This window comes from Streptomyces sp. NPDC042638, assembly GCF_040647235.1.
In the GTDB taxonomy this organism is placed as follows: domain Bacteria; phylum Actinomycetota; class Actinomycetes; order Streptomycetales; family Streptomycetaceae; genus Streptomyces; species Streptomyces rameus.
In genome coordinates this window covers 107,630-165,014 of sequence record NZ_JBEZBT010000004.1, presented here as the reverse complement: position 1 = coordinate 165,014, position 57,385 = coordinate 107,630, and the positions used below count along the sequence as shown (strand labels likewise).

Sequence of the window (57,385 nt, the reverse complement as noted above, 5' to 3'; positions counted from 1 at the left end):
GCTCCCGCCCCTTCGACCTCGTCTCCTCGCCGTCGGTCTGCGAGCACTGCTCCGGTGGCTGCGCCACCCGCACCGACCACCGGCGCGGCAAGGTCATGCGGCGGCTCGCCGCGAACGATCCCGAGGTCAACGAGGAGTGGCTCTGCGACAAGGGGCGCTTCGCGTTCCGCTACGCGCAGCAGAGGGACCGCCTCGAGACCCCGCTCGTCCGCAACGCCGACGGCGTCCTCGAACCCGCCTCCTGGCCCGAGGCGCTCCAGGCGGCCGCCGAGGGCCTGACCGCCGCCCGCTCCAGGGCCGGTGTCCTCACCGGCGGCCGGCTGACCGTCGAGGACGCCTACGCGTACAGCAAGTTCGCGCGCGTGGCGCTCGACACCAACGACATCGACTTCCGCGCGCGCGTGCACAGCGGCGAGGAGGCCGACTTCCTGGCGGCCCGGGTGGCGGGCCGCGGCCGTGACCTCGACGGTACGGGCGTCACGTACACCTCCCTGGAGGCGGCGCCCGCCGTGCTGCTGGCCGGCTTCGAGTCGGAGGAGGAGGCACCCGGTGTCTTCCTGCGGCTGCGCAAGGCCTGGCGCAAGCACAAGCAGCAGGTGTTCACGCTGGCCACGCACGCCACCCGCGGCCTGGAGAAGACCGGCGGCACACTGCTGCCGGCCGCTCCGGGTACCGAGACGGAGTGGCTGGACGCCCTCGCCAGCGGTGTCGGCCTGGAGGAGCCCGGCACACGCGCCGCCGAGGCCCTGCGCGCCGAAGGCGCGGTCATCGTCGTCGGCGAGCGGCTCGCCTCGGTCGCCGGCGGACTCACGGCCGCCGTACGCGCCGCCGCCGCCACCGGCGCCCAGCTGGTGTGGATCCCCCGCCGGGCCGGGGAGCGCGGCGCCGTCGAGGCGGGCGCGCTGCCCGCACTGCTGCCGGGAGGCCGCCCGGCCACCGACCCCCGCGCGCGGGAGGAGGTCGCCGCCGCCTGGGGGCTCGCGGAACTGCCCCTGCGCTATGGCCGCGACACCCACCAGATCGTCGAGGCCGCCGCCAGCGGCGAAATCTCCGCGCTCGTGGTCGCCGGTGTGGAGGTCGCCGACCTGCCCGATCCGGCACGCGCGCGTGAGGCGCTGGACAACGTCGGCTTCCTGGTGTCGCTGGAGCTGCGGCCCAGCGAGGTCACCGAACGCGCGGACGTCGTCCTGCCGGTCGCCGCGGTCGCCGAGAAGGCGGGCACCTTCCTCAACTGGGAAGGGCGGGTGCGCTTCTTCGAGGCCGCGCTCAAGCCCGACCACATGACCCGCCGGCTCGCGCCGACCGACGCGCGCGTGCTGCAGATGCTCGCCGACGCCATGGACGTCCACCTGGGCCTGCCGGATCTGCGCACCACGCGCGCGGAGATCGACCGGCTCGGCCCCTGGGACGGCCCCCGCGCCGGCGACCCCACGGAGCCCGCGGGCGTGCTGCCCCGTCCGGCCGTGGGAGAGGCCGTACTCGCCGGGCACCGGCTCCTGCTCGACCTGGGCGTCCTCCAGGAGGGCGACGAGGCGCTCGCCGGAACCCGGCACGCCGCCCGCGCGCGCGTGTCCGCCGCGACGGCCGCCGAGGCGGGCGTCGCGGACGGCGACATCCTGACCGTCACCGGCACCGCCGGCACGGTCGCCCTGCCGGTCCGGATCACCGAGATGCCCGACCGGGTGGTCTGGCTCCCGCTGAACTCCGCGGGCGCCGGCGTCGCCTCCGACGCCGGGGCACGGCCCGGCTCCCTCGTCCGTATCGGCCCGGCGGCAGTCGCCGCAGGAGCCCCCAAGGAGGTGGAGGCATGAACACGTATCTCGCCGCTGAAGACCTCTCGATGTTCGGCCGCGACCCCTGGTGGCTGGTCGTCGTCAAGGCGGTGTTCTGCTTCGCCTTCCTGATGGTGACGGTGCTGTTCTCCATCGTCTGGGAACGCAAGGTCGTCGCCTGGATGCAGCTGCGCATCGGCCCGAACCGCCACGGCCCCTGGGGCATGCTCCAGTCGCTCGCCGACGGCGTGAAACTGATGCTCAAGGAAGACCTCATCGTCAAACGCGCGGACAAGGTGGTCTACGTCCTCGCGCCGATCGTCGCGGCCATCCCGGCCTTCATGGCGATCGCGGTGATCCCGTTCGGGCCGGCCGGCAACGAGATCTCGATCTTCGGCCACCGCACCACGATGCAGCTCACCGACCTGCCGATCGCGATGCTCTACATCCTCGCGGTCGCCTCGGTCGGCATCTACGGCATCGTGCTGGCGGGTTGGAGTTCCGGATCCACCTACCCGCTCCTCGGCGGCCTGCGCTCCTGCGCGCAGATGATCTCCTACGAGATCGCCATGGGCGCCGCGTTCGCCTCCGTGTTCCTCTACTCGGGGTCGATGTCGACGTCCACGATCGTCGAGCAGCAGCACGACCGCTGGTACATCCTGCTGCTGCCGGTCTCCTTCATCCTCTACATCGTCACGATGGTCGGCGAGACCAACCGCGCCCCCTTCGACATGCCGGAGTCCGAGGGCGATCTGGTCGGCGGCTTCAACACCGAGTACTCCTCGATCAAGTTCGCGATGTTCATGCTCGCCGAGTACGTCAACATGGTGACGGTCTCGGCCGTCTCGGCCACCCTGTTCCTCGGCGGCTGGCGCGCCCCCTGGCCGGTCAGCAGCTTCTGGGAGGGCGCGAACCACGGCTGGTGGCCTCTGCTCTGGTTCGTCGTCAAGGTCCAGCTGCTGCTGTTCTTCTTCATCTGGCTGCGCGGCACGCTCCCGCGCGTCCGCTACGACCAGCTCATGAAGCTCGGCTGGAAGGTCCTCATCCCGGTCTCCGTGACCTGGCTGATGCTGGTCGCGACCGTCCGCGCCCTGCGCAACGAGAACTACGACTTCGCCGACATCGCCCTCTACGTCGGCGGCGGTGTCCTCGCCCTGCTGCTGATCTCCTTCGTCGCCGACATGTTCCGCGAGAAGGCGAAGACGGCCGAGCAGGCCCCCGAACAGCAGGCCTTCGACCCGATGGCGGGCGGTTTCCCCGTCCCGCCGCTGCCCGGACAGGAGCTGCCGCCCGTGCCCAGGCGCCGCCCGCGCGGCGAGCGAGAGCTGATTGTCAGTGGCGGACCGGACACTGTCAGTGACGGAACTTCGGATGGAAAGGAGGCGTCCGATGGCTGAGGAGCCTCAGGAGTCCGGGCAGACCAAGCCCGGCTTCCAGAACCCCGTGGCCGGCTTCGGCGTGACCTTCAAGGCCATGTTCAAGAAGCGGCTGACCGAGCAGTACCCGGAGCAGAAGAAGACCACGGCTCCACGGTTCCACGGACGGCACCAGCTCAACCGCCATCCGGACGGCCTGGAGAAGTGCGTCGGCTGCGAGCTGTGCGCCTGGGCCTGCCCCGCCGACGCCATCTACGTGGAGGGCGCCGACAACACCGACGAGGAACGCTACTCGCCGGGCGAGCGGTACGGCCGCGTCTACCAGATCAACTACGCCCGCTGCATCCTGTGCGGACTGTGCATCGAAGCGTGCCCCACGCGCGCGTTGACGATGACGAACGAGTTCGAGCTGGCCGACTCCAGCCGCGCCAACCTCATCTACACCAAGGAGCAACTGCTCGCCGGCCTCGAAGAGGGCATGGTCGACTCCCCGCACTCGATCTTCCCGGGGACGGACGAGCAGGACTACTACCGCGGCCTGGTGACACACGCCGCGCCCGGCACCGTCCGGCAGGTCGCCGTCTCCAAGGGCGAGGTCCCCCAGGAGGCCACCTCCACCTTCGGCGAGGACGAGCCGGCCTCGGAGAAGGTGATCGGCCGATGATGACGCATCACCTCGCCGCCTACACCACCTCCACCGGTGAGGCCTTCCAGTTCTGGGTCCTCGGCACGATCGCGGTGATCGGCGCCCTGTGCACCGTCTTCATGAAGAAGGCCGTGCACAGCGCGCTCTGCCTCGCCGGGACCATGATCGTCCTGGCGGTGTTCTACCTCGCCAACGGCGCCTACTTCCTCGGGATCGTGCAGATCGTCGTCTACACCGGCGCGATCATGATGCTGTTCCTGTTCGTGGTGATGCTCGTCGGCGTCACGGCGGCGGACTCCCTGAAGGAGACCATCAGGGGTCAGCGCTGGCTGGCCCTTCTGTGCGGCGTCGGGTTCGGTGTCCTGCTGTTCACCGGCATCGGCAACGCCTCCCTGAAGGAGTTCAACGGCACCGGCAAGGCGAACGCGAACGGCAATGTCGAGGGCCTCGCGACCCTCATCTTCACCAAGTACGTCTTCGCCTTCGAAATCACCGGCGCGCTGCTCATCACGGCCGCCGTCGGCGCCATGGTGCTCACCCACCGCGAGCGCACGGAGCGCGCCAAGACCCAGCGTGAACTGTCCGAACAGCGCATCCGCGAGGGCGTCCACATCCCGCCGCTGCCCGCCCCCGGCGTCTACGCCCGGCACAACGCCGTGGACATCGCGGGCCTGCTGCCCGACGGCAGCCCCTCGGACCTGACCGTCAGCAAGACGCTGCGCGAACGCGGCCAGATCCGCGACGTGTCCACCGAGGCGCTCAACGACCTGCGGGCGCTGGAGCAGCGCGCGGAGGAGCGCCTGGAGCGCAGGGCGATCCAGCCGGAGACGTTCAAGCGGCCCGAGGAGGCGTCGAAGTGAACCCGGTCAACTACCTCTACCTCGCCGCCCTGCTGTTCACGATCGGCGCGACCGGCGTCCTCATCCGGCGCAACGCCATCGTGGTCTTCATGTGCGTCGAGCTGATGCTGAACGCCTGCAACCTCGCGTTCGTCACCTTCTCCCGGATGCACGGCAACCTCGACGGACAGATCATCGCCTTCTTCACGATGGTCGTCGCCGCCGCGGAGGTCGTGGTGGGCCTCGCGATCATCGTGTCGCTGTTCCGCACCCGCCACTCGGCCTCGGTCGACGATGCCAGCCTGATGAAGCTGTAAGGGGTCGGAAGAATCGTGGAGAACCTGATCGCGCTGCTCATCGCGGCGCCCCTGCTCGGAGCGGCCGTTCTGTTGACCGGCGGCCGGCGTCTGGACCGCGTCGGCCACTGGATCGGCACGCTCCTGTCGACCGCCTCCTTCGTGTTCGGCCTGATCCTCTTCGCCGATCTGCTCGGCAAGGGAGCCGAACACCGCACGCTCGTCAAGCACCTGTTCAGCTGGGTCCCGGTGGCCGGCTTCCAGGCGGACGTCACCTTCCGCCTGGACCAGCTGTCGATGACGTTCGTCCTGCTCATCACCGGTGTCGGCTCACTGATCCACCTGTACTCGGTCGGGTACATGGAGCACGACGAGCGGCGCCGCCGCTTCTTCGGCTACCTGAACCTGTTCCTTGCGGCGATGCTGCTGCTCGTCCTCGCCGACAACTACCTGCTGCTGTACGTCGGCTGGGAGGGCGTCGGTCTCGCGTCGTACCTGCTGATCGGCTTCTGGCAGCACAAGCCCAGCGCCGCCACCGCCGCGAAGAAGGCCTTCCTGGTCAACCGCGTCGGCGACATGGGCCTGTCGATCGCGATCATGCTGATGTTCACCACCTTCGGCAGCTTCGCCTTCGGCCCGGTCCTCACCCACACCGGCGACGCCTCCGAGGGCAAGCTCACCGCGATCGGCCTGATGCTGCTGCTCGCCGCCTGCGGCAAGTCCGCCCAGGTGCCGCTGCAGTCCTGGCTCGGGGACGCCATGGAGGGCCCGACCCCGGTCTCGGCCCTGATCCACGCCGCGACGATGGTGACCGCGGGTGTCTACCTGATCGTCCGCTCCGGCGCTGTCTTCAACGCCGCTCCCGACGCCCAACTGGCCGTCACCGTCGTCGGGGCGGTCACGCTCCTGTTCGGTGCGATCGTCGGTTGCGCCAAGGACGACATCAAGAAGGCGCTGGCCGGCTCGACCATGTCGCAGATCGGCTACATGGTCCTCGCGGCCGGCCTCGGCCCCATCGGCTACGTCTTCGCGATCATGCACCTGGTGACGCACGGCTTCTTCAAGGCCGGGCTGTTCCTCGGTGCCGGCTCCGTGATGCACGGCATGAACGACGAGGTCGACATGCGCCGCTACGGCGGCCTGCGCAAGTACATGCCGGTCACGTTCATCACGTTCGGCCTGGGCTACCTCGCGATCATCGGCTTCCCGGGCCTGTCCGGCTTCTTCTCCAAGGACAAGATCATCGAGGCGGCGTTCGCCAAGGGCGGCACCGAGGGCTGGATCCTCGGCGGCGCGGCCCTGCTGGGCGCGGCCATCACCGCTTTCTACATGACGCGCGTGATGCTGATGACGTTCTTCGGAGAGGAGCGTTGGAGGAACCAACCCACTCGCTCCCCGGAGGCGCCGAGCGCCGAGCCCGCCGCCGAGGGCCGCGGCGAGCACAGCGAGCCGCACCCGCACGAGTCCCCGTCGGTCATGACGATCCCCATGATCGTGCTGGCCGTCGGATCGGTCTTCGGCGGCGCCTTCTTCAGCATCGGTGACCGCTTCCTGCACTGGCTGGAGCCGGTCACCGGCCACAGCGAGGGCGACTCCCCGCTGAGCGCCGCCGTGGTCACCGGCGCGACCATGGTCTGCCTGGTCATCGGCGTGGCCATCGCCTGGGCGCAGTATGGCCGCAAGCCCGTCCCGGCCGTCGCCCCGCGCGGCTCGCTGCTCACCCGCGCGGCCCGTCGCGACCTGCTCCAGGACGACTTCAACCACGTCGTCCTGGTGCGCGGCGGTGAACACCTGACGCGGTCCCTGGTGTACGTCGACCACACCCTGGTGGACGGCGTCGTCAACGGCACGGCGGCCGGCTTCGGCGGTCTCTCCGGACGGCTGCGCCGGCTCCAGAACGGCTTCGCCCGCTCCTACGCGGTCTCGATGTTCGGCGGTGCGGCACTCCTCGTCGCCGCGACCCTGCTGATGAGGGCGGTCTGATACCGATGTCCTTTCCTCTGCTGACAGCGACGGCGGTGCTCCCGGCCCTGGGGGCGGTCGCCACGGCCGCCGTACCGGCCCGGCAGCGCACCGCCGCCAAATGGCTGGCCCTGCTGGTCTCGCTCGCCACGCTCGCCCTGGCGATCGTCGTCCTGGTTCGCTTCGACCCGGACGGCGCCCGCTACCAGCTCACCGAATCCCACGCCTGGATCAAGGACTTCGGGGTCAGGTACGAGCTGGGCGTCGACGGCATCGCGGTGGCGCTGATCGCGCTGACCACCGTACTGATGCCGTTCATCATCCTCGCGGGCTGGCACGACGCCGACCCGCTGGAGACCGGCAGCCGCCGCTGGCGGCCCACCCAGGGCTTCTTCGCGCTGATCCTGGCGGTCGAGGCGATGGTGGTCATCTCCTTCGAGGCCACCGACGTCTTCCTCTTCTACATCTTCTTCGAAGCCATGCTCATCCCGATGTACTTCCTCATCGGCGGCTTCGGGGACCGTGCCCACGAGCACGGCGAGGAGACGGCCGCCACGCAGCGGTCGTACGCCGCGGTGAAGTTCCTCCTCTACAACCTCGTCGGCGGCCTGCTCATGCTGGCCGCGGTGATCGGCCTCTACGTGGTCGCCGGAAACTTCAGCCTCCAGCAGATCGCCGAGGCCCGTGCGAACGGCTCGCTGCACATGGCGACCAGCACCGAACGCTGGCTGTTCCTCGGCTTCTTCTTCGCCTTCGCGGTGAAGGCGCCACTGTGGCCGCTGCACACCTGGCTGCCCAACGCCATGCAGGAGTCCACCGCACCGGTCGCCGTCCTCATCACCGCGGTCGTCGACAAGGTGGGCACGTTCGCGATGCTCCGCTTCTGCCTCCAGCTGTTCCCGGAGGCCAGCAAGTGGGCGACGCCCGTCATCCTCGTCCTGGCCCTCATCAGCATCGTCTACGGCGCGCTGCTCGCCGTCGGCCAGCGGGACATCAAACGCCTGGTGGCCTACGCGTCGATCTCGCACTTCGGCTTCATCGTCATGGGCATCTTCGCGATGACCAGCCAGGGCCAGTCCGGTGCCACCCTCTACATGGTCAACCACGGCATCTCCACGGCCGCGCTGATGCTGGTCGCCGGCTTCCTGATCTCCCGGCGCGGCTCGCGGCTCATCGCCGACTACGGAGGCGTGCAGAAAGTCGCCCCGGTGCTCGCCGGCACCTTCCTGATCGGCGGCCTCGCCACCCTCTCGCTGCCCGGACTCGCACCGTTCGTGAGCGAGTTCCTGGTTCTGGTCGGCACGTTCACGCGCTATCCGGTGATCGGCATCATCGCCACCTTCGGCATCGTCCTCGCCGCGCTGTACGTCCTCGTGCTGTACCAGCGGACGATGACGGGACCGGTGAAGCCGGAGGTCTCCGCGATGCCCGACCTCCGCGCGCGCGAGCTGGTCGTCGTTGCGCCGCTGATCGTCCTGCTGATCTTCCTGGGCGTCTACCCGAAGCCCGTCACGGACATCGTCAACCCGGCGGTCAAGCAGACCATGTCCGACGTACACAAGAAGGACCCCAAGCCCGAGGTGGAGGCCGCCAAGTGAGCGCATCAGCCGTCCACAGCCTGTGGACAACCGCGGCCGAACCGATCTCGAAGATCGACGCGCCGAAGATCGAATACGGACAATTGTCGCCGACGCTGATCGTCGTCGGTGCGGCGCTGGTCGGGGTGCTCATCGAGGCATTCGTGCCGCGCAGGTCCCGCTACTACGCGCAGGTGTTCGTGTCCGTCGTAGCCCTGTGCGCCGCGTTCGCCGCGGTCGTCGCGCTCGCGGCCGACGGATTCGGTACCACCAAGGCGCACATCGCGGCCATGGGCGCGATCGCGGTCGACGGCCCGGCCCTCTTCCTGCAGGGCACGATCCTGCTGGCCGGCCTGGTCAGCCTGTTCACCTTCGCCGAGCGGCGCCTCGACCCGGCGGCACACGGCAACCGCGTCGACTCCTTCGCCGCACAGGCCGCCTCCGTACCCGGCAGCGACAGCGAGAAGGCGGCGGTGAAGGCCGGCTTCACCACCACCGAGGTCTTCCCGCTCCTGCTCTTCGCGATCGGCGGCATGCTGGTCTTCCCCGCCGCCAACGACCTGCTGACCCTGTTCGTGGCCCTGGAGGTGCTCTCCCTCCCGCTGTACCTGCTGTGCGCGCTGGCCCGCCGCAAGCGGCTCATGTCGCAGGAGGCCGCGGTCAAGTACTTCCTGCTGGGCGCGTTCGCCTCGGCGTTCACGCTGTTCGGCATCGCGCTGCTGTACGGCTACGCGGGCTCGGTGTCGTACGCGCGCATCGCCCAGGTCGTCGACGGCACGGCCACGAACATCGACCCCGCGCTCGCCGGCACCATGGGCAACGACGCGCTGCTCCTGATCGGCGGCGCCATGCTCGTGATGGGCCTGCTGTTCAAGGTGGGCGCGGTGCCGTTCCACATGTGGACGCCCGACGTCTACCAGGGCGCGCCCACCCCGGTCACCGGCTTCATGGCCGCGGCGACGAAGGTGGCCGCCTTCGGCGCGCTGCTGCGCCTGCTCTACGTCGTCCTGCCCGGGCTGCGCTGGGACTGGCGGCCGGTCATGTGGGCCGTGGCGATCGTCACCATGCTGGGCGGCGCGATCGTCGCCATCACCCAGACCGACATCAAGCGGCTGCTGGCGTACTCGTCCATCGCGCACGCCGGATTCATCCTCGCGGGTGTCATCGCCACGTCGAAGGACGGCGTCTCGTCCGTCCTCTTCTACCTGGCGGGTTACTCCTTCGTGACGATCGGCGCCTTCGCGGTGGTCACGCTGGTGCGGGACGCGGGCGGCGAGGCCACCCACCTGTCCAAGTGGGCCGGCCTCGGCCGCCGCTCGCCGCTGGTGGCGGCCGTGTTCGCGGTGTTCCTGCTGGCCTTCGCCGGCATCCCGCTGACCTCCGGGTTCGCCGGGAAGTTCGCCGTGTTCAAGGCGGCGGCGGACGGCGGCGCGGTCCCGCTGGTCGTGATCGGTGTGATCTCCTCGGCCATCGCCGCGTTCTTCTACATCCGCGTGATCGTGCTCATGTTCTTCAGCGAGCCCAAGCCGGAAGGCCCCACCGTCGCCGTGCCGTCCCCGCTGACCATGACGACGATCGGCGTGGGCGTGGCGGCGACGCTGGTCCTCGGCGTGGCGCCCCAGTACTTCCTGGACCTGGCGAGCCAGGCGGGAGTGTTCGTGCGCTGAACCGCACCGCTGACACACCGCTGCCCGGCACCCCCGCTCGCGGGGGTGCCGGGCAGCGGTGTGTCCTGGGCCTCACTGACTCCCGTCGCGGCGGACCTTGATCTGGGTGACGTCGAGGTCCACCGGGAACGGCACCTCCAGCCTCATGCGCTCGCGGAAGATGCCGGTGCCGGTGTACGCGCCGGTGGCCGGCTCCAGCTCGAAGGCGTGGACCGGTATCGACGGGAAACAGGCAGGCCCTTCCTCGAACACGTGGACGACGATCGTGCGCTTGACGTGAGTGATCCCCCGAACCTGTGGATAACTCCGAGGCTGTCGGTCCGGACCCCTATGGTGGAGGCAGCGGTCGAGAGACGACACACGGGGGACCGACGGGGGACAGGACGATGGGCGTGACGGGCGGGATCAGCGAAATGCCACAGGTGACCGAAGGGCCGGACGCGGCCGACAGCGAGGCCCGGGCCACCCTGCACCGGATCTTCGGATACGAGGCCTTCCGGGGCGAGCAGCAGGCGATCATCGAGCACGTAGTGGCGGGCGGTGACGCCCTCGTCCTCATGCCGACCGGCGGCGGCAAGTCGCTGTGCTACCAGATCCCGGCCCTCGTCCGGCCCGGCACCGGCGTGGTCATCTCGCCGCTGATCGCCCTCATGCAGGACCAGGTGGACGCCCTGCGCGCCCTCGGCGTGCGCGCCGGCTTCATCAACTCCACCCTGGACTTCGACGAGCGTCGCATGGTCGAGGCCGAGTTCCTGGCCGGCGAGCTGGACCTGCTCTACCTGGCCCCGGAGCGCCTGCGCCTGGACGCCACCCGGGACCTGCTCTCGCGCGGCAAGATCTCCGTCTTCGCGATCGACGAGGCGCACTGTGTCTCCCAGTGGGGCCACGACTTCCGCCCCGACTATCTCACCCTGTCCCTGCTCGGCGAGCGCTGGCCGGACGTCCCGCGGATCGCCCTCACCGCCACGGCCACCCGCGCCACCCACGAGGAGATCACCCAGCGGCTGAACCTGCCGACGGCCCGCCATTTCGTCGCCAGCTTCGACCGCCCCAACATCCAGTACCGGATCGTGCCCAAGGCCGACCCCAAGAAACAGCTGCTCGCCTTCCTCCGGGAGGAGCACGCGGGCGACGCCGGCATCGTGTACTGCCTCTCGCGCAACTCGGTCGAGCGGACGGCGGAGTTCCTGACCGCCAACGGCGTCGAGGCGGTGCCCTACCACGCGGGTCTGGACGGGGCCACGCGCGCGGCGCACCAGTCCCGGTTCCTGCGTGAGGACGGCCTGGTCGTGGTGGCCACCATCGCCTTCGGCATGGGCATCGACAAGCCGGACGTACGCTTCGTCGCCCACCTGGACCTGCCCAAGTCGATCGAGGGCTACTACCAGGAGACCGGCCGGGCCGGCCGTGACGGCCTGCCGTCCACGGCCTGGATGGCCTACGGCCTGAACGACGTCATACAGCAGCGCAAGCTGATCCAGTCCGGTGAGGGCGACGAGGCGTTCCGCCGCCGGGCCGCCTCCCACCTGGACGCCATGCTCGCGCTGTGCGAGACCGCCCAGTGCCGTCGCGGCCAGCTCCTCGCCTACTTCGGGCAGGACCCCGACACCGCGGCATGCGGCAACTGCGACACGTGCCTCACCCCGCCGGAGACCTGGGACGGCACGGTCGCCGCCCAGAAGGCGCTGTCCACGGTGGTGCGGCTGCAGCGGGAACGCGGACAGAAGTTCGGCGCGACGCAGATCGTCGACATCCTGCTCGGCAAGCGCACCGGCAAGGTGATCCAGTTCGACCACGACCAGCTGTCCGTCTTCGGAATCGGCGAGGACCTCACCGAGGGCGAGTGGCGGGGCGTCATCCGGCAGCTGCTGGCCCAGGGGCTCCTCGCGGTCGAAGGGGAGTACGGCACCCTGGTGCTCACCGAGGCCAGCGGCTCGGTACTGCGGCGCGAACGCGAGGTACCGCTGCGCAAGGAGCCGAAGAAACCGGCCGCCTCCCGGTCGCGGTCCGCCGGTACCTCCACGGGCTCCGGCAAGGCCAAGGCCGCCGCGGCCGAGCTGCCCGACACGCTGCTGCCCGCCTTCGAGGCCCTGCGGGCCTGGCGTGCCGAGCAGGCCCGGGAACAGGGCGTCCCGGCGTACGTCATCTTCCACGACGCCACCCTGCGGGAGATCGTGACCCGGTGGCCCGGTTCGGTGCGGGAACTGGGCACGGTGGGCGGAGTCGGCGAGAAGAAACTGGCGACGTACGGGGAGGGCGTGCTCAAGGTGCTGGCCTCCCTGGACGGGACTCCACCGGCCGCCGCCGACGCTCCGGACACCGACTGGCCCGAGCCGGCCGACGAGCCGGGGCCAGAGCCGGACGACTGGATATAGCCGCCCGGCCCGGGCCCGTGGGGTGCGGGGCTCACAGCCCCCGTGCCGCATAGGCGCGCACGTCCGCGTCCGAGTCGGCCGTGGCCGTGGCGAGGGCTGCTCTGGCCTCGGACGTGCTCCGGTGCCGGCTCAGGGCCAGGACCGCCGCCTTGCGGACATCGGCGTTCGCGTCGGCCAGGGCCTTGGCGAGAGCGTCCACGGCCGTGTCGGCGGGTGCGGCCGACAGCGCGGTCGCGGCACCGGACCGGACCTGCCAGGCGGGATCGGACAGGGCGGCCACGGCACGGGCGGCGAGCCGTGGCGGGCAGCCGGTGGCGGCCAGCGCACCGAGTGCGGCGCCGCGCACCAGCGGATCGGCGTCTTCGGTGAGCCGGTCCAAAGCGGCGGTCAGCAGGTGCCGGTCGGAGGCGACGGCGCTCCCCGAGCCGACGGTGGCCAGGGACTTGGCCACGGTGACCCGGACCTCCCGGGAGGGATCGTCCGCCGCGCCCACCAGTGGCCGGACCGCGTCCACCGAGACGAGCGCCCGTACGGCCTCCGTCCGGACCGCGATGTCGGGATCGTCCAGCGCAGACGCGAAGACCGCGGCCTCGCCGAGCCGCAGTGCTCGCAGCACATCGAGGGCGGCGGCGCGGACCACCGGGTCGGCCAGGGCGAGGGCACCGGTGAGAGCGGCGCCCAGGGCGGGTTCGGCCGGCAGCGTCTCGACGAGTTCGCGCAAGGAGGCGGCGGCGGTCGCGCGGACCTCGGTATCGGGGTCGGCGAGCGCACAGGCGAGGGCCTGCCCGGTGCCGGGTGGCACGGTCTCCGTGAGCACCGAGACGGCCGTACGCCGCACCGCGGGATCGGAGTCCGCCAGGTAGGGCTCGAGCACGGCGAGTTCGGCCTCCGCCTCGGCCAGTTCCAGCAGCTCCAGCAACCGGGGTGAAGCGGAGCCGCCGGCACTCGTCAGGGCTGCGGAACCGGCGGCACGCGCGGGTGCGGACTCCGCGGCCACCGGCGCCATCTCGCGCGGACCGGCCGTGGCCACATGCTCGGCTCGGACCTCGCCCAGATACCGGGAGGGACCGCCGACAGGCGTGAACCCCTCCACCGGAACCAGATAGGCAGCCACGGGGCGAGCCGTGAACTCCATCGCGCCAGAGGGGGACTTGTGCAGATCGAGATGGTGGAACCAGGAGGCGTCGTCGCGCTCGGGGTGGTCGAGACGTTCGTGATAGAGGCCCCAGCGCGACTCGGTACGGGCCAGGGAAGCGCGGGCGGCCATCTCCGCGCAGTCGCGTATGAAGGTGACCTCGGCGCAGCGCATCAGCTCGTGCGGGGTACGGGCACCCATCGCGTCGATGTCGGTGCGCATCCGCTCGAACGCCTCCAGCGCGAGGGAGAGCCGCGCGCCGGACTTGGGCGGTGCCACGTAGTCGTTCACGAAGCGGCGCAGCTTGTACTCGACCTGGGGCTGCGGCGGGCCGTCCGGGTTGCGCAGCGGACGGTAGATCAGCTCGTGCGCCTCGCGCACCTGGTCCGCGGGAAGCTCACCGCCGTAGGCCGTGCACCGGGCGGCGTCGGCACCGGCGAGGTCCCCGAAGACAAAGGCGCCGATCATGTAGTTGTGCGGGACGCAGGCGAGGTCGCCGGCGGCGTACAGACCGGGGACGGTCGTGCGCCCGTGGTCGTCGACGCGTACGCCGGACGCGGAATGGCCGCCGCACAGGCCGATCTCGGAGATGTGCATCTCGACGTCGTGGGTGCGGTAGTCGTGCCCGCGGCCGGCGTGGAAGGTACCCCGGGTGGGCCGCTCGGTGGAGTGCAGGATCGACTCCAGCGCGGAGACCGACTCCTCGGGCAGATGGCTGAGCTTGAGGTAGACCGGGCCGCGGTCGCTGGCGACCTCGGCGGCGAACTCGGCCATCATCTGCCCGGACCAGTAGTCGGAGTCGACGAAGCGCTCACCGTGCCGGTTGACCTGGTAGCCGCCGAAGGGGTTCGCGACGTAGGCGCAGGCCGGCCCGTTGTAGTCCTTGATCAACGGATTGATCTGGAAGCACTCGATACCGGTCAGCTCGGCGCCCGCGTGGTAGGCCATGGCGTACCCGTCACCGGCGTTGGTGGGGTTCTCGTAGGTGCCGTAGAGGTAGCCGGAGGCGGGCAGGCCGAGCCGGCCGCAGGCACCGGTCGCGAGGATCACCGCACCGGCCCGGACGGTGACGAAGGCGCCGGTACGGGTGTGGAAACCGACGGCACCCACGGCTCGTCCCCCGGCGGTGAGCACACGGACCGGCATCACCCGGTTCTCGATCCGGATCCGCTCCCGCATCTCGCGCCGCCGCAGCTGCCGGTACAGGACCTTTTTGACGTCCTTGCCCTCTGGCATCGGCAGTACGTACGAGCCGGAGCGGTGCACCTGGCGGACCGCGTACTCGCCGTGCTCGTCCTTCTCGAACTTGACCCCGTACGACTCCAGCCGCTGCACCATCGCGAAGCCGCGAGTGGCGGTCTGGCGGACGGTGGACTGGTCGACGATGCCGTCGTTGGCGCGGGTGATCTCGGCGACGTAGTCATCGGGCTCGGCACGGCCGGGGATGACCGCGTTGTTCACGCCGTCCATGCCCATGGCGAGCGCGCCGGAGTGCCGCACGTGGGCCTTCTCCAGCAGCAGGACGTTCGCGCCGCGTTCGGCGGCGGTCAGGGCGGCCATGGTGCCGGCGGTGCCGCCGCCGACGACGAGGACGTCGCAGATCAGCTCCTCGGCGTCGGTGACGGCGGGAATCTTCAAGGGGGTGGGCGCGGGGGTGGTCACCGGGATGCCTTTCAGGAACCGAGCGAGGTCAGGATGTCGCGGCGCAGCGCCGCCCGGGCCGGATCGTCGGAGGCCGCCCGGTCACGGGGGCGCGGCACCTCGCATACGGCGGACACGCGTCCGGAGCCGAGCAGGGCCACGCGGTCACCGAGGAAGAGGGCCTCGTCCACGTCGTGCGTGACGAAGACGACGGTCGCGCCCGTGCCGCGCAACACCTCCACCAGCAGGTTCTGCATGCCGGAGCGGGTCTGGGCGTCGAGGGCGCCGAAAGGCTCGTCCATGAGAACGGTGCGCGGACTGTCGGCCAGCGCCCGTGCCAGCTGGGCGCGCTGGCGCTGCCCACCGGACACCCGGTGCGGCAACTGCCCCGCCTGCGCGGTGAGGCCGACCCGCGCCAGCCACGACTCGGCCCGGGCACGCCGCTCCGCGCGCGGTACCCCCCTGATGGCGAGCGGGAGTTCGACGTTTCCGCGCAAGGTACGCCACGGCAGCAGCGCGTCCTCCTGGAAGACCAGCGCGCGGTCGGCCGACGGCCCGGTCAGCGGTCTGCCGTCCACCTCGACCGCACCGCCCAGCGGCGGCAACAGCCCGGCGAGCGTCCGCAGCAGCGTGGACTTGCCGCAGCCGGACAGGCCGACGACGGTGAGGATCTCGCCGGGGGCGACCTCCAGGTCGACGCCATCGAGGACCGGAGCGTCCGGGCGGCCGAGGACGGCGGAACGGAAGGCGAGCCGGGTGCCACGCTCGGCCGCTCCCGCCGGTACGGCGGGAGCGGTGACAGCCTCAGACGAGGTGCTCATCGCGGGCCTCCTCGGTGCGGTTGTGGCCCTGCTGCTCGGACTGGGCCTGCTGCTGGGGATCGCCGTCGAGGCGGTCGGATGCGGCGAGCGGCCGGGCGGCGCGGCCACGGCCCATGGGCACGTACGAGGTGCGGGGCAGCCAGCCGGTCAGCCGGCGGCCGAGAAGTTCCACGGCCGTCGAGGTGATCCAGCCGAGCACGCCGATCGTCACCATGCCGACGAAGACACCCGGGTAGTCGACCACCGTGTAGTCCTGCCAGGTGCGGTAGCCGACCCCGTACTGGCCGGAGATCATCTCCGCGGAGATCACGCAGATCCAGGACACGCCGATACCCACCGACAGCCCGCCGAAGATGCCGGGCAGTGCGCCCGGCAGCACGACCGAGCCGAGGATCCGGAGCCGGCCGCCGCCCATGGTGCGCACCGCCTCCTCCCATACCGGGGTCAGCGCACGGACCGCGTGGCGGGTGGAGACCATCACGGGGAAGAAGGCGGCGGTGCAGGTGATGAAGACGATGCCCTGTTCGTTCGAGGGGAACATCAGGATCGCGACCGGGACGAGGGCGATCGCCGGGATGGGGCGGACGACTTCCAGTACTGGGCCGAGGAGGTCCTCGGCCAGGCGGGAGCGGGCCACGAGCACACCCACCGCCACGCCGAAGGCGGCCGCGAGCGCGAAGCCGGTCAGGATGCGGGTGAGGCTGTCGGTGAGGTCGGTCCAGTAGTCGTCACCGGAAAGCCGGTCGGCGAAAGCATGGGCTACGTCGGTGACCGTGGGGAACTGCGAGAACCTCAGCCACAGGTCGACGTCCAGGCTGGTCACAAGCTGCCATATGCCGAGCGCGACGGCCAGGGAGATCGTCCGCAGCGCATACCGGAACAGGGGCCGCCGGGTCATGAGGCCCGCTCCAGCGCCTCGCGGTACGACACGGTACGCGCGCCGCCGTGGGCGGAGACGTAGTCCCGCGCGGTGGCCGGGGCGACGAAGGGCAGCAGCCGGTCACCGTCGGCCACCCAGACCGCCTTGTCGGCGAACCAGAGGGTGCCGGTGGTGGCGTCGGGCACGTAGGCGGCGCGGATGCCGTCCGGGTGCGCGGCCAGGTAGGCCAGCAGCTGCTTGGGGGACTTGAAGGACACGGTCCTCTCGCTGTCCTTGGTCCACACCTCGCTCGTGGCCGGCGGGGGCGGCGTGGTGAGCCGCTTGGCGTACGACGCGCCGAGAGCCTTCTTCACGTACTGGTCGTCGACGAAGGAGTCCACGTCGATGTCACCGGTCAGTTTGGCTGCCTTCAGTACGGACACGTCCTGCTTCAGCGCGGAGACGAGCTGTGGTGCGAGCGCCGGGTTGAACGTGGCGATGCCGTGGGCGCCGTTGTAGAGGTAGACGACCTCGGCGGGCAGGCCGGTGGCCTTGGCGACCTTTTCGGCGGCGGTGACGGGATGGCTGTTGAGGTAGTCCGTTGCCTGGTCCTGGGCTTTGAGGAAGGCTTCAAGGACGGCAGGGTGCTGCTGGGTGAAGTCCTCGCGCGCGGTGACGCCATGGAAGGTGGGCAGGTTCAGCTGGGCGCCGTCGTACAGGGCCTTCGCCTTGCCCTGGTAGGCGAGCAGGCCCGGCCAGGCCACGAACTGTGACAGTGCGTCCGCGCTGCCGGCGGACAGGGCGGACGCCCCCACCGCAGGTTGCTGGTTGAGCTTGGAGATCCCCTTGTCCGGGTCGATCCCGGCGCGCTGCAGGGCTCGGACGAGGGTGCCGTCGGCAGCCGAGCCGATGCTGGTGGAGACCTTCTTGCCCTTCAGATCCTTGAGGGACGTGAGGGTGGAGTCGGATGCGGTGACGACGGTGTTGAGGCCGCCGCGCAGGTTGTAGCCGGTGATGGAGACCAGGTGGGTCGGGCGGCCGAGCTGTTTTCCGCGGGCCGCGTTGAGCAGCAGGGGGAAGTCCCCCATCGAACCGATGTCGATCTTGCCGGCGGTCATCTGGGCGGTGATTGGGGCGCCGGTGGCGTAGTCCTGCCAGTCCACCTTGTAGGTGTGGCCGTCGTGCAGGGAGTTGAGCTGCCTCTCGAAGTACCCGAGGGAGCGCAGCAGGGTCCCCGCGGTGACGGTGTTGATGGTCTTCGACTGGTAGCCGATGGTCACGGTGACCGTGGAGCCGCTGCCTGCCTCCGCGCTGCCGCCGCAGGCGGACAGTGGCAGCAGGAGGGCGGCGGTGGACAGGGCGACTGCCGTGCGTTTCATGGTGGTGGTCCCTCTCACCGCAGCAGGTAGGGCATGTTGACCGTGACGGCTCCGGTGGGGCAGCGCGCGGCGCACGGGCCGCAGTACCAGCACTCGTCGACGTGCATGTACGCCTTGCCGCTGCTCTCGTCGATGGCGAGGGAGTCCAGCGGGCACATGTCCACGCAGAGGGTGCAGCCGTCGATGCACTTCGACTCGTCGATGGTCACGGGCACGTCGGCCCGCTGGGGCGCCAAGGGCATGGCTGTCTCCAGGAAACGTGCAAGCAGGGTGGTTACGACCGGTGCAGCAGGCCGCTCATGGTGATGCGGTCGCCGCGGAAGCGGATGAACTCCAGGTCGACGGGGCGGCCGTCGGCGAGGTGCGTGAGGCGTTCCAGCATGAGTACGGCCGCACCGCGCGGGGCCTGGAGCACGGCCGCGGAATGCGCGTCCGCGTTCACCGCCTCCAGGGTGATCTCGGCGTGGCCGAGGCGCCGGCCGGTGATGGCTTCCAGGAGCCGGAAGACATCGGTGTTCTCCAGGTCGGCGCCGAGCAGGGCTGCGCCGATGTCCAGCGGGATGTAGGTGAGGTCGAGGGAGAGCGGGAGGCCGTTCAGGCGGCGCAGGCGTTCGATGTAGAGGACGTCGGCGCCGGGTGGGACATGGAGGCGTTCGGCCACGGGGACGGGTGCGGGAGCGGGGCCCATGGTGCGGACCTCGTTGGTGACGCGGCCGTGTTCGCGGAGGGTTTCCGCGAGGCCCATCAGGCGGTCGAGCCCGTGGGGGTATTTCCGGGCGACGACGACGGTGCCGACTCCGGGCAGCCGGTCCACCAGGCCCTCGGCCCGGAGCAGGTCCAGGGCCTGACGGACGGTGTTGCGGGAGGCGCGGTAGTCGTTGGCGAGGGTGGTCTCGTGAGGGAGGGTGCCGTTCTCGAAGGCGCCGGTGAGGATCTGGCGGCGCAACAGGTCGGCGAGCTGCCGGGCCTGGTCCGCCCGCAGCCGACGCCGGGCGCGGTGAGCGGCGACGGTGGTCGCGGCGCCCTGCCCGGCATGGTCTCGGGGGCGGTCGTTGGCTGGCATGGCTGGAACCATACCCATGAGGTAGGGAATGTCGTGTTGCCGGAGTGTTGCGCCAGCTCACGGACGCCTGGTCAGGCCGCTGACCTGGGCGTTTTTATCCTGTGAGGCAAGATCTGCCACCCGGCGCACGGTCAGGACAGTGCCGTAAGGCCTGGCGCGAAGGTGATCAGCAGCGGTAGCAGTGGCACCAGCGCGGCCAGCGTCGTCGTCAGCGCCCGGTGCCGGCGCAGCAGCCGTGGCGGCGGTTCCAGCAGGCGGTCCACGCGTTCGCCGAGGAGACGGCGGCTGGAGTCGCAGGAGAGGACACCTCGGTGCTGGTTCAGCTCGATCAGGGCGAGGGCGGTGGTGAGGTGTCCGCAGCGCCGGGACGCCGTGTCGTCGGCTGCCAGCTCCACCAGTCGGTGCGTCTGGTCGCAGAAGTGGGCGAAGAGCGGCACGCGCGGGAAACCCGTGGCGAGTGCGGTGGACAGATGCAGCAGCCAGTCGTGGTGGGCACGGGCGTGTCCGCGCTCGTGGGTGAGGACCGCGTCCAGTTGCAGGTCGGTGAGGCGCTGCAGCGCCCCTGTGGTGACGACCAGTTGTGGCGGGTGTCCCGGCATCCACCAGGCGTCCGGGTACTCGTCCTCCAGCACCAGCATCGGCCCGCGCGCCGCCGGCAGCCCGGCCGGCAGCTCCGGGGCGCGCTCGCGCAGCTGTGCCCGGGCCTGGCCCCGGCTGCGGCGGGCCTCGACGAGTTCCCGGGCCAGCATCGCCGTCGTCCAGGCGGCCCCACAGGCCAGCAGCACGGTGAGTACGGATGCCCACACCGGTGCGGTGGACAGGTCGTAGGCGGCGGTGACGGAGGGCGGCGCGGGTGCGAACACGCGGTCGCGGACGGTGTGGAAGACGGCTGCGGCGCCCAGGACCAGCGCGGTCAGGCAGCACAGCAGGACGGTGGCGACCAGGCACTGCCATGCCCACAGCGCGACCACGGGTTCCCGTTCGGGCCAGGCCGCCCGGGTCAGCGCGCGCGGCGCCGGCACGGCGGCCGTCAGTGCGACGACGCTCAGCAGGAGCAGGCAGACGGTCATGCCGGGGCTCCGGTTCCTGGTCGGCGAGGTGTGCGGGTCAGTGGTGCCGGGCACGCGGCCCACGGTCGTGTGCCGCGCTGGATGCGTGTCCTTGCCAGTATGGCGAAAACGGCCGTGTGAGTCAGGTGTCGGCGGCCATCCACCTCGGCCGGGCACGCGCGCGTGCCCGCCCACGCCGTGGCGTCGGCGAGGGAGCCCAGTGGCGCAGGCCGGGGCGGGAGCCGTGCCGGTGGCCGGCGGACTGGATCACCCGCCACGGCCAGGCCGCCCCGCCGCCCACGCCGCCCCACGCCACCCGCACCGCCCCACGCCGCCCGCGCGCGCAGTGCACGCCCAGGCCCCGTCCCGGCCGCCCCCGGACGTCCGGGGAGGCGGCGACGCCCGCGAAGGCGCGCAGTACCGATGCGCGAAAGGTCGCGGCCTATGCGCGACAGGTCGCGGCGGCGGTGTCGTGGCTCAGCCCGTCACGACCCGTCCGTTGACGTCGCCCAGCCCCACCCGGCTGCCGTCCGCGCCCGGTGCCCACGCCGAGAGTGTCACCACGTCCCCGTCCTCCAGGAACGTGCGTTTGCCGTCGGGCAGTTCGATGGGGTCGCGGCCGTTCCAGGTCAGCTCCAGCAGCGAACCGCGCTGCTGTTCGGCCGGCCCGCTCACCGTGCCCGAGCCGTACAGGTCGCCCGTGCGCAGCGAGGCGCCGTTCACCGTCATGTGGGCGAGTTGCTGGGCGGCGGTCCAGTACATGGTGGAGAACGGCGGCTCGGACACCACATGGCCGTTGATCGCGATGGAGATGCGCAGGTCGTACCCGCCGGGTTCCACGTCGGGGGCGGAGTCGTCCAGGTAGGGCAGCAGCGGGTGCGTGCGCTCGGGAGCCGCCACGCGCGCGTGCTCCAGTGCTTCCAGCGGGGTGATCCACGCCGACACCGACGTCGCGAAGGACTTGCCGAGGAACGGGCCGAGGGGGACGTACTCCCAGGCCTGGATGTCCCGCGCGGACCAGTCGTTCAGAAGGCACAGCCCGAAGACGTGCTCCCGGAAGTCACCCAGCGCGACCGGACTGCCCAGATCGGACGGCACGCCCACGACGAAGCCGACCTCCGCCTCGATGTCCAGCCGGATCGACGGGCCGAAGACCGGCGCGGGGTCGGCCGGCCCCTTGCGCTGTCCGGACGGCCGTACGACGTCCGTGCCCGAGACGACGACGGTGCCGGAGCGGCCGTGGTAACCGATCGGAAGGTGCTTCCAGTTGGGTGTGAGGGAGTCCTCGGCGTCCGGCCGGAAGATCTGGCCTACGTTCCGGGCGTGGTTCTCCGAGGCGTAGAAATCGACGTAGTCCGCCACCTCGAAGGGCAGGTGCAGGGTCACCTCGGACAGGGGGTGGAGCAGCGGCTCGACCGTCTCGCGGTGCGCCGGGTCCGTGACCCAGGACGTGAGAGCGCGCCGTACGTCCGACCAGGAGGCGCGGCCGGCGGCCAGCAGTGGGTTGAGGGTGGGCTGGGCGAGGAGCGCCTGGTGGGGCGAGCCGAGTGCCGCGGCCGTGGCGCCCGCGTCGAGGACGTGGTTCCCGAGCCGGACGCCGATCCTCCGCTCCGTGCTGCCGGAAGGCGAGAACACGCCGTAGGGGAGGTTGTGCGGACCGAAGGGGTCACCCTCGGGGACGTCGAAGGGGGGCATGGGGTACTGCCTCACTCTCATCCGGGCCATGCATGGCGATGCGTTCCATGTGGTCGCGCCACACGTTACGGCCGTCCTGCGTGTCTTGGGCAGTGCCTCACGATGCGCTCGAAAGGTTGCTCGCACAGTGTCTAAAGAGTTCGTAATGTCCGGATAAGCCTTGTCGGAGGTGGCAATTCCGGCTTAGCGTCCTTTGGGGGACACGGGCGGAGTGGATCCGTTCCGTTGGGGGGAGACGTGGGGGGACCCGTGGCCGGAAACGCCGTCGGCATGCCCGTGCACGCCGACCGTGGGGTGCCGGGACTGATCGTCAAATTCGGTGACTACCCGCTGCACCACGGCGGTGTCGGCGCGATCCGCAGCCTGGGCCGCCTGGGCGTGCCCATGTACGCGATCACCGAGGACGCGTACACACCGGCCGCCTCCTCGCGCTATCTGAAGAAGGCGTTCGTGTGGCCGACGACCGGCGCGGAGGACCCGGGCCGCCTCGTCGAGGGGCTGCTGCGCATCGGCCGCCGGATCGGCCGCCCGGCCGTGCTGATCCCGACCGACGAGGAGGCCGCCGTCCTGATCGCCGAGCATCAGGACGAGCTGGCCGGAACTTTCCTCTTCCCGCGCGTGGACCCCGCGCTGCCCCGCCGTCTGGCCAGCAAGCAGGGCCTGCACGAACTCTGCGTGGAGCACGGCATCGCAAGCCCGGCTGCCGCCTTCCCGCGGTCGTACGACGAGATCGTCGACTTCGCCGGCACGGCCCGTTTCCCGGTGGTGGCCAAGAACCGTGAGGCGTTCGTCCGGCGCCGGCGGCCCGCCGTGAACGGCACCACAAGGATCGGCACGCGCGCGGGACTGCTCGACCTGGCCCGCGACTGGGGCGAGGATCCCGGCGTGATCCTCCAGGAGTACCTGCCGCGCGAGGAGGCCGAGGACTGGATCGTGCACGCCTGCTTCGACCAGGGCTCCAGCCCCCTCGCGATGTTCACCGGCGTCAAGGTCCGCTCCTGGCCACCGCACGCCGGCATGACGGCGAACGCGTACGTCGTCGACAACCCGGAACTCGCCGACCTCGCCGCACGTTTCATCAAGCGGATCGGCTTCAGCGGCATCATCGACCTCGACCTGCGCTTCGACCGGCGCGACGGACGGTACAAGCTCCTCGACTTCAACCCGCGCGTGGGCGCCCAGTTCCGGCTCTTCGAGAACGAGTCGGGCGTGGACGTCGTCCGCGCGATGCACCTTCACCTGACCGGCCGACCTGTACCGGAGGGGGAACAGCGCGCCGGCCACCGCTACATCGTGGAGAACATCGACCTCCCCGCCCTCCTCGCCTACCGCCGCAGCGGCTACACGACGCCGCACGCGCCGGTCAGGGCGAGCGGGACGGAGCTGGCCTGGTACGCGGGGGACGACCCGCTGCCGTTCCTCACGATGCTCGCCCGCTTCGTGCGCCCGGGCGCGAAGCACCTCTATCAGCTGTGGCGGACCAGCCGCCGCGGCCGCAGCACATCCACGAAGTAGGCAAGGCCACGACAGCGTGGCGCATCGCGTCCTGGGGAGGGACTTCGTGATCCGACCGGTTGCAGTCATCGGGGCGGGGCCGTTCGGCCTGTCCACCGCCGCTCATCTGCGGGCGCGCGGCATCCCCGTCCGCGTCTTCGGCGATCCCATGGTGAGCTGGCGCGACCACATGCCCACGGGCATGCTCCTCAAGTCCACCCCCGCCGCCTCCGACTTCGACTGCCCCCAGCCCGGCCACTCCCTCGCCGACTACTGCGACGTGGCCGGGATCCGCCGTCTCGTGACCGACGAGGACATCATCCCGGTGGAGACCTTCATCGCCTACGGGGAGTGGTTCCAGCAGCAGCTGGTCCCCGAACTGGAACGGGTGCGGGTCGTCTCCGTCGACCGCGGCACGAGCGGTGACTTCGCACTCAAACTGGACTCCGGTGAACTGTTCACCGCGCGCGCGGTCGTCGTCGCCACCGGCCTGTCGGGCTTCGCCCACCTGCCGGCCGAGCTGGCGCCGGCGGCGGCCGACGGGCCGGCCCCGGCCGCGCCCGTCTCGCACAGCTCCCAGCACCACGATCTCGGCCGGTTCGCGGGAAAGGAGCTGATCGTCATCGGCGCCGGCCAGTCCGCGCTGGAGACCGCCGCGCTCGCGGCGGAGGCGGGCGCACGCGTGCGCGTGGTCGCGCGCGGGCGCGGCCGGGTCGCGTTCGGCGCCCCGCCCTGGGAGCAGCCGAGGTTCCGCCCCGAGTCCCCGTTCGGCCGTGCCTGGTCGCTGTGGGCGTTCACCTACTACCCGCACCCGTACCGCTTCCTGCCCGAGAGCACCCGCCACTACCTGGTCCGCCGGGTCCTCGGCCCGCTGGGCGCCTGGTGGCTGCGCGAGCGCTTCGAGAAGGGCGTGCAGGTGCGGGACGTCGAGCGGGTGGTGGGTGCCGAGGCCCGGGACGGCAGCACCGTGCTCACCGTGCGCACGCATGCCGGCGACACCGAGCGGCTCACCGCCGATCACGTCATCGCCGCCACCGGTTACCGCGTCGACATGGCGGCGATGGACTTCCTCGGCCACGAGCTGCGCACCGGGCTCCAGGTGAGCCGCGGCGCACCCCGCCTCGGCCCCGGCTATGTCTCCTCCGAACCCGGCCTCTACTTCACCGGCCTGCCCGCGGCGGCCTCGTACGGGCCGGTGATGCGCTTCGTCTGCGGTACGGAGTTCGCCTCCCCGCGCCTGGCGAACCACCTGGCCGCGGCACACGGCTGAGCGCGCCCTCCGCGCCGGGGCACCGTCAGCGCCGCCGACTCGGCGGTCGTCCCGTATCGGGGCCCCGCGCGCGGGACTTGAGGCCGGACAGCACGTAAGTGCGGGGAACGGGCGATGAGTCGGCGGGGCGTGATGTCCGTATTCTCTGATCATGGACCCCACCCCCTTGGCATATGCACTGATCGCCACCGACCTGGACGGGACGCTGCTGCGCGGCGACGACACCGTCTCCGACCGGTCGCTCGCCGCGCTCGCGCGGGTGGCGCGGGCCGGTGCCCGGCATCTGGTGGTGACGGGCCGCCCGGCCCCGCGGGTACGGTCCCTGCTCACGGGCCTGGGCTGCACGGGGCTGGCGGTGTGCGCGCAGGGAGCACAGGTCTACGACGCCGGGGCGGGCCGCCTGCTGTGGTCGGTGCGGCTGGACCGGGAGCTGGCCGAGACGGCGCTGGGCAAGATCGAGGCGGAGGTGGGGCAGGTCTACGCCGCGGTGGACCAGGACGGTGTGGACGGGCTCACCCTCATCGAGCCCGGCTACCGGATGCCCCACCCGACGCTGCCCGCGGTGCGGGTGGGGCGGCGCGACGACCTGTGGTGCGAGCCCATCAGCAAGGTGCTGCTGCGGCATGCGGACCTGTCCGACGACGACTTGGCGGCCGTGGCGCGCTCGGCGGTGGGCTCGCTGGCCACGGTCACCATGTCGGGGCCGGGCACCGTGGAGCTCCAGCCGAGCGGGGTGACGAAGGCGACCGGGCTGGCGCTGGCCGCCGAGTGGATCGGGGTCGGCGCCGATCGGGCGCTCGCCTTCGGCGACATGCCCAACGACATCCCGATGTTCGACTGGGCCGGACGCGGTGTCGCCATGGCCAACGCGCATCCCGAACTCAAGGCGGTGGCCGATGAGATCACCTTGTCGAACGAGGACGACGGCATCGCCGTCGTCCTCGAAGGACTGTTCCCGACCGACTGACCGCCCCATCGGCAGACGCCGGCCGCCAGGCTCAGGCCGTGTGCCGGCCGCCGTGTGCCCCGCGCCGTGCTCCGGCCGGGTACGGGCCGCCGTGCTCCGGCCGCCGTGCGCCGTCCCGGCGGCCGACAGTACGCACCGTCCGTGCCTGTCGGTGTCGGTGCCGGTGTCGGTGTCGGTGTCGGTGTCGGTACGGAACGCGTCTGCCGGTACCCGCCGGACGCGTCTGTCAGTACGCGCTGAACACGTTGTCGATCGACCCGTACCGCGCTGCCGCGTAGTTGCAGGCGGCGGTGATGTTCGCGACGGGGTCGTAGATGTTGAAGGACGTTCCGGCGACGTGGTACGCGTTGAACGTAGGGTCGATGACCTGGAGGAGCCCCTTGGACGGGATGCCCTTGGCGGCGTTGGAGTCCCAGAGGTTGATGGCGGACGGGTTGCCCGAGGACTCCCGTATGACGTTGCGGTAGATGCCGTTGTAGGTGCCCGGGATGCCCTTCTCGCGCATGATCGCGAGGGACTCGCGGATCCAGCCGTCGAGGTTGTTCGGGTACCCGGCGGGGGTGGTGGCGGCCGTCGTGGCCGTGGTGGGCGCCGCGGCGGCGCTGGTCGCGCCGATGAGCGGCAGGGCGAGGACGGCGGCACAGGTGCCGGCGGCGGCGAGGGCGCGGATGAGGCGGCTGTTCCGGGTACGGAGGTGCTGAGCGGCAGCGGACATGCGGGAGTTCCTCTCCGGCGCCTGCGAGGTGAGCTGTCGGGTTCGGGCGGGGAGGTGCCCGGCCGTGCCCTGGAAGAGGCACGGCTTCACCCCGAGCCGTCCCGGTGCGGCATATGCCGTCCGGCCCGGCGACTTACCTGGGTCCCCCGCTCCTGCCCTACGAATGAGTTCGTGGATGGGTATGCGGGCGGTGGCAGGATTCGGCGTCCGCCCGACGGCCCGGAACGTATGCGAGAGCACATGCCGGGAACAAGTACTGAATTCATACAACGTGCGATTTGACCTTGATCGACGCCGTATGGGGTGCTTGATCCTTTGCGTTCGCCAACGCTCAACTCGCCGACAGGGCAAGGGGTCGCAGGGGGTCTGCCGGGTGGGCCGGGTCCACGGGGTGCGTGACCCAATTCACGAAATAGCAAAATACTTCAAATCAGACATGGGGGATTAGGGGGATTCAGGCCGGAAGTCTGACTGGTGGTGGAACCAGAGGTGCGGTGCTCGTCGTTGCCGTAGTGCCGGAGGGGGAGAAGTGCGGGGAAAGCGGGCGCCGGGAGGTCACGACACAGTGCCCGGATTACTGTTAAGTCAGGAAATGTCCCTTCTTACCGTGTGATCAAAACCATGCCGGTCGTGATCCGATAGCGCCCCAGCTGGACCGGTGGGCGCTATCGGTGATCGAAACAGGACCGGATACGCTGACTTGAGTGATGGCAGCGACCTATCGACAAACCGTGTAATCGCCAGCAGACACCAGCAGACAGGAGACCCCTCGTGACCGTCGTCGGGCCGTTCGGGCTGAGCGTGCGGGACCAGGCTCTGGAAGCCGATGTCCAGGCCGGATTGGCGGCTGTCGAGGAAGGCTTGCTCGATGCCACCAAGAGCGAGGTCCCGTTCATCACGGAAGCCGCGCAGCACCTCGTACGGGCCGGCGGGAAACGGTTCCGGCCCCTGCTGGTGATGCTCGCGGCCCGGTTCGGAGACCCGTACGCACCGGGCATCGTGCCGTCGGCCGTGGTCGTGGAGCTCACCCATCTGGCCACGCTGTACCACGACGACGTCATGGACGAGGCGGCCGTCCGCCGAGGCGTGGACAGCGCCAACACCCGCTGGGGGAACTCCGTCGCGGTCCTCACCGGCGACTTCCTCTTCGCCCGCGCCTCCCAGATCCTCGCCGACCTCGGCCCGGAGGCGGTGCGGGTGCAGGCCCTGGCGTTCGAGCGGCTGGTCACGGGCCAGATCCTGGAGACCGCGGGTCCCGCGGACGGCCGCGACCCGGTCGAGCACTACCTGGACGTGCTCGCCGGCAAGACGGGCTCCCTGGTGGCGGTGTCGTGCCGGTTCGGCGCGATGATGTCCGGCGCCGACGAGACGGTCGTCGACGTGCTCACCCAGTACGGCGAACGGCTCGGGGTCGCCTTCCAGCTCGCCGACGACGTCCTGGACATCGCCTCCGACTCGCACGAGTCCGGCAAGACCCCGGGCACCGACCTGCGCGAGGGCATTCCGACGCTGCCGGTGCTGCGGCTGCGCGAGCGGGCCTCCAAGCTGGGGCTGGCCGAGGACATCGCCCTGTGCGAACTGCTCGCCTCCGACCTCAGCGACGACGCCCGGCACGCCGAGGCGCTGGCCGCCCTGCGCGCGCACCCCGCGCTGGAGCAGGCCCGCCGGGACACGGTCCGGTACGCCGAGGAGGCGCGTGCCGCGCTGGCACCGCTGCGCGAGTGCGACGCCAAGGCCGCGCTGCTGGAGCTGTGTGACGCGGTGGTGCACCGCGCCGGCTGACCCGGCCGGGGACCCACACCGGGCCTCCACCACACCCTGCGCGGGCCGGGGACTCACGCCGGGCCTCCACCACACCCTGCGCGGGCCGGGGACTCACGCCGGGCCTCCACCACACCCTGCGCGGGCCGGGGACTCACGCCGGGCCGTCACCGCACCCTGCGCAAGCCGGGACCGCGCCCCCGCCGTCGCCGCACCCTCCGCGGGCCCGGACCGCACCCCCTGCCGTCACCGCACCCCGCGCGGGCCCGGGCCGCGCCCCCACCGCGCACCCGTGGGGCGGCATCGTTCCCGCGCGACCCCTAGGGGTCGGGGGAGGTGCCGCCGTCCTGTGTCATACCGCAGTCGTACACGAGTTGCCTCCGTGGGCTGACGCTTCTTCACGGCGGATTTGGTCATATGGAAGCCACGGACATCACCACTCCTCACCGATTCGGGTGAGAATGGCGGCTCAGGTGGACCAGCGTGAGGACAGCCGCCGCCGACGACGGAGGTAAGGCACACATGGCACCGTACGAATCCGACGACGCAGTGGGCGCCGCACGGGACGAGGACCCGCGCTCCGGCCGGCGCAAGGCCGCCCGGTACGCCGTCCCGGTCGCGGTGGTGGGAGTGGCGGCGGCAACGATCGGGCTCGTCCCGGCGCTCGCCAGCTCCGGCGACCCGGACCTGCCCAAGATCACCGCACAGCAGCTCATCGAGAAGATGGCCAAGTCGGACGTGCAGCAGCTGTCCGGCACCGTGAAGATCAGCACCGACCTCGGCCTGCCCGACCTCGGCGGTCTGGAGAGCGGCATGCTCTCCGGGGCGGCCCAGGGCTCCGGCGACGGCTCCTCCGCCGACCCGCGGGCCAAGCTCACCGAGCTGGTGTCCGGCACGCACACCCTGCGTGTCGCCGCCGACGGCCCCGACCGGCAGAAGGTGTCGCTGCTGGAGAGCGGTGCCGAGTACAGCCTCATCCACGACGGCAAGGACGTCTGGGGCTACGACAGCAAGAGCAACGAGGTCTACCACTCCACCGCGGCCGACTCCGGCCGGCACCGCGCGGCCGAGCCGCCGGCGATGCCCAAGAACTTCGCCGACGAGGCCCTGAAGGCGGTGGACGACACCACGTCCGTCACGGTCGACGGCACCGCGCACGTCGCCGGACGCGACGCCTACAAGCTGCTGATACAGCCCAGGCAGTCCGGCACCACGGTCGGCGCGATCAGCATCGCCGTGGACGCGAAGACGGGCGTGCCGCTGAAGTTCACGCTGACCCCGAAGAGCGGCGGCGCCGCCGTGGTCGACGCGGGCTACACCCAGGTGTCCTTCTCCCGGCCGGCCGCCTCCACCTTCGACTTCACCCCGCCCAAGGGCGCGAAGGTCACCGAGGACAAGGATGCGGCGAAGGCGCCGGAGCACTCCCGCGAGCGCGAGCACGGTGGGGATGTCGCCAAGGGCCTGGGCGGAAAGGGTCTGGGCGGAAAGGGCACGGGCGGGCTGAACGTCCTCGGCGAGGGCTGGACGTCCGTCGCCACCTTCGACACCGGTACCAAGGGCGGTGTGCCGACCGGCTCCCAGGGCGGTGACATCGGCGGCTTCCTCGGCTCGCTCGGCGACCAGGTCTCCGGGAAGTTCGGCAAGGGCACCGTCTTCTCCACCCGCCTGGTCAACGCCCTGGTCACCGACGACGGCAAGGTGTACGCCGGCGCGGTGACCAAGGACGCCCTGGTGAAGGCGGCCGACGCGGGGAAGTGACCCGACCGGGCACGACGAATCGAGGGGGAGCCGATGGGCGAACCGTCCGCCGCGGAGCGTGATCCGGCCGGCGTGCCGGAGCCTGGGCCCCCGGGCGGTCCGGCGCGTGCCCTCGAACGCGCGCCGGAGCGTGAGCCCCTCGGTGGGACACCGCGCGGGGCCCTCGGTGGGACACCGCGCGGGGCCCTCGGTGAGCCGCCGCGTGAGCCCCTCGGTGAGCCGGCGCGTGCGTCCGCCGACGCGCCGCTGGACGACGATCCGGCACCGCTGGACGACGATCCGACGCCGCTGGACGACGATCCGGCGGCGGTGGCGCCGGTGGGGGACAGCGTGATCGCCACGCGCGGCCTCACCAAGCGCTACCGCGGCGGACAGCTCGCCGTGGACGGTCTCGACCTGACCGTCCCGGCGGGCAGCGTCTTCGGCTTCCTCGGCCCGAACGGCTCCGGGAAAACGACCACCATCCGCATGCTGATGGGCCTGATCGAGCCGACCGCGGGCACGGTCCGGGTGCTCGGCCGGCCCATGCCCAGGGCAGCCCGTACGGTCCTGCCCCAGGTCGGCGCGCTCATCGAGGGTCCCGCCCTGTACGGCTTCCTCTCCGGCCGGGACAACCTGCTGCGCTACGACGCCGCCGACCCCACCGCCGACCCCCGCACCCGGCGCGCCCGGGTCGCTGCGGCACTGGACCGGGTCGGCCTCGCGGCTGCCGCGGGCAAGAAGGCCAAGGCGTACTCGCTCGGTATGAAGCAGCGCCTGGGCCTGGCCGCCGCGCTGCTCCGGCCGCGCCGGCTGCTCGTCCTGGACGAGCCCACCAACGGCCTGGACCCGCAGGGCATGCGCGAGATCCGCACCCTGATCAGGGAACTGGCTGCCGACGGTACGACCGTCTTCCTCTCCTCCCACCTCCTCGACGAGATCGAGCAGGTGTGCACCCACGCGGCGGTCATGGCGCAGGGCCGGCTCGTCGTCCAGGGCGCGATGGCCGACCTGGCGGCCGGGGCGCGCGCCCGGCTGGCGGTGACCACCCCGGACACGGCCGAGGCGGCGCGGGTGCTGAAGGAACTGGGCGTGGCGGACGTGACCGCCGACGGCGACCGGGTCACCGGCGAGCCGCCCGGCCGGGACCTCGCCGAGGTGACCGCGGCCCTGGTCGCCGCGGGCGTCCGGGTCCGGGGTCTCACCGTCGAACGCGCCTCCCTGGAGGACGCGTTCGTGGCACTGACCGGGGAGGGCTTCGATGTCGCGGGCTGATCAGCTGCCCACGGCCGCCGTGCGCCGGCCCAGCCCCCTGTGGACCCTCGGGCTGCTGCGCAGCGAGCTGGTCACCACTGTCCGTCGCTGGCGCACCCTCGCCCTGCTCGGGGTGCTGGCCGCGGTGCCGGTGCTGGTCGGTATCGCGGTACGGATCGAGACGCGGGACGGCGCGCCGGTGGGCGGCGGGAACGGCGCGGGCCCGGCGTTCATCACACAGATCACCAACAACGGCCTGTTCCTGGTGTTCACCGCGCTGGCCGCGACCCTGCCGTTCTTCCTGCCCATGGCGGTCGGTGTCGTCGCCGGAGAGGCGATCGCCGGGGAGGCGGGCGCGGGCACCCTGCGCTATCTGCTGGTGGCCCCCGCAGGCCGCACCCGGCTGCTGCTCACCAAGTACACGACGGTGCTGGCCTTCTGCCTGCTGGCGACCCTCGTGGTCACCGTCTCGGCGCTGATCGTCGGCGTCCTGCTCTTCCCGCTCGGCGAGCTGACGACCATCTCCGGCACCCGGATCAGCTTCGCCGAAGGGCTCGGCCGCGCCCTGCTGATCGCCCTGGTCGTCGCGGCCTCCCTGGTCGGTGTGGCGGCCCTCGGCCTGTTCGTGTCGACGCTCACCAACAGCGGTGTCGCGGCCATGGCGACCACGGTCGGACTGCTCATCACGGTGCAGATCGTGGACCAGATACCCCAGCTGCACGCGGTGCAGCCCTATTTGTTCTCCCACTACTGGCTGTCGTTCGCCGACCTGATGCGCGACCCCGTCTACTGGGACGACCTGGTGCACGATCTGGGCCTCCAGGCGCTGTACGCGGGCGTGTTCGGCTCGGCGGCCTGGGCACGCTTCGCGGCGAAGGACATCAGCGCCTAGCCGGTCAGGAAGCCGAAAGCTCCTGGGCGCCGGCGGACTCGTGCGGGAAGCGTGCGAGGGGCGCTTCCCGCGCGAAGAAGGTCTTCGCGCGCGCCAGCGCCTCGGTGTCCTCCAGTACGTCACCGGGCTTGCTGCCGCTGCCCAGCAGGACCCCGCCGAAACGCATGCCCATGTAGGCGGCCGAGTTGTTGAGGGTGCCCACGTACGGATCGGCGACGGACGGCTCGGTGTCCGCCAGCGCGGCGACGCCCCAGAGTGTGCGCCCGGCCAGCGTCGCCTTGAAGTCGAGGCCCGGGGTGCGCAGCCAGCCGGACCAGTGGTCCAGGTAGGTCTTGGTGAGGGCGGACACGGAGTACCAGTACACCGGCGAGGCGATCACGATGTCCGTGGCCGCGAGTGTGGCGTCCAGCAGCCGGCCGGTGACGGTGCCCGAGGCCGGCCTGACGTGGTCGCTGTCGTGCCGCAGGTCCGTGAATTCGGGCAGCGGCTGCTCGGCGAGGCGGATCCAGCGCTGTTCGGTGCCGACGGGGAGCTGCTCGGCGGCCCGGCGGGCCAGCAGCTCGGTGTTGCCCTCGGCGCGCGCGCTGCCCAGGACGAAGAGAAAACGACGGTGGCTCATGGGTCCCCAGGTGCGTCATGTCGTACCACGAATAAAGGCGTGTGCATTTTATGCACACGCAAGGAAATGTGGCCAGGGGCGGCTGGTGCGAGGCTGTGACGTCGCGGTGACGCGGAAGCCGGGGCGACCCGACACACTGGTGGGCAGGATGCGTACGACCGGATGGCGACGCCGGGGGAGTGAGGGACACCGATGGCTCGACTCAGCTTCGAGAAGAAGCGTGTGCGGCAGCCCGAGGGGCATCCGGCGGTAGCCGTCCGGGTGTTCGGCACGGCGGGTGCGTCGGTGGGCGGGACGCCGGTCGTGGCGGCGCCCGGCGAGGAGATCCAGCAGGCCGTGCTGAACCACCTCCAGCGCCTGGCGATCAGCCTCGGCGCCCCCATACACGCCACGATCCAGGACGACCTCGCGGGCTGCGTGGTTCCCCTGGAGGTCTCGACGGACGGGTCCAGCCGGATGACGGGGGAACCGGTCGCGGTGGCCGCACCGCACGTGCCGGGCGCGCTCGCGCAGGACATCGCGCCGGGGACCGTGCAGGTGCCGGCCGGTCAGTTCGGGCCCGCGCCCCTGATGGACGCGAGCGGCGCGAACCCGGACACGCAGACCGGGGCAGTGGGCGCGCCGGCAGTGGGCGCGCCGACGATGGACGCGGAGGCGAACGCGGGTGCGGGCGCAGCCGCAGCCACGCCCGCGCGCGCAGCCACGCCCGCGACCGCCCCCGCGCGCGCCGTCACCCCCGTGTCCGCGGAGGAGTCGGACATCCCCTCCGCCCCCACCCACACCCCGGCCCGTGGCTTCGACGCCGTTGCCGAGGAGGTGCTCGGGGACGGGCCCCTGACCGAGACCGCCGAGGGTGCGGAGCTGCTCACCGAGCCGATGAGCCGTATCAACGAGGCCGTGCGGACGGGCCGTGTCGACGCGGCCGCGGAACTGGCCGACCGGACACTCGTCGAGGCGTCCACCGTGCTGGGCCCGCGCCATGCCGAAGTCCTGCGCCTACGTGAAGTGTCCGCTTACATCGCCTACTTGGGCGACGACCCGGTCCGTGCCTGCCGGCTGTCCGTGGACGTCGCCCGGCTGCGCCGCCAGGCGGGGGACGGGGACGCCGCCTACGGCAACGTGCAGAGCGCGGCCACCGCCTGGCGTGCGGTGCGCGACCCCGAGGAGGGCCTGCGGCTGGGCCGCGACCTGATCGACCTGTGGACGGACCTCACCGCCGAGCCGGGGTCCGCCGCGGACGATATGCGCCCGCTGGAGGCCGCCCGCGCCCGCATGGTCCGCCTGACCGACCGCGCCGCCAAGGCGGCACAGGCGTAACGGAGCACAGGCGTAACCGGGCACAGGCGTAACCGGGTCGAAAAGGGGCCACCGGGCCGGGAGGCAGTCACCGGGCCGGACAGGCGTCACCGGTGCGGGCTACTGCACGCAGAACTCGTTGCCCTCCGGGTCCGCCATCACCACCCACTGGCCCGAGGGCTCCTTCACCTCCCGCAGTACCCGGGCCCCCAGCGCCTGAAGGCGTGCCACCTCCTGCGCGCGTCGCTCCGGGCCCGGGTGGAGGTCGAGGTGGAGCCGGTTCTTGCCGGTCTTCGGCTCCGGCACCCGCTGGAACAGCAGCCGTCGGCCGAGCCCGGTGCCGGTCTGCGGGTCGTACGGGTCTTCGGGGTGCCGTACGGCGATCAGGTCACGGAAGGCGGCCCTCCCGTGGTACTCGACGGTGGCCTCCCCGGACAGTGCGCCGAGCGACAGCAGCCGTTCGACCAGGGCGCTGTTGTCCTCGGCCGTGTAGTGCAGCGCGGCGGCCCAGAAGTCGGCCTGGGCGTGCGGGTCGGCCGCGTCGATGACGAGCTTCCAGTGCAGCGGTGCGGGCGCCTGTGTGGTCATGGTCCCCACTTATAGCCGGATCCGGCTACGAGTGGGGGCCGGATCCGGGCCGTACCCGTCAGGCGTCGGCCGGGGACGACGTCGGGGTCTCGACGGTGCGGGCCGCCGGCACGGTGAGCCGCACCGGCCGCCTCGCGGAGCGCAGCGCGTCGCCCGTGAGCAGGAACAGCGCCAGCCAGACCAGCGCGAACCCGGCCCACCGCTCGGGCGGCATGGCCTCGTGGAAGTAGAGGATGCCGATCAGGAACTGGAAGATCGGGGCCAGGTACTGGAGCAGGCCCAGCGTCGACAGGGGGACGCGGATGGCCGCCGCGCCGAAGCAGACCAGGGGAAGGGCGGTGACGATGCCGGTGGAGGCGAGCAGCGCGGCGTGTCCGGGGCCGTCGTTCACGAAACTGGCGTCCCCGTGCGCGATCAGCCACAGCAGATAGCCGAGCGCGGGCACGAACTGGATCGCGGTCTCGGCGGCCAGCGACTCCACACCGCCGAGGCGGACCTTCTTCTTCACCAGCCCGTAGGTGGCGAAGGAGAAGGCGAGGCAGAGGGAGATCCACGGCGGCCGCCCGTAACCGACGGTCAGTACGACGACGGCGGCGAGGCCGACCGCGACCGCCACCCACTGCACGCGCCGCAGCCGCTCCTTCAGGAGGAGCACGCCCATCGCGATGGTGACCAGCGGGTTGATGAAGTAACCGAGCGAGGCCTCGACGACATGGCCGGCGTTCACGGCCCAGATGTACACGCCCCAGTTCACGGTGATCACACCGGCCGCCACCGCCACCAGACCGAGTCGCCGTGGCTGGCGCAGCAGCTCTCCGGCCCAGGCCCAGCGGCGCACGAAGAGCAGCGCCGCGGCGACGAACACCAGGGACCAGGCCATGCGGTGGGCCAGGATCTCCAGGGCCCCGGCCGGTTTGAGCAGGGGCCAGAACAGGGGGACAAGACCCCACATCCCGTAGGCGGCGAAGCCGTTCAGCAGGCCTATGCGGTGCTCACCGTCGGTTGTGGCGGCCACGGTCCCTCCTTCTCGCCCGCGCGTCCCGCGTGGACGCGCGAGACGAAGGTAGCGCCGGCTCACCCCCGCTGTCATGCCCGTATCGCCATACGGTCATGACAGCCGGGGTGGGTGGACGTCAGCCCTTGAGTGCGGCGGCCACGGCTTCCGCCAGCGGCGTGGTGGGGCGGCCGGTCAGCCGGGACAGGTCGCCGGAGGAGACGACCAGCTCGCCCTTCTCGATCGAGGTGTCCACGCCGGCCAGGACGGCGGCCAGCGGGGCGGGCAGCCCGGCGCCGGTCAGGATGCCGGTGAGCTTCTCCGTCGTGACCGGGCTGTAGACGATGTCCCTGCCGGTCCGCCGGCTCAGCTCGGCCGCGTACTCGGCGAAGCTCCAGGCCTCGTCGCCGCCCAGCTCGTACGTCGTGTTCTCGTGCCCCTCGCCGGTCAGCACCGCGACGGCCGCGGCGGCGTAGTCGGCGCGGGAGGCCGAGGAGATCCGGCCGTCACCGGCGGCCTGCACGACCGCGCCGTGCTCCAGCACCGGCGCCAGGTTCTCGGTGTAGTTCTCGTGGTACCAGCCGTTGCGCAGCAGGCTGTACGGCAGGCCGGAGGCGAGCAGCACCTCCTCGGTCGCCCGGTGGTCGTCCGCCAGTGCGGCCGTCAGGGTGCCCGGGGCGCTGGTGTAGGCGAGCAGTGCCACGCCGGCGGCCTTCGCCGCGTCGATGACGACCGTGTGCTGCCGTACCCGGCCCTTGTCGAACTCGTTGCCCGAGATCAGTAGGACCTTGTCGCCGGCGGTGAACAGGTTGTCGAAGCTCGTGGGCGTGTTGTAGTCGGCGACGGCGAGCTTCACCCCGCGGGCGGCGAGGTCGGCGCCCTTGGCCTCGTCGCGCACGACGGCGGTGATCTGCTCCGCCGGGACCTTCTCCAGCAGCTGCTCCACCACGTGACGGCCGAGATGTCCGGTGGCTCCGGTGACGACGATGCTCATGGTTCAGAACTCCTTCGGGATGTCGTGATGACACTCACCGTAAGAGCTGCGCTGTGGATGGGAAAGTACCCACTTTGAAGTAAGGTACTGGCATGACGGTAAGTAAGAAGACGGTGGACGCCGAGGCGCTGTGCCCCTACCGCCTCGTCATGGAGCACGTCACCAGCCGGTGGGGCGTCCTCGTCCTCATGGAGCTGCTGGACCGGCCGTACCGGTTCGGCGAGCTGCGCCGGGCGGTCAGCGGTTACGGCGCCCGGGGCGTCAGCGAGAAGATGCTCACCCAGACCCTCCAGACCCTGGAGCGCGACGGCCTGGTCCACCGGGACGCCAAGCCGGTCATCCCGCCCCGCGTCGACTACTCCCTCACCGGCCTCGGCCGCGAGGCGGCGGAGCAGGTGCGGGCCCTCGCCCAGTGGACCCACGACCGCATGCCCGAGGTGGAGAAAGCCCGCCACTCGTACGACGAGAGCCGCCGGGCGGACGACGAGAGCCGCCGGGCAGGCGACGAGATCCGCCGGGCAGGCCATGAGAGCCGCGGGGCAGGCGGTGAGGACCGCCGGGCAGACGACGAGGCCCGGGAAATCCAGTCCCGGGCCTCGTGAATCACGGGCGGTCTCAGCCGACGACCGTCCAGGTGTCCCCGCCCGCCAGCAGGGCGGCCAGGTCGCCCTTGCCCCGCTGTTCGACGGCGGTCTCCAGCTGGTCCGCCATCTGGGAGTCGTAGACCGGCCGTTCGACCGAGCGGAGCACCCCGATCGGGGTGTGGTGCAGGGTGTCCGGGTCGGCCAGCCGGGACAGGGCGAAGGCGGTGGTGGGGGACGCGGCGTGGGCGTCGTGCACCAGGATGTCCGCCTCGTTCTCCGGCGTCACCGTCACCACCTCCAGGTCACCGGTCTGCCGGTCGCGTACGACCCCTCTCGCGCCGTCGCTCCCCAGGCGGATCGGCTGCCCGTGCTCCAGCCGGATCAGTGCCTCCTCGGCCTGCTGCTTGTCCTTCAGGGCGTCGAAGGCGCCGTCGTTGAAGATGTTGCAGTTCTGGTAGATCTCGATCAGCGCGGTGCCCGGGTGGTCGGCGGCCTGCCGCAGTACCTCGGTGAGGTGCTTGCGGTCGGAGTCGATCGTGCGGGCCACGAAGGACGCCTCCGCGCCGAGCGCCAGCGACACCGGGTTGAACGGCGCGTCCAGCGAGCCCATCGGCGTCGACTTGGTGATTTTGCCGACCTCGGAGGTCGGCGAGTACTGGCCCTTGGTCAGGCCGTAGATCCGGTTGTTGAACAGCAGGATCTTCAGGTTGACGTTGCGGCGCAGGGCGTGGATCAGGTGGTTGCCGCCGATGGAGAGGGCGTCGCCGTCACCGGTGACGACCCACACGCTCAAATCGCGGCGGGAGGACGCCAGGCCGGTCGCGATGGCCGGGGCCCGGCCGTGGATGGAGTGCATCCCGTAGGTGTTCATGTAGTACGGGAAGCGGGAGGAACAGCCGATGCCGGAGACGAAGACGATGTTCTCCTTCGCCAGGCCCAGCTCGGGCATGAAGCCCTGCACGGCCGCGAGGATCGCGTAGTCACCGCAGCCCGGGCACCAGCGCACCTCCTGGTCGGACTTGAAGTCCTTCATCGACTGCTTGGCCTCGGCCTTGGGGACCAGCTGCAGCAGCCCGTTGCCGGCGTCAGTCATCGATGGCCTCCTTCAGCGCCGCGGCGAGCTGTTCCGCCTTGAACGGCATGCCGTTGACCTGGTTGTAGGAGTGGGCGTCCACCAGGTACTTCGCCCGGACGAGGGTGGCGAGCTGCCCGAGGTTCATCTCGGGGACGACCACCTTGTCGTAGCTCTTCAGGACCGCGCCGAGGTTGCGCGGGAAGGGGTTGAGGTGGCGCAGGTGGGCCTGGGCGATCAGCTCGCCGGCCGCACGCAGCCGCCGTACCGCCGCCGTGATCGGGCCGTAGGTGGAGCCCCAGCCGAGGACCAGGGTCCGGGCGCCGTGCGGGTCGTCGACCTCCACGTCCGGCACCTCGATGCCGTCGATCTTGGCCTGGCGGGTGCGGACCATGAAGTCGTGGTTGGCCGGGTCGTAGGAGATGTTGCCCGTGCCGTCCTGCTTCTCGATGCCGCCGATCCGGTGCTCCAGGCCCGGCGTGCCCGGAATCGCCCACGGCCGGGCCAGGGTCTGCGGGTCCCGCTTGTACGGCCAGAAGACCTCGGTGCCGTCCGCGAGCGTGTGGTTCGGCCCGGCCGCGAACCGCACCCGCAGGTCGGGCAGCTCGTCCAGGTCGGGGACGCGCCACGGCTCGGAGCCGTTGGCCAGATAGCCGTCCGACAGCAGCATCACCGGCGTGCGGTACGTCAGCGCGATGCGGGCCGCCTCCAGGGCGGCGTCGAAGCAGTCGGCCGGGGTCTGCGGCGCGACCACTGGCACCGGTGCCTCGCCGTTGCGGCCGTACATCGCCTGGAGCAGGTCGGCCTGCTCGGTCTTGGTCGGCAGACCCGTCGACGGGCCGCCTCGCTGGATGTCCACCACCAGCAGCGGCAGCTCCAGCGACACCGCGAGGCCGATGGTCTCGCTCTTCAGCGCCACACCGGGTCCGGACGTCGTCGTCACCGCCAGCGAGCCGCCGAACGCCGCGCCCAGGGCCGCCCCGATGCCCGCGATCTCGTCCTCGGCCTGGAAGGTGCGGACGCCGAAGTTCTTGTGCCGGCTCAGCTCGTGCAGGATGTCCGAGGCCGGTGTGATCGGGTACGACCCCAGGAACAGCGGCAGGTCCGCCTGCCGGGAGGCCGTGATCAGGCCGTAGGCCAGGGCGAGGTTGCCGGAGATGTTGCGGTAGGTGCCCACGGGGAAGGCCTTGGCGGCCGGGGCGACCTCGTAGGAGACCGCGAAGTCCTCCGTCGTCTCCCCGAAGTTCCAGCCCGCCCGGAACGCCGTGAGGTTCGCCTCGGCGATCTCCGGCTTCTTCGCGAACTTCGACTTCAGGAACTTCTCGGTGCCCTCGGTGGGCCGGTGGTACATCCAGCTCAGCAGGCCCAGCGCGAACATGTTCTTGCTGCGCTCGGCCTCCTTGCGGGAGAGGTCGAACTCCTTCAGCGCCTCGACGGTGAGTGTGGTCAGCGGCACCGGGTGCAGGCTGTAGCCGTCGAGTGAGCCGTCCTCCAGCGGGGAGGCGTCGTAGCCGACCTTCTGCAGGGCCCGCTTGGTGAACTCGTCGGTGTTGACGATGATCTCCGCCCCGCGCGGGATGTCGCCGATGTTGGCCTTCAGGGCGGCCGGGTTCATCGCGACCAGGACGTTCGGGGCGTCTCCCGGAGTGAGGATGTCGTGGTCGGCGAAGTGGAGCTGGAAGGACGAGACACCCGGCAGGGTGCCGGCGGGGGCACGGATCTCGGCGGGGAAGTTCGGGAGGGTGGAGAGGTCGTTGCCGAAGGAAGCGGTCTCCGAGGTGAACCGGTCACCGGTGAGCTGCATGCCGTCACCCGAGTCCCCCGCGAACCGGATGATCACCCGGTCCAGGCGCCGCACGTCCTTCGCGCCGCCCGGTTTGCGCTGCTCTCCCACGACGGTTTCGTCGGTCTGCTCCGCTGGGCTGCTGACCTGGCTGGTCACTGAACTGGACCTCCTTCGAGGCGGCTGTCCGGGGCCGGTCGTCCCACGGACCGTCCCAGGATCAACCCTACGTCGGTTAGGGTCGCCTTCCCGAGGCTGTCCGTGGATTGGACGGCATTCGAGACGGCCTGTCGCGCTGACTTCACATCATGTCCCGCATCGCTGGGGTGCCGCTCCAGGCGCTCCCGCGCGTTCCCAGGTTCTCCCCTCCGGCTGCTCCCGGGACCCCCGGCCGCCCCCTACGGGTCTCGTCGGCCGCTCTCCACGGGTCTCGTCGGGCCGCCCCCCTCCGGGTGCGCCCGCCCCGGAGGGGGCGGAGCCGCAACGGTGCTGACACGGTCGGCCCGCTAGGAGTTCAGGTAGGTGAGAACGGCCAGAACCCGCCGGTGGTCCCCGTCGCTCGGCGTCAGGCCGAGCTTCAGGAAGATGTTGCTGACGTGCTTCTCCACGGCGCCGTCGCTGACCACCAGCTGCCGGGCGATCGCCGAGTTCGTCCGTCCCTCCGCCATCAGCCCGAGCACCTCGCGCTCCCGGGGCGTGAGCCCCGTCAGCACGTCCTGCTTGCGGCTGCGGCCCAGCAACTGCGCGACCACTTCCGGGTCCAGCGCCGTACCGCCCTCGGCGACCCGCACCACCGCGTCGACGAACTCCCGCACGTCCGCGACCCGGTCCTTGAGCAGATAGCCGACGCCCCGGCTGGAACCGGCCAGCAGCTCGGTGGCGTAGCGCTCCTCCACGTACTGCGACAGCACCAGCACCCCGAGCCGGGGGTGCAGCCGGCGCAGCGTCACGGCCGCCCGGACGCCCTCGTCGGTGTGGGTCGGCGGCATCCGTACGTCCGCCACGACCACGTCGGGCAACTCGCCGCCGTCGTCCAGGTCGGCGATGGTCTTCATCAGCGCGTCCGCGTCACCGACGCCGGCCACGACGTCGTGCCCGCGGTCGGTCAGCAGCCGGGTCAGGCCCTCTCTGAGCAGCACTGAATCCTCGGCGATGACCACCCGCACCCTGTCCTCCACGATCTCCCGGCCCCCCAGCCCGATTCTGCGGCCACGCGCGCGTGCCAGCCACGCGTGTGCGTGCTGCCACGCCCGTCACGTACCTGCCACGCGCGTGGCAGTGCGTGACGTGCATGCCTGCCACGCGCGTGCGTGCGCGGCAGGCGCGGCAGTCGCGTGGTGTGTGTCCGCAGTGTTCCCCGTCGTCGTTCCCCGTCGTCCGTGACGTGCGTCGTCCGTGACGTCCTACCAAGGTCCAGCATTCCAGTAATCGGCCCGTACCGCCGCCGTACCGGGGGAAATTAGGGGGTGGTGGGGTGGGCCGGCTTCCGTCAGGTGCCCGGGCGCCAGGGCAGTTCCGCGATCACCCGGGTGGGGCCGCCGACCGGGGAGTCCACCATGAGGATGCCGTCGACCGCGTCCAGGCGTGAGGCCAGTCCGGCCAGTCCGGAGCCCCGGGCGGACTCGGCGCCGCCCACGCCGTCGTCGGTCACCTGGAGCATCAGCCGGTCCTCCGTACGCCACACGTCCACCGAGGCGGTACGGGCACGGCTGTGCTTGCTGATGTTCTGCAGCAGCTCGGAGACGGTGAAGTAGGCGATGCCCTCGATGGCCGGGGCCGGCCGGGCCGGTAGGTCGACCTCCACCCGCACCGGCACCGTGCAGCGGGAGGCGACCGCCGACAGGGCCGCGTCCAGGCCACGGTCGGTGAGCACGGCGGGATGGATGCCCCGGGCGAGGTCGCGCAGCTCCTGGAGGGCCGTCTTCACCTCGCCGTGCGCCTCCTCGACCATGTGGGCCGCCGCCCGCGGGTCCTCCCGCAGCTTCTCCTTCGCCAGCCCCAGGTCCATCGCCAGGCTGACCAGCCGGGCCTGCGCGCCGTCGTGCAGGTCCCGCTCGATACGGCGCAGGTCGGCGGCGGCCGTGTCGACCACGGCCCCCCGGTCCGACTCCAGCTCCACCACCCGCGCCGACAGCGGCGACGGCCCGAGCAGACCGCGCACCAGCAGGCCGTCCACGGTCGTCAGGGCCCGTACGAGCCACGGGGTGACCAGCGTGAACACCAGCCCGATCAGCGCGGTGACGGTGACTTCGAACGGGTTGTCGAGGTAGACGCTGTGGTGGGCGTCGCCGTACAGCTGCAGACCGCCCTGGCCGGCGTACGCGGGGAACACCCAGAACCACAGCGGATAGGTCAGCAGCGTCCAGCCGCAGGTCCAGAAGGTCACCGCCACCGAGAACGTGAACACCGCCCAGGGGAACTGCACCAGCGCGTACAGCGCGTGCCGCCAGGAGGAGCCGTTCTTGAGCAGCGCGCCCATCCAGGCCGCCGGGCCAGGCTTGCGCATCCGCAGCGGCTCCGGGTCGGCCACCTCCAGGCCGAGCAGAGCGCGCGCCCGCCCGCGCTCCAGCACGCCGAAGCCCCGGCAGCCGGCGAGCGCCGCCGCCAGCACCGGGATGCCGAGGAACGTCACCAGCAGGCCCGCGCCGAGGGCGACCATCGTCACCGTCCAGCTGAACAGCACCACGGAGAGCGGCAGGCTCAGCAGCACGTAGGCGAACTCGCGCCAGGTGCGCGCCTCGAACGGCGCCCGCAGGCCGGCCGGCAGCCGGTGGCGGGCCCCGGCCGCGTGCCCGTGCCCTCGCCCGTACCCGTCTCCGTGTCCGTGTCCGTAGTCCATGGCCATCGAATGTCGTCCCGTTCCGGTCGTCCGAGCGGCGGTTCAGCCGTATGTCCAGAGTCGTGCGCGCCGGGCCCCCGGGCCATGGAGTGCGTCGGTGTCCTGAGCGGGGGGTTTTCCCCACCCCGGGGCTCCGCTGGGCAGCGGGGCGGGCGATGGGGGCGGGCGGTGACGTGTCCGCCCGCGCGCGTGGGGGCCTTGCTGCGTGCGGGCCACCCCTGCCGTGGGGGCCTCGGCGTCTGCGGGGTTGCTCCTGCCGTGGGGGCCTTGGCGTCTGCGGGGTTGCTCCTGCCGTGGGGGCCTCGGCGTCTGCGGGGTTGCTCCTGCCTGTGGGGCCTTGGCGCGTGCGGGCTGTTCCCGCCGTGGTGCGTTGCGCGTGCGGGTTACTCCTGCCGGTTTCGCCACGGCAGTTCCGCGGTGACCACCGTCGGCCCGCCGGCCGGGGAGTCGACCACGAACAGGCCGTCCACCGCGCCCAGCCGCTCCGCCAGGCCCCGCATGCCGCTGCCGTCGTCCAGCCGCGCGCCGCCCCGGCCGTCGTCCCGGACCTGGATGAGCAGCCGCTCGTCCGCACGCCACACCTCCACCGAGGCGGTCCGGGCCCCGCTGTGCTTGCTGATGTTCTGCAGCAGCTCGGAGACGGTGAAGTAGGCGATGCCCTCGATGGCCGCCGCCGGCCGGGCAGGCAGGTCCACGGCCACCGCCACCGGCACCGTGCAGCGCGAGGCGACCGAGGACAGGGCCGCGTCCAGACCGCGGTCGGTGAGCACGGCGGGATGGATGCCCCGGGCGAGGTCGCGCAGCTCCTGGAGGGCCAGCTTCACCTCGCCGTGCGCCTCCTCCACCATCGAAGCCGCGGTGTCGGGGTCCTCCAACAGCTTCTCCTTGGCCAGGCCGAGCCCCATGGCCAGATTGACCAGCCGGGCCTGCGCGCCGTCGTGCAGGTCCCGCTCGATACGGCGCAGGTCGGCGGCGGCCGTGTCGACCACGATCCCGCGGTCGGTCTCCAGCTCGGCGATACGGCGTTCCAGCTCGTCCGAGGGTGACAGCAGCCCCCGCACCATCGCCCGGTCCAGGTTGGCCATGCCCCGCGCCAGATACGGCAGTACCGGCCACAGCACGAACAGCGAGGTCAGCACGGTGCAGAAGGTGAGAATCCCCCAGGGCAGCCGGATCATGTCGTACAGCAGGGTGCGCCAGCCCACCGGATCCTTCAGCGCCATCCACAGCCGCTGCACCGGGCCCCCGCCCCTGGCGAGCGGCAGCGGCGTCGGCTCCTCCACCCGGACCCCGAGCAGCTTCCGGGCCCGGACCCGCTCCAGCTTCCCCAGCTGCCGGGCGCCCAGCAGACCGAGCGCGAGCAGCGGGAGCCCGATCACGGTGATCGTGAGGGCGCCGCCGACCGCCAGCACGGTGATCGCGTACGTGAACCCGAACAGCGCCACCGGCAGGTTCAGCAGGAGATACGCGATCTCCTTCCAGGTGTGCGCGTCATAGGCCGGACGAGGCGGAGGCAGACGATGAAGTCCGTCGTGTCTGTCGCGTCCGTCGGAGCCGACGGTCGGGCCGACGGCGGGGCTGGGAGCGGTCATGCTGATCAGCCTGCCGTGCGCGGCACCGTTCACGCCATGCGGTACGCCGCCCTCCGCCGCCGGGGGAAAACCCCACCCCACCGGCGCCGGCCGTCTCAGGGTGTGACGGGCTGCTTACCCGCCCTTTATCAGGGCCTAGACTCCCGTGCGTACAGATCCTCGAATCACGTTGCATCACAGAGTTCACTAAGGCCACGAGGTCAGGGAGCGAGGGACGGACGGTGCGGGAGACTGTGGGGGACTCGACGGCCGCCGCGGCGCACGTCGTCGCGGCCGGCTACTTCCGGTCCTACTCGGTGGTCGGACTGCTCGCCCTCGTCGGCGTGCTCTTCGTCGCGGTCGCCTTCGGGGCCGGCCGCCTGCTGCGCCCGGTCGTCCCGACACCGGAGAAACTCCTGACCTACGAGTGCGGTGTCGACCCCGTCGGCGAGGGCTGGGCCCACACCCAGGTCCGCTACTACGTCTACGCCTTCCTCTACGTGATCTTCGCGGTCGACTCGATCTTCCTGTTCCCCTGGGCGACGGTCTTCGCCGCCCCCGGCTACGGCGCGACGACCCTGGTGGAGATGTTCATCTTCCTCGGCTTCCTCGCCGTGGGCCTGCTGTACGCATACAAGAAGGGCGTCCTGGCATGGACGTGAACCCGGACCCCGTCCGCCTCCCGGAACCCAGGCGGCTCGGAACCCTCGCCCGCCTGGCGCCCGAGCCGATGAAGGTGGTCCTGAACTGGGGCCGCCGCTACTCGCTCTGGGTGTTCAACTTCGGCCTCGCCTGCTGCGCGATCGAGTTCATCGCCGCGTCGATGGCCCGGCACGACTTCATCCGGCTCGGCGTCATCCCCTTCGCGCCCGGGCCCCGCCAGGCCGACCTGATGGTGGTGTCGGGCACGGTCACGGACAAGATGGCCCCGGCTGTGAAGCGTCTGTACGAGCAGATGCCCGAGCCCAAGTACGTCATCTCCTTCGGCGCCTGCTCCAACTGCGGCGGACCCTACTGGGACTCCTACTCCGTCACCAAGGGCGTCGACCAGATCATCCCGGTGGACGTCTACGTCCCCGGCTGCCCGCCGCGCCCCGAGGCGCTGCTCCAGGGCATCCTCAAGCTCCAGGAGAAGATCGCCCGCGAGTCGCTGGGGGAGCGGTACGGCACCGAGCCGGCCCGCCCGTCGGCCGCCGCGCTGCAGAGCGGCCTGGTGACACCCCCGCCGCCGGCCGCCGAGGGGGAGCCCCGATGAACACGGCCGGCTGGCTGCCCGCCCCCGCCGAGGAACTCTTCGGCACGGACGCCACGGCCGAGGAGTCGTACGACCTCCTGACCGTGGACGTACCGCCGTCCGCCTGGCTCACCGCCCTGGAGACGGCCCGTACGACGCTGTCCTGCACGTTCTTCGACTGGCTGAGCGCGGTCGACGAACCGGGCACGGGCTTCCGCGTCTGCGCCCACGTCGTCGCCCTGAACCCCGTCCGCCGCCTTCTCGTCCGTACGACGGTCCCGCACGAGGCCCCCGCCCTGCCCTCCGCCGTCGGCGTCTACGCGGGTGCCGCCTGGCACGAGCGCGAGACGCACGAGATGTTCGGCGTCGTCTTCGAGGGCCACCCGGGGCTGGAGCACCTGCTGCTCCCCGAGAACTTCGAGGGCCATCCGCTCCGCAAGGACTTCGTCCTCGCCGCCCGCGTCGCCAAGGCGTGGCCCGGCGCGAAGGAACCCGGCGAGTCCGAGCACGGCGGGCCGAAGCGGCGCCAGATGCTGCCCCCGGGTGTCCCCGACCCGAACGAGTGGGGTCCCCTCAAGGGCCAGCTGCCCCCGGCCCCGGCCCGCCCCGCCCGGGCGGCGGCGGGACGAGCGGCGGGCGACCGTCCCGCGCGCGCGGCCGGCGACCGCCCGGTACGGCGGACCCGTTCGGCCGCGGAGGGCTCGGCCGGGCAGACCGCGCCGGCCGGCGAGGCCGCTGCCGCGGGCGCGTCCGGAGCGGCGGTTGCGCAGCCGGCTGCCGACGCCGCTGCAGGGGCGAGTGCGGGTGCCGGATCCGCTGCCGGTGTGCCCGTGCGGCCACGCCGTACGCGCAGCGCGAGCGAGGGCTCGGCGAGCCAGACGGCGGCACGGGAAGAGGACGCGGCGACACGCAAGCGGGCCGCGGCCGAGGGCGACACCGCCCAGGCCGCGACGGCAGCACCGGTGGAAGGCCCGGCCGCCGAGGCATCGGTGGCCCACGAGCCCTCCCCGGCGCCCACGGCCGCCCGCCCGCGCCGCGCCCGCAGCGCCTCGCAGGGCTCGGCCTCCCAGCGCACCGAGGCCCAGGAACCGGCCCCGCCGGGAGCGACGGAACCGGCTGCCCCCACGGCACCCGAGGAAACGGCGGGGACGGCGGCGACGGCGGCACCGGCGGAGTCGGACGGCCCTGCCCGCCCCGGCCGCCGGAGCACGGCCCCGCGCAGTTCGGACGCGCCCTGGCACCACGCCCGCCCGGCCTTCGAGGAACCGGAGCGGGCCCCGGAGCCGCAGCCGCGCAAGACCTCCGACCCGGAGCAGACACCCGAGCAGGCCCCAGAGCCTGAACAGGCGCCCGAGTCGGAGCAGGCCCCGGAGTCGCAGCATGCGCCCGGGCCCGAGCAGACCCCCGGGCCCGAGCAGACCCCCGGGCCCGAGCAGGCCCCGGAGCCCGAGCAAGCCCCGGAGTCGGAGCACGCGCCCGAGCCCGAGCAGGCCCCCGAGCCCGAGCAGGCCCCCGAGCCCGAGCAGGCCCCCGAGCCCGAGCACGCGCCCGAGCCCGAGCAGGCCCCGGGGTCGGAGCACGCGCCCGAGTCGGAGCCGGAGCCCGATCCGGAACAGGCGCCCGAGACCGGCCAGGCGCCCGCTCCCGAGCCGCGCCTCGAGGGCTCCGACGACCCCGAGCACCCCGAGGCCCCCGAGCGCCCCCAACGCCCCAGAGCGTCCGACCGGCCCGGAGGCCCCGGCGCCCCCGGCCAGTCCGGCGCCCCCGGTCAGCACCCCGACCTTCCCGACCACCCCGACTCCACAGGAGGCCCGCAGTGAACGGCGTACTCGACGTCGCTCTGCGACTCCTGGTCGTCTTCGTCGTCTTCCTCACCTTCCCGCTGATCGTCGGCCAGACCGAGCACAAGGTGATGGCCCACATGCAGGGCCGCCTCGGCCCGATGTACGCGGGCGGCTTCCACGGCTGGGCCCAGCTCATCGCCGACGGCGTGAAGTTCGCGCAGAAGGAGGACGTGGTCCCGGCGGGCGCCGACCGCCGTGTCTTCCAGCTCGCCCCGGCCGTGGCCCTGCTGCCGTATCTCCTCGTGCTGCTGGCCGTCCCGATCGGTCCGAGCGAGGGTGCCGTCGGCCAGGTGCTGGACGCCGGTGTGTTCTTCGTGCTCGCGGTGATGGGCGTCGGCGTGCTCGGCTCGCTGATGGCCGGCTGGGCCAGCGCCAACAAGTTCTCCCTGCTCGGTGGCCTGCGCACGGCCGCGCAGCTGCTCGCCTACGAACTTCCCATGCTGCTGACGGCGGCCTCCGTCGCCATGGCGGCCGGCACGGTCTCCCTGCCCGGCATCCTGCACGCCTTCCACTGGTGGTGGGTGCCCTGGCAGATCGTCGGCGCGGTCGTCTTCTTCGTCGCCGGCCTCGCCGAGCTGCAACGCCCGCCGTTCGACATGCCGGTCGCCGACTCGGAGATCATCTTCGGCGCCTACACCGAGTACACGGGCCTGCGCTTCGCCCTCTTCCTGCTCGCCGAGTACGCCGGCATCGTCGTCCTGTGCGGCCTGACCACCGTCCTCTTCCTGGGCGGCTGGCACGGCCCGTGGGGCGCCGACGGCCTCGGCTGGCTCTGGACCCTGCTGAAGACCGCGATCCTCGCCTTCGTGGTCATCTGGCTCCGCGTGACCTATCCGCGGCTGCGCGAGGACCAGCTCCAGAAACTCTCCTGGACCCTCCTCGTCCCCCTCTCCCTCGCCCAGATCGCCCTCACCGGCGTCGTCAAGGTGGTGATCGGCTAACCATGGCCCCCATCCCCGGCTCCGGCCTTGCCAAGGGCCTGGCCGTCACCCTGCGCACGATGACGAAGAAGACGGTCACCGAGCAGTACCCGGACGCGCTTCCCGAGCTGCCGCCCCGCACCCGCGGGGTGATCGGACTGTTCGAGGAGAACTGCACGGTCTGCATGCTGTGCGCCCGCGAATGCCCGGACTGGTGCATCTACATCGACTCCCACAAGGAGACCGTCCCGCCCGCCGCCCCCGGCGGCCGGGAGCGCAGCCGCAACGTCCTCGACCGGTTCGCGATCGACTTCTCCCTGTGCATGTACTGCGGTATCTGCATCGAGGTCTGTCCCTTCGACGCGCTGTTCTGGTCGCCCGAGTTCGAGTACGCCGAGACCGACATCCGTGACCTCACCCACGAGCGGGACAAGCTCCGCGAGTGGATGTGGACCGTGCCGGCCCCGCCCGCGCTGGACCCCGGTGCGGAGGAGCCCAAGGAGATCGCGGCGGCCCGCAAGACCGCCGAGAAGCTGGCCGCCGCCCAGGCGGAACCCGAGGAACGGCAGGAGGGAGAGTCGTGACCCCCGCCGCCACCGTGAACCTCGCCGCCACCGCGAACCTCGCCCAGGCACAGCACGGCTTCCTGTCCCCGACCGGCGTCGAGATCGCCTTCCTGCTCGTCGGCCTGGCCACCCTCGGCGCCGCCCTGATCACCGTCACCACCCGGCAGCTGGTGCACGCCGCCCTGTGGCTGGTGGTCGCCCTCGGCGGCCTCGCCGTGGAGTACCTGCTGCTCACGGCCGAGTTCATCGCCTGGGTGCAGGTCCTGATCTACGTCGGCTCCGTCGTCGTCCTCCTCCTGTTCGGTCTGATGCTCACCAAGGCGCCCATCGGCCGCTCCCCGGACGCCGACTCCGGCAACCGCTGGGCCGGCCTGGCCGTCGCGGTCACCGCCGCCGTCGCCCTGGTCTGGGTGGTCGTGGACGCCTTCCGCACGACCTGGATCGACCTGGACGGCCCGGCCGCCGGCACCACCCGGGTCACCGGCGCGAGCCTGTTCCGGCACTGGGTGCTGCCGTTCGAGGCCCTGTCCGTACTGCTCCTCGCGGCACTGGTCGGTGCGATCGTCCTGTCCCGCAAGGCCAAGGAGGACACGGGCTCCGGCGCCGCTGCCGCCGTCGACGTCCTCCCCGGCGAGAAGGAAGGCACCCGCTGATGCACCTCGCCTACCCCGCCGTCCTCTCCGCCCTCCTCTTCTGCACCGGCCTGTACGGCGTCCTGGCCCGCCGCAACGCGATCCTGGTCCTGATGTCGGTCGAGCTGATGCTCAACGCCGTCAACCTCAACCTGGTCGCCTTCGACGTCTGGCTCAGCCGGACCGCCGAGGAGACCCTGCACTCCGGCCAGGCGCTGACCCTGTTCACCATCGCCATCGCCGCCGCCGAGATCGGCATCGGCCTGGCGATCGTGCTCGCCGTCTACCGCAACCGCGGCACCTCCGACATCGACAAGCTCCGCGACACCGCCGAGGGCCCCGAGCCCGAGGGCCCCGGCACCTCCGCGGCCGAGAAGGCTGAGGCCTCCGCGTGACCACGACCCACCTCGCCGTCCTCGTCCCCCTCCTGCCGTTCCTGGGCGCCGCGGCCGGCCTGCTGCTCGGCCGCACCGCACCCGGGTTCGTCCGCCCGCTCGCCGTGCTGCCGCCGCTGGCCTCGCTCGTGCTGGCCGCGCTGGTCGCCGTACACCAGGGCGGCGAGGCCGCCGTCGACGCGCACACCGAGCTGACGCCCACCGGGTCCGTCCCCATCGAGCTGGCCCTGCACATCGACGGCTTCGCCGCGCTCGTCGCCGTCCTGGTGGCGTTCGTCGCGACCTGCGTGCAGATCTACTCCACCGGTTACCTGCGCGACGACCCGCGCTACCCCTCGTACGCCGCTCTCGTCTCCCTGTTCACCTCCGCCATGCTCCTGGTCGTCTACTCCGGCGACCTGATCGTGCTGCTGGTCGGCTGGGAAGTCATGGGCATCTGCTCCTACTTCCTGGTCGGCCACTACTGGGAGACCCCCGAGGCCCGCGCCGCCTCACTGAAGGCCTTCCTCGTCACCAAGCTCGGCGACGTACCGTTCCTCATCGGGCTGTTCGCCCTGGCCACCGACGCCGGGTCGTTCCGCATCACCCGCGTCCTCGATGCCGTCGCCTCGGGCGGCATCAGCCACCCCACGCTGATCGCGCTGCTGCTTCTCGCGGGCGTCGCGGGCAAGTCGGCGCAGTTCCCGCTGCACACCTGGCTCCCGGACGCGATGGCGGGCCCGACGCCCGTCTCGGCGCTGATCCACGCCGCGACGATGGTCGCCGCCGGTGTCTACTTCGTCGCCCGTCTCCTCCCGCTCTTCGAGGCCTCCCGGGCCGCGATGGTGGTGCTCGCCGTCATGGCCGCCGTCACGATGGCCGGCTCCGGTCTCGCCGCCCTAGCCCAGGACGACATCAAGCGCGTCCTTGCCTACTCCACGATCGGCCAGCTCGGGTACATGACCGGCGCCCTCGCCGTCGGCGACCGCGGTGCCGCCGTCTTCCACCTCCTCTCGCACGGCGCCTTCAAGGCCCTGCTGTTCCTCGCGGCCGGCGTGATCATCCACGCCGCCGGCACCAACTCGCTGGCCGCCATGTCCCGCATGCACGGCCTGCGCGACCGCATCCCGGACGCCTACTGGACGATGACCGTGGCGCTGCTCGCGCTCGCCGCGATCCCTCCCTTCAGCGGCTTCTTCTCCAAGGAGTCCGTCCTCGGCGCCGCCGAGCACGTGACCGCCGGCCACACCGAGCACGCCCCCGGCGCCGCCGGCTGGATCGTCCTCGTCGCCGGCCTGCTCACCGCCCTGCTGACCGCCGCGTACGCCGCCCGGCTGTGGCTGCTGGCCTTCCGCGGCCGGGGCGCCGAGGCCCCCGACCACGGCCGCCAGCCACTGACGATGACCGTGGTGCTCTGGGTGCTGGCGATCCCCTCCCTCGCCTTCGGCGGGCTCGCCTACCGCTCGCTGCCCGGCTGGTTCGACGGCGGCGACCTGACCCCGACCCTGCTCACCTCGGTTCTCGGCACGGGCCTCGCCCTCGTCGGCGGGCTGCTCACCTACGGCGCCTGGCAGCGCACCACCGCGCTCGCCGCCCGCACCCCGCTGGGTGCCGTCGCCGCCCACCCCGAGGGCGACGCCGGACTCGTCGAGGCCGAGGCCATCGCCACCCACCGACCGGCCTACGGCGACATCGCCTACGCCCCCGACCCGGCGGATCCCGGGCGGCTGCTGCTCGGCCCGCTGCACCGGCCCGCGGCCGCCGGCTTCCACCTGGACGCCCTGTACGCGACGCTGTTCGTCCGCCCGGTCCAGGCGGCAGCGAGTCTCGTCCGGTTCCTCGACCGCGAGGTCGTCGACACCTACGTGCGCGGCGCCGCCGCCCTGCCCCGGCTGCTCGGGGCCGCCGTACGGCGCGCACAGACCGGCAATGTGCAGACCTATGTGAGCGCGCTGCTCGCCGGCACCGTCGTCCTGGCGGTCGCCGTCCTCCTCGTCGCCACGGGAGCGTGAGCAGGCGTGATCGATATCAACGAGTCCGTGATGCAGTTCCTTCTGGCATTCCTCGTCGTCGGCCCGCTCCTCGGCGCCGTCGCCGCCCTCCTCCCGGCCCCGCCAGGACTGAAGGGGAAGTCACCCGGGCAGGCCGTGCTGCGGCACGGGGTGACCGTCACCGGCGTGATCCTCATCGCCGCGATCGCCCTCGCGCTCGGCTTCGACCACGACCACCCGTCGAAGATGCAGGCCACGACCGACATCAGCTGGATCCCCGCACTCGACGTGCGGATCCACCTCGGCGTCGACGGCATCTCCCTCCCCCTTCTGGTCCTGACCGCGCTGCTGACCTTCCTCTGCGCGCTCTACTCCTACTTCAAGCCGCCGTCGGGCCCGTCCCCGAAGGCGTTCGTCGCCCTGCTGCTCCTGCTCGAGTCCGGCACCCTCGCCACCTTCGCCGTCCTCGACCTGCTGCTGTTCTTCCTCGCGTTCGAGACGGTGCTCATCCCGATGTACTTCCTCATCGCCCGCTGGGGCGGCGAGGGCCGGACCCGCGCCGCCTGGAAGTTCATCCTCTTCACGCTGCTCGGCTCCGTGGTCATGCTGCTCGGCCTGCTCCTGATCGGAATCAAGGCGGGCACGTTCGACATGGTGGCACTCGCCACTGACAACGGCCGGTCACTCACCGCGTCCGTGCAGGTCATCGCCGTTCTGGCGATCGGGATCGGGCTCGCGGTCAAGACGCCGATGTGGCCGCTGCACAGCTGGCTCCCCGACGCCCACACCGCGGCGCCGACCGTCGGCTCCGTCATGCTGGCCGGTGTTCTGCTGAAGATGGGCACGTACGGTTTCGTCCGCATCCTGCTGCCGGTCGCGCCGCACGGCTTCCACACCTTCGCGCCGTACCTCGCCGCGTTCGCCGTCGTCGGCATCATCTACGGATCGCTGGCCTGCCTGGCGCTCGCCAAGCGGGGCGTCAAGGGCGACCTCAAGCGGTTGATCGCCTACTCCTCCGTCGGCCACATGGGCTTCGTCCTGCTGGGCATCGCCACCATGACCCCGACCGGCGTCAACGGTGCCCTGTTCGCCAACATCGCCCACGGCCTCATCACCGGCCTGCTGTTCTTCCTGGTCGGCGCGCTCAAGGACCGCACCGGCACCACCGACCTCGACACCCTCACGCAAGAGACGGGTGCCGCGCTGTACGGCAGGGCCCCGCGCCTGGGCGGCCTGCTCGCCTTCGGTGCCGTCGCCTCCCTCGGCCTGCCCGGACTCGCCGGATTCTGGGGCGAGATGCTCGCGCTGTTCGGCGCGTTCAAGCCCGCCGCGGACCTCAGCAGGCCGGCCTTCCTCACCTTCATGGCGATCGGCGCGTTCGGCACCCTGCTGACGGCCGCGTACATGCTGATCGTGGTCCGCCGCGTCTGCATGGGCGGAGCGGAGCGGGAGGTCCCGAAGCTCGCCGACGTCCAGGGGTACGAGTTCGCCGCCTGGACCCCGCTCGTCACCCTCACCGTCCTCGCCGGACTGTGGCCGAAGGCCCTGCTCGGCCTGACCGACCCGGCCGTGCAGCAGCTCCTCGCAGGAGGCACCCGATGAGCGCCCAGCCGCTTGCCGAGTCGCTGGTCCAGTCCGTCGACTGGCTCGCGATCGCCCCGCCCACCATCGCAGCCGTCGTGGCGCTCGCCGTCCTCGTCGCCGACCTGTTCGTGCCGGAGAACCGCAAGGCCGTACTCGGCTGGGTCTCGGTCGCCGGACTCGCCGCGGCGGCCCTGACGCTCCTGCCCCTGCTGGACGGTGACCGCAGCACCTTCTGCCTCACCGGCCCCGCGCGCGCGTGCAGCTACACCGCCGACCACTTCACCCTCGTCATCCAGTTCCTGGTCCTCGGCGGCGCCCTCCTCGCGGCCCTGCTGTCCGTCACGAACCTGGACGACGACCGGCGGCGCGTCCCGGCCGGCGAGTTCTGGTTCCTGCTGCTGTCCTCCGCGGCCGGCGCCGCCCTGCTGCCCGCATCCCGTGACCTGGCCACCCTGATCGTGGCCCTGGAGGTCGCCTCCCTGCCCGCCTTCGCCCTCGTCGGCATCCGGCACGGCGACGCACGGTCCTCCGAAGCCGCCCTGAAGTTCTTCCTGTCCTCGGTCACCGCCACCGCGGTCAGCCTGATGGGCATCAGCTTCGTCTACGCCAGCACCGGCACCCTCTACCTGACCCAGGTCGCCCAGCGCCTGCCCCACGTCGACGGACAACTGCACACCCTCGCCCAGACCGGCGTCGTCCTCACCCTCGTCGGCTTCGCCTTCAAGACGGCCGCGGTGCCCTTCCACTTCTGGGTGCCCGACACCTACGTGGGCGCGCCCCTGCCCGTCGCCGCCTACCTGTCCGTCGTCGGCAAGGCCGTCGGCTTCTCCGGCCTGATCCTCGTCACCGTCGTCGCGTTCCCGTCGTACGCCGACGTGTGGGGGCCCGCGCTCGCCGCCCTCGCCGCCCTCACCATGACCGTCGGCAACGTCGCCGCCCTGCGACAGCAGGCCACGCGCGCGTACAGCGCCGTACGACTGCTCGCCTGGTCCTCCGTCGGACAGGCCGGCTACCTGCTGGTGCCGATCGCCGCCGCCGGATACAGCAAGGACCCCGAGAAGGCGATCGGCTCCACGGTCGCGTACGCCCTGATGTACGCCGCCGTGAACCTCGGCGCCTTCGCCGTGGCCGCTCTGGTGGGCCGCGGCCGGACACTCAACCGGATCAGCGACTACCGGGGCCTGTACGCCACCAACCCGGTCACCGCGCTCCTGCTGGCCTTCTTCCTGTTGTGCCTGGCCGGGCTGCCGCCGGGCGTCATCGGCCTGTTCGCCAAGGTCACGGTGTTCTCGGCGGCCGTCGACGCCGGCCTCGGCTGGCTCGCCGTCGTCATGGCCGTCAACGTCGTCATCGCCCTCTTCTACTACCTGCAGTGGACGGCCCTGCTGTTCCGCGCTCCCGAGGGCGAGCCCGCACGGCACCGCGTCCCAGCCCCCCTCACGGCCGCCATCGCCCTCACCGGAGTCCTCGGTGTCGCCCTGTCCGGAGCACCTCAGCTGGTCCTCCGCTTCGCCGGCACCGGACTGTTCTAGGAGCCGTCCCGCGCGCGTGGGGGACCCGTTCCGTCACGTCCGTCACGCGCGCGGGACGGACGGATCAGCACGTCACCCACGCGGCCGATGCGCGCCGCCGTACGCACCAGGGAACTCGTGACCGCCGCCTGGCGTTGTCCCCAGCGGGAGGGTCCACTGGATCAGAGTGTTCCCCAGCTCCAGCTGCACGACTTGGAGGGCGTACCGTGCACCGCCGGCACAACGGGCTCAGGACCGCAGTACTCCTCGGGGGCCTGTCCGCACTCATCATCGTCATCGGCGGCTTCTTCGGCCGCACCGGGCTGATCGTCGCGGTCCTGGTGGCGCTGGGCACGAACGCGTACGCGTACTGGAACAGCGACAAGCTGGCGCTCCGCGCGATGCGTGCCCGCCCGGTCAGTGAGTTCGAGGCCCCCGCGCTGTACCGGATGGTGCGAGAGCTGTCCACGCAGGCCCGCCAGCCCATGCCCCGGCTGTACATCTCACCGACGGAGGCCCCGAACGCCTTCGCCACGGGCCGCAACCCGCGCAACGCGGCTGTGTGCTGCACCGAGGGCATCCTGCGTCTGCTGGACGAGCGCGAGCTGCGCGGGGTCATCGGCCACGAGCTGAGCCACGTCTACAACCGGGACATCCTCATCTCCTCGGTCGCCGGAGCACTCGCCTCGGTGATCATGTTTCTGGTGAACTTCGCCTGGCTGATCCCGGTGGGCCGCTCGGACGACGACGAGGGCCCCGGCCTGTTCGGCATGCTGCTGATCATGCTCCTGGGCCCGCTCGCCGCCACCCTGATCCAGCTGGCCATCAGCCGCTCCCGGGAGTACGAGGCGGACGCCTCCGGCGCCCAGCTCACCGGTGACCCGCTCGCCCTCGCCAGCGCCCTGCGCAAGCTGGAGACGGGCACCAAGCAGCTCCCGCTGCCCCCAGAGCCCCGGATCGAGACGGCGAGCCACATGATGATCGCCAACCCCTTCCGCCCGGGCCAGGGTCTTTCCAAGATGTTCTCCACGCACCCGCCGATGGCGGAGCGCATTGCCCGGCTCGAGAAGCTGGCAGGCCGCTAGACCGCCATCGGTGTGACGTCCTGAAGCGTGGCTCGCAGGCCTGTGGTCAATTCTGGCCACAGGCCTGCCCCCAGTTCATGCGTCGACCAGCGCACCTCTCGCCGCTGTAACGAGCCGCCAGTCCGTGATCAACGGGGAATGAGGCCGTTTCGGCTCTCCTCTTGTCACTAGTACTGGTGACAAGCGTGTCGGGCGAACAATACCTTCGCTTTCGTCCCGAGTTGACTCACTCGATACGTGAGACGAGGATCGGGACTGGAGTCGCTTCGAGCGAGTTGTTTTCCAGCTCGGATCGATGGACATGAGAATCCCGGGTTGAAGGTCGGCTGAGCCGACAACTCCCTGAGAGATTGTGTTGCCCAGCCGCGGAGCCGAGTCGAGGCGCTGCCTTCAGGTGTGGGACGCCTGAGAAATTCGTGCGTTAAAACGCTGGGCCGCCAGATTTCCGGACGTATTTCCACGAGTGATCGGCAACTCCACGACAGGTCGACACTGAGCGCGCGCGCCCATCCCCAGACGTCGAGCCAACGGTGCTTGACATGCAGGAAAGGAACAGGTCCGTGAGGCACACTCGCAAGCAGAAAATAGCGACCACGATAGTGTCGGCGGTAATGGCGGGAGGGGTTGCTGCACTGGGCGTTCCCGCCTCAGCGGCGCCGGCCGCAGCTCCCAGCGTCCAGACGCATGTCAAGTCAGGGGTGTCGCAGGCCAAGCATTCCGTGCCGGAGAAGCCGTGCAAGGGCAACAAGTGCAAGAAGCAGGGCAGGGGGAACACCCAGGGCGGTACGCAGGGTGGTAGGGGGAACACTCAGGGCGGTACGCAGGGTGGTAGGGGGAACACTCAGGGCGGTACGCAGGGTGGCGGGACTGGTAACACCCAGGGCGGTACCCAGGGTGGCGGGACCGGCAACACCCAGGGCGGCACGCAAGGTGGCAGGGGGAACACTCAAGGCGGTACGCAGGGTGGCGGGACCGGTAACACCCAGGGCGGTACCCAGGGTGGCGGGACCGGTAACACCCAGGGCGGCACGCAAGGTGGTAGGGGGAACACTCAGGGCGGTA

General features: G+C 71.4%; 47 protein-coding genes, 1 pseudogene and 1 riboswitch (1 of these 49 only partly in view). Of the genes and pseudogenes, 29 read left to right on the top strand and 19 right to left on the bottom strand.

The window, feature by feature from the left end; genetic code table 11:
* The 8 genes in view from AB0B40_RS05355 to nuoN are tightly spaced (at most 15 nt apart) and all read left to right on the top strand, a layout consistent with a single transcriptional unit that may run on beyond the window.
* Positions 1–1,811, top strand: partial view of an NADH-quinone oxidoreductase subunit G gene (locus tag AB0B40_RS05355; RefSeq protein WP_362262988.1) — the 3' portion only. It extends 694 nt beyond the left edge of the window; 1,811 of the gene's 2,505 nt are visible here — the last part of the coding sequence; its start codon lies beyond the left edge, outside the window; the stop codon is at positions 1,809–1,811.
* Positions 1,808–3,169 carry an NADH-quinone oxidoreductase subunit NuoH gene (gene nuoH / locus AB0B40_RS05350; RefSeq protein WP_345057499.1) on the top strand — a complete coding sequence of 454 codons (1,362 nt, stop codon included), beginning with the start codon at positions 1,808–1,810 and terminating at the stop codon, positions 3,167–3,169. Before AB0B40_RS05355 ends, nuoH begins: the two co-directional genes overlap by 4 nt.
* Positions 3,162–3,812, top strand: coding sequence for an NADH-quinone oxidoreductase subunit NuoI (gene nuoI, locus AB0B40_RS05345; protein WP_345057501.1), 651 nt, complete (start codon positions 3,162–3,164; stop codon positions 3,810–3,812). The genes nuoH and nuoI overlap by 8 nt, the downstream gene beginning before the upstream one ends.
* Complete coding sequence (locus tag AB0B40_RS05340; protein ID WP_345057572.1) at positions 3,812–4,654, top strand: NADH-quinone oxidoreductase subunit J; 843 nt, start codon at positions 3,812–3,814, stop codon at positions 4,652–4,654. The genes nuoI and AB0B40_RS05340 overlap by 1 nt, the downstream gene beginning before the upstream one ends.
* Positions 4,651–4,950 (top strand): NADH-quinone oxidoreductase subunit NuoK, encoded by a 300-nt coding sequence (gene nuoK, locus AB0B40_RS05335; protein WP_030742982.1) that lies wholly within the window; start codon positions 4,651–4,653, stop codon positions 4,948–4,950. Before AB0B40_RS05340 ends, nuoK (AB0B40_RS05335) begins: the two co-directional genes overlap by 4 nt.
* A gap of 15 nt (positions 4,951–4,965) precedes the next feature.
* On the top strand, positions 4,966–6,912 hold the full coding sequence (nuoL, locus tag AB0B40_RS05330; protein ID WP_362262984.1) for an NADH-quinone oxidoreductase subunit L: 1,947 nt from the start codon (positions 4,966–4,968) through the stop codon (positions 6,910–6,912).
* A gap of 5 nt (positions 6,913–6,917) precedes the next feature.
* Complete coding sequence (locus tag AB0B40_RS05325) at positions 6,918–8,489, top strand: NADH-quinone oxidoreductase subunit M (RefSeq protein WP_345057505.1); 1,572 nt, start codon at positions 6,918–6,920, stop codon at positions 8,487–8,489.
* Complete coding sequence (gene nuoN, locus AB0B40_RS05320; RefSeq protein ID WP_362262980.1) at positions 8,486–10,135, top strand: NADH-quinone oxidoreductase subunit NuoN; 1,650 nt, start codon at positions 8,486–8,488, stop codon at positions 10,133–10,135. The genes AB0B40_RS05325 and nuoN overlap by 4 nt, the downstream gene beginning before the upstream one ends.
* 72 nt (positions 10,136–10,207) lie before the next feature.
* Here the strand turns inward: nuoN and AB0B40_RS05315 are convergent.
* Positions 10,208–10,348: pseudogene (locus tag AB0B40_RS05315) on the bottom strand (Uma2 family endonuclease); the annotation flags it as partial.
* A 173-nt stretch (positions 10,349–10,521) separates the two neighbouring features.
* On the opposite strand from AB0B40_RS05315, the gene recQ reads away from it, so the two are divergent.
* Complete coding sequence (gene recQ, locus AB0B40_RS05310) at positions 10,522–12,510, top strand: DNA helicase RecQ (RefSeq protein WP_362262977.1); 1,989 nt, start codon at positions 10,522–10,524, stop codon at positions 12,508–12,510.
* 31 nt (positions 12,511–12,541) lie between these two features.
* Here the strand turns inward: recQ and AB0B40_RS05305 are convergent, their stop codons facing one another.
* The 8 genes from AB0B40_RS05305 to fahA form a co-directional block, all read right to left on the bottom strand.
* Positions 12,542–15,307: a fumarate reductase/succinate dehydrogenase flavoprotein subunit gene (locus tag AB0B40_RS05305; RefSeq protein ID WP_362262974.1), complete on the bottom strand. Its 2,766-nt coding sequence runs from the start codon at positions 15,305–15,307 to the stop codon at positions 12,542–12,544.
* A gap of 11 nt (positions 15,308–15,318) precedes the next feature.
* Positions 15,319–16,107, bottom strand: coding sequence for an ABC transporter ATP-binding protein (locus AB0B40_RS05300; protein ID WP_362262971.1), 789 nt, complete (start codon positions 16,105–16,107; stop codon positions 15,319–15,321).
* Positions 16,091–17,005, bottom strand: a complete 915-nt coding sequence (locus AB0B40_RS05295) for an ABC transporter permease (protein WP_345057515.1) — start codon at positions 17,003–17,005, stop codon at positions 16,091–16,093. The genes AB0B40_RS05300 and AB0B40_RS05295 overlap by 17 nt, the downstream gene beginning before the upstream one ends.
* A complete protein-coding gene (locus tag AB0B40_RS05290) occupies positions 17,002–18,345 on the bottom strand; it encodes an ABC transporter substrate-binding protein (protein WP_362262968.1) in 1,344 nt (447 codons plus the stop codon). The genes AB0B40_RS05295 and AB0B40_RS05290 overlap by 4 nt, the downstream gene beginning before the upstream one ends.
* A gap of 14 nt (positions 18,346–18,359) precedes the next feature.
* The gene (locus AB0B40_RS05285) at positions 18,360–18,587 is read right to left on the bottom strand and encodes a ferredoxin family protein (protein WP_030347217.1); all 228 of its coding nucleotides are present in this window, start codon (positions 18,585–18,587) and stop codon (positions 18,360–18,362) included.
* A gap of 32 nt (positions 18,588–18,619) precedes the next feature.
* Complete coding sequence (locus tag AB0B40_RS05280; protein ID WP_345057519.1) at positions 18,620–19,408, bottom strand: GntR family transcriptional regulator; 789 nt, start codon at positions 19,406–19,408, stop codon at positions 18,620–18,622.
* A gap of 131 nt (positions 19,409–19,539) precedes the next feature.
* A complete protein-coding gene (locus tag AB0B40_RS05275) occupies positions 19,540–20,478 on the bottom strand; it encodes a M56 family metallopeptidase (RefSeq protein ID WP_345057574.1) in 939 nt (312 codons plus the stop codon).
* A gap of 456 nt (positions 20,479–20,934) precedes the next feature.
* A complete protein-coding gene (gene fahA, locus AB0B40_RS05270; RefSeq protein WP_362262963.1) occupies positions 20,935–22,152 on the bottom strand; it encodes a fumarylacetoacetase in 1,218 nt (405 codons plus the stop codon).
* 270 nt (positions 22,153–22,422) lie between these two features.
* Between fahA and AB0B40_RS05265 the strand changes: the two genes are divergently transcribed.
* The 3 genes from AB0B40_RS05265 (at position 22,423) to AB0B40_RS05255 (ending at position 25,883) form a co-directional block, all read left to right on the top strand.
* Positions 22,423–23,667, top strand: a complete 1,245-nt coding sequence (locus AB0B40_RS05265; RefSeq protein WP_345057576.1) for an ATP-grasp domain-containing protein — start codon at positions 22,423–22,425, stop codon at positions 23,665–23,667.
* Positions 23,668–23,713: 46 nt separating this feature from the next.
* Complete coding sequence (locus tag AB0B40_RS05260) at positions 23,714–24,916, top strand: FAD-dependent oxidoreductase (RefSeq protein ID WP_345057523.1); 1,203 nt, start codon at positions 23,714–23,716, stop codon at positions 24,914–24,916.
* A gap of 151 nt (positions 24,917–25,067) precedes the next feature.
* A complete protein-coding gene (locus AB0B40_RS05255; protein WP_345057525.1) occupies positions 25,068–25,883 on the top strand; it encodes an HAD family hydrolase in 816 nt (271 codons plus the stop codon).
* 226 nt (positions 25,884–26,109) lie between these two features.
* Here AB0B40_RS05255 and AB0B40_RS05250 read toward each other — a convergent pair whose 3' ends face one another.
* A complete protein-coding gene (locus AB0B40_RS05250) occupies positions 26,110–26,598 on the bottom strand; it encodes a transglycosylase SLT domain-containing protein (RefSeq protein WP_345057527.1) in 489 nt (162 codons plus the stop codon).
* A 5-nt stretch (positions 26,599–26,603) separates the two neighbouring features.
* Positions 26,604–26,814, bottom strand: a riboswitch (cyclic di-AMP (ydaO/yuaA leader).
* 555 nt (positions 26,815–27,369) lie between these two features.
* On the opposite strand from AB0B40_RS05250, the gene AB0B40_RS05245 reads away from it, so the two are divergent.
* From AB0B40_RS05245 to AB0B40_RS05230, 4 genes are all read left to right on the top strand, one after another.
* Positions 27,370–28,380, top strand: a complete 1,011-nt coding sequence (locus AB0B40_RS05245) for a polyprenyl synthetase family protein (RefSeq protein ID WP_345057529.1) — start codon at positions 27,370–27,372, stop codon at positions 28,378–28,380.
* A gap of 501 nt (positions 28,381–28,881) precedes the next feature.
* Positions 28,882–30,117, top strand: a complete 1,236-nt coding sequence (locus AB0B40_RS05240) for a DUF2092 domain-containing protein (protein ID WP_362262959.1) — start codon at positions 28,882–28,884, stop codon at positions 30,115–30,117.
* Between the two features lie 33 nt (positions 30,118–30,150).
* On the top strand, positions 30,151–31,371 hold the full coding sequence (locus tag AB0B40_RS05235) for an ABC transporter ATP-binding protein (RefSeq protein ID WP_362262957.1): 1,221 nt from the start codon (positions 30,151–30,153) through the stop codon (positions 31,369–31,371).
* Positions 31,358–32,242: an ABC transporter permease gene (locus AB0B40_RS05230; RefSeq protein WP_362262955.1), complete on the top strand. Its 885-nt coding sequence runs from the start codon at positions 31,358–31,360 to the stop codon at positions 32,240–32,242. The genes AB0B40_RS05235 and AB0B40_RS05230 overlap by 14 nt, the downstream gene beginning before the upstream one ends.
* A 4-nt stretch (positions 32,243–32,246) precedes the next feature.
* Here AB0B40_RS05230 and AB0B40_RS05225 read toward each other — a convergent pair whose 3' ends face one another.
* Positions 32,247–32,861 (bottom strand): NAD(P)H-dependent oxidoreductase, encoded by a 615-nt coding sequence (locus AB0B40_RS05225; RefSeq protein ID WP_345057537.1) that lies wholly within the window; start codon positions 32,859–32,861, stop codon positions 32,247–32,249.
* A 192-nt stretch (positions 32,862–33,053) separates the two neighbouring features.
* Between AB0B40_RS05225 and AB0B40_RS05220 the strand changes: the two genes are divergently transcribed.
* A complete protein-coding gene (locus tag AB0B40_RS05220) occupies positions 33,054–34,178 on the top strand; it encodes a hypothetical protein (protein ID WP_362262952.1) in 1,125 nt (374 codons plus the stop codon).
* 99 nt (positions 34,179–34,277) lie between these two features.
* On the opposite strand, the gene AB0B40_RS05215 is transcribed toward AB0B40_RS05220, so the two are convergent.
* From AB0B40_RS05215 to AB0B40_RS05205, 3 genes are all read right to left on the bottom strand, one after another.
* Complete coding sequence (locus tag AB0B40_RS05215) at positions 34,278–34,745, bottom strand: VOC family protein (RefSeq protein ID WP_345057541.1); 468 nt, start codon at positions 34,743–34,745, stop codon at positions 34,278–34,280.
* 58 nt (positions 34,746–34,803) lie between these two features.
* Complete coding sequence (gene rarD, locus AB0B40_RS05210; RefSeq protein WP_345057542.1) at positions 34,804–35,760, bottom strand: EamA family transporter RarD; 957 nt, start codon at positions 35,758–35,760, stop codon at positions 34,804–34,806.
* A gap of 118 nt (positions 35,761–35,878) precedes the next feature.
* Positions 35,879–36,733 carry an SDR family oxidoreductase gene (locus AB0B40_RS05205; protein WP_362262949.1) on the bottom strand — a complete coding sequence of 285 codons (855 nt, stop codon included), beginning with the start codon at positions 36,731–36,733 and terminating at the stop codon, positions 35,879–35,881.
* Positions 36,734–36,825: 92 nt separating this feature from the next.
* Between AB0B40_RS05205 and AB0B40_RS05200 the strand changes: the two genes are divergently transcribed.
* Positions 36,826–37,335, top strand: coding sequence for a helix-turn-helix domain-containing protein (locus AB0B40_RS05200; RefSeq protein WP_362262946.1), 510 nt, complete (start codon positions 36,826–36,828; stop codon positions 37,333–37,335).
* 13 nt (positions 37,336–37,348) lie between these two features.
* Here AB0B40_RS05200 and AB0B40_RS05195 read toward each other — a convergent pair whose 3' ends face one another.
* The 5 genes from AB0B40_RS05195 to AB0B40_RS05175 all read right to left on the bottom strand — a co-directional run bounded on the left by AB0B40_RS05195 (position 37,349) and on the right by AB0B40_RS05175 (position 44,603).
* The gene (locus AB0B40_RS05195) at positions 37,349–38,410 is read right to left on the bottom strand and encodes a 2-oxoacid:ferredoxin oxidoreductase subunit beta (protein ID WP_362262943.1); all 1,062 of its coding nucleotides are present in this window, start codon (positions 38,408–38,410) and stop codon (positions 37,349–37,351) included.
* The gene (locus AB0B40_RS05190; RefSeq protein ID WP_345057548.1) at positions 38,403–40,331 is read right to left on the bottom strand and encodes a 2-oxoacid:acceptor oxidoreductase subunit alpha; all 1,929 of its coding nucleotides are present in this window, start codon (positions 40,329–40,331) and stop codon (positions 38,403–38,405) included. The genes AB0B40_RS05195 and AB0B40_RS05190 overlap by 8 nt, the downstream gene beginning before the upstream one ends.
* 347 nt (positions 40,332–40,678) lie before the next feature.
* Positions 40,679–41,350 (bottom strand): response regulator transcription factor, encoded by a 672-nt coding sequence (locus AB0B40_RS05185; protein ID WP_345057550.1) that lies wholly within the window; start codon positions 41,348–41,350, stop codon positions 40,679–40,681.
* A 311-nt stretch (positions 41,351–41,661) separates the two neighbouring features.
* Positions 41,662–43,017 carry a sensor domain-containing protein gene (locus AB0B40_RS05180; protein WP_362262939.1) on the bottom strand — a complete coding sequence of 452 codons (1,356 nt, stop codon included), beginning with the start codon at positions 43,015–43,017 and terminating at the stop codon, positions 41,662–41,664.
* A 377-nt stretch (positions 43,018–43,394) separates the two neighbouring features.
* Positions 43,395–44,603, bottom strand: coding sequence for a sensor domain-containing protein (locus AB0B40_RS05175; RefSeq protein ID WP_362262936.1), 1,209 nt, complete (start codon positions 44,601–44,603; stop codon positions 43,395–43,397).
* Between the two features lie 221 nt (positions 44,604–44,824).
* Here AB0B40_RS05175 and AB0B40_RS05170 point away from each other — a divergent pair, with 221 nt between their 5' ends.
* The 11 genes from AB0B40_RS05170 to htpX all read left to right on the top strand — a co-directional run bounded on the left by AB0B40_RS05170 (position 44,825) and on the right by htpX (position 56,323).
* On the top strand, positions 44,825–45,244 hold the full coding sequence (locus AB0B40_RS05170; RefSeq protein WP_345057556.1) for an NADH-quinone oxidoreductase subunit A: 420 nt from the start codon (positions 44,825–44,827) through the stop codon (positions 45,242–45,244).
* Positions 45,235–45,837: an NADH-quinone oxidoreductase subunit B family protein gene (locus AB0B40_RS05165; RefSeq protein ID WP_345057558.1), complete on the top strand. Its 603-nt coding sequence runs from the start codon at positions 45,235–45,237 to the stop codon at positions 45,835–45,837. Before AB0B40_RS05170 ends, AB0B40_RS05165 begins: the two co-directional genes overlap by 10 nt.
* Positions 45,834–47,636, top strand: coding sequence for an NADH-quinone oxidoreductase subunit C (locus AB0B40_RS05160; protein WP_362262932.1), 1,803 nt, complete (start codon positions 45,834–45,836; stop codon positions 47,634–47,636). Before AB0B40_RS05165 ends, AB0B40_RS05160 begins: the two co-directional genes overlap by 4 nt.
* Positions 47,633–48,601: a complex I subunit 1 family protein gene (locus AB0B40_RS05155; protein WP_345060539.1), complete on the top strand. Its 969-nt coding sequence runs from the start codon at positions 47,633–47,635 to the stop codon at positions 48,599–48,601. The genes AB0B40_RS05160 and AB0B40_RS05155 overlap by 4 nt, the downstream gene beginning before the upstream one ends.
* Before the next feature lie 2 nt (positions 48,602–48,603).
* The gene (locus AB0B40_RS05150) at positions 48,604–49,164 is read left to right on the top strand and encodes an NADH-quinone oxidoreductase subunit I (RefSeq protein ID WP_345060538.1); all 561 of its coding nucleotides are present in this window, start codon (positions 48,604–48,606) and stop codon (positions 49,162–49,164) included.
* Positions 49,161–49,799: an NADH-quinone oxidoreductase subunit J gene (locus tag AB0B40_RS05145; RefSeq protein ID WP_345060536.1), complete on the top strand. Its 639-nt coding sequence runs from the start codon at positions 49,161–49,163 to the stop codon at positions 49,797–49,799. Before AB0B40_RS05150 ends, AB0B40_RS05145 begins: the two co-directional genes overlap by 4 nt.
* A complete protein-coding gene (nuoK, locus tag AB0B40_RS05140; RefSeq protein ID WP_345060534.1) occupies positions 49,799–50,173 on the top strand; it encodes an NADH-quinone oxidoreductase subunit NuoK in 375 nt (124 codons plus the stop codon). Before AB0B40_RS05145 ends, nuoK (AB0B40_RS05140) begins: the two co-directional genes overlap by 1 nt.
* A complete protein-coding gene (locus AB0B40_RS05135; protein WP_345060532.1) occupies positions 50,170–52,164 on the top strand; it encodes an NADH-quinone oxidoreductase subunit L in 1,995 nt (664 codons plus the stop codon). The genes nuoK (AB0B40_RS05140) and AB0B40_RS05135 overlap by 4 nt, the downstream gene beginning before the upstream one ends.
* 6 nt (positions 52,165–52,170) lie before the next feature.
* The gene (locus tag AB0B40_RS05130) at positions 52,171–53,745 is read left to right on the top strand and encodes an NADH-quinone oxidoreductase subunit M (RefSeq protein WP_345060530.1); all 1,575 of its coding nucleotides are present in this window, start codon (positions 52,171–52,173) and stop codon (positions 53,743–53,745) included.
* Positions 53,742–55,259, top strand: a complete 1,518-nt coding sequence (locus tag AB0B40_RS05125; protein ID WP_362262926.1) for an NADH-quinone oxidoreductase subunit N — start codon at positions 53,742–53,744, stop codon at positions 55,257–55,259. Before AB0B40_RS05130 ends, AB0B40_RS05125 begins: the two co-directional genes overlap by 4 nt.
* A 206-nt stretch (positions 55,260–55,465) precedes the next feature.
* Positions 55,466–56,323 carry a zinc metalloprotease HtpX gene (gene htpX / locus AB0B40_RS05120; protein WP_345060526.1) on the top strand — a complete coding sequence of 286 codons (858 nt, stop codon included), beginning with the start codon at positions 55,466–55,468 and terminating at the stop codon, positions 56,321–56,323.
* The last annotated feature ends 1,062 nt before the right edge of the window (positions 56,324–57,385 follow it).

Bases quoted from the DNA above. Each gene is read 5' to 3' on its own strand.
- AB0B40_RS05255 (WP_345057525.1), top strand. From the start codon at position 25,068: ATGGACCCCACCCCCTTGGCATATGCACTGATCGCCACCGACCTGGAC.
- nuoK (WP_345060534.1), top strand. From the start codon at position 49,799: ATGCACCTCGCCTACCCCGCCGTCCTCTCCGCCCTCCTCTTCTGCACC.
- AB0B40_RS05285 (WP_030347217.1), bottom strand. From the start codon at position 18,587: ATGCCCTTGGCGCCCCAGCGGGCCGACGTGCCCGTGACCATCGACGAG.
- AB0B40_RS05205 (WP_362262949.1), bottom strand. From the start codon at position 36,733: ATGAGCATCGTCGTCACCGGAGCCACCGGACATCTCGGCCGTCACGTG.
- AB0B40_RS05235 (WP_362262957.1), top strand. From the start codon at position 30,151: ATGGGCGAACCGTCCGCCGCGGAGCGTGATCCGGCCGGCGTGCCGGAG.
- AB0B40_RS05325 (WP_345057505.1), top strand. From the start codon at position 6,918: ATGTCCTTTCCTCTGCTGACAGCGACGGCGGTGCTCCCGGCCCTGGGG.
- AB0B40_RS05200 (WP_362262946.1), top strand. From the start codon at position 36,826: ATGACGGTAAGTAAGAAGACGGTGGACGCCGAGGCGCTGTGCCCCTAC.
- AB0B40_RS05275 (WP_345057574.1), bottom strand. From the start codon at position 20,478: ATGACCGTCTGCCTGCTCCTGCTGAGCGTCGTCGCACTGACGGCCGCC.
- AB0B40_RS05180 (WP_362262939.1), bottom strand. From the start codon at position 43,017: ATGGCCATGGACTACGGACACGGACACGGAGACGGGTACGGGCGAGGG.
- fahA (WP_362262963.1), bottom strand. From the start codon at position 22,152: ATGCCCCCCTTCGACGTCCCCGAGGGTGACCCCTTCGGTCCGCACAAC.
- AB0B40_RS05240 (WP_362262959.1), top strand. From the start codon at position 28,882: ATGGCACCGTACGAATCCGACGACGCAGTGGGCGCCGCACGGGACGAG.
- AB0B40_RS05125 (WP_362262926.1), top strand. From the start codon at position 53,742: ATGAGCGCCCAGCCGCTTGCCGAGTCGCTGGTCCAGTCCGTCGACTGG.
- nuoH (WP_345057499.1), top strand. From the start codon at position 1,808: ATGAACACGTATCTCGCCGCTGAAGACCTCTCGATGTTCGGCCGCGAC.
- AB0B40_RS05340 (WP_345057572.1), top strand. From the start codon at position 3,812: ATGACGCATCACCTCGCCGCCTACACCACCTCCACCGGTGAGGCCTTC.
- recQ (WP_362262977.1), top strand. From the start codon at position 10,522: ATGGGCGTGACGGGCGGGATCAGCGAAATGCCACAGGTGACCGAAGGG.
- AB0B40_RS05220 (WP_362262952.1), top strand. From the start codon at position 33,054: ATGGCTCGACTCAGCTTCGAGAAGAAGCGTGTGCGGCAGCCCGAGGGG.
- AB0B40_RS05295 (WP_345057515.1), bottom strand. From the start codon at position 17,005: ATGACCCGGCGGCCCCTGTTCCGGTATGCGCTGCGGACGATCTCCCTG.
- nuoI (WP_345057501.1), top strand. From the start codon at position 3,162: ATGGCTGAGGAGCCTCAGGAGTCCGGGCAGACCAAGCCCGGCTTCCAG.
- AB0B40_RS05175 (WP_362262936.1), bottom strand. From the start codon at position 44,603: ATGACCGCTCCCAGCCCCGCCGTCGGCCCGACCGTCGGCTCCGACGGA.
- AB0B40_RS05290 (WP_362262968.1), bottom strand. From the start codon at position 18,345: ATGAAACGCACGGCAGTCGCCCTGTCCACCGCCGCCCTCCTGCTGCCA.
- AB0B40_RS05195 (WP_362262943.1), bottom strand. From the start codon at position 38,410: ATGACTGACGCCGGCAACGGGCTGCTGCAGCTGGTCCCCAAGGCCGAG.
- AB0B40_RS05230 (WP_362262955.1), top strand. From the start codon at position 31,358: ATGTCGCGGGCTGATCAGCTGCCCACGGCCGCCGTGCGCCGGCCCAGC.
- AB0B40_RS05265 (WP_345057576.1), top strand. From the start codon at position 22,423: ATGCCCGTGCACGCCGACCGTGGGGTGCCGGGACTGATCGTCAAATTC.
- AB0B40_RS05300 (WP_362262971.1), bottom strand. From the start codon at position 16,107: ATGAGCACCTCGTCTGAGGCTGTCACCGCTCCCGCCGTACCGGCGGGA.
- AB0B40_RS05225 (WP_345057537.1), bottom strand. From the start codon at position 32,861: ATGAGCCACCGTCGTTTTCTCTTCGTCCTGGGCAGCGCGCGCGCCGAG.
- AB0B40_RS05150 (WP_345060538.1), top strand. From the start codon at position 48,604: ATGGCCCCCATCCCCGGCTCCGGCCTTGCCAAGGGCCTGGCCGTCACC.
- AB0B40_RS05280 (WP_345057519.1), bottom strand. From the start codon at position 19,408: ATGCCAGCCAACGACCGCCCCCGAGACCATGCCGGGCAGGGCGCCGCG.
- AB0B40_RS05165 (WP_345057558.1), top strand. From the start codon at position 45,235: ATGGACGTGAACCCGGACCCCGTCCGCCTCCCGGAACCCAGGCGGCTC.
- AB0B40_RS05160 (WP_362262932.1), top strand. From the start codon at position 45,834: ATGAACACGGCCGGCTGGCTGCCCGCCCCCGCCGAGGAACTCTTCGGC.
- AB0B40_RS05215 (WP_345057541.1), bottom strand. From the start codon at position 34,745: ATGACCACACAGGCGCCCGCACCGCTGCACTGGAAGCTCGTCATCGAC.
- AB0B40_RS05250 (WP_345057527.1), bottom strand. From the start codon at position 26,598: ATGTCCGCTGCCGCTCAGCACCTCCGTACCCGGAACAGCCGCCTCATC.